General features: G+C 59.4%; 34 protein-coding genes (1 of these 34 cut by a window edge). 20 read left to right on the top strand and 14 right to left on the bottom strand.

The window, feature by feature from the left end:
* Positions 1-474 precede the first annotated feature (474 nt).
* Positions 475-2,847, bottom strand: a complete 2,373-nt coding sequence (locus Mal65_RS12360) for an arylsulfatase (protein ID WP_145297897.1) — start codon at positions 2,845-2,847, stop codon at positions 475-477.
* A gap of 318 nt (positions 2,848-3,165) precedes the next feature.
* On the opposite strand from Mal65_RS12360, the gene Mal65_RS12355 reads away from it, so the two are divergent.
* Positions 3,166-4,725: a mechanosensitive ion channel domain-containing protein gene (locus Mal65_RS12355; RefSeq protein ID WP_231131354.1), complete on the top strand. Its 1,560-nt coding sequence runs from the start codon at positions 3,166-3,168 to the stop codon at positions 4,723-4,725.
* Between the two features lie 88 nt (positions 4,726-4,813).
* On the opposite strand, the gene Mal65_RS12350 is transcribed toward Mal65_RS12355, so the two are convergent.
* On the bottom strand, positions 4,814-6,202 hold the full coding sequence (locus Mal65_RS12350) for a BBP7 family outer membrane beta-barrel protein (RefSeq protein WP_165701227.1): 1,389 nt from the start codon (positions 6,200-6,202) through the stop codon (positions 4,814-4,816).
* Between the two features lie 339 nt (positions 6,203-6,541).
* Between Mal65_RS12350 and Mal65_RS12345 the strand changes: the two genes are divergently transcribed.
* Both Mal65_RS12345 and Mal65_RS12340 read left to right on the top strand, forming a co-directional pair.
* Entirely contained in the window at positions 6,542-8,800 is a 2,259-nt protein-coding gene (locus tag Mal65_RS12345; RefSeq protein WP_145297888.1) for a preprotein translocase subunit SecA, read from the top strand.
* Positions 8,801-9,219: 419 nt separating this feature from the next.
* Positions 9,220-12,651 (top strand): type II secretion system protein GspD, encoded by a 3,432-nt coding sequence (locus tag Mal65_RS12340; RefSeq protein WP_196784790.1) that lies wholly within the window; start codon positions 9,220-9,222, stop codon positions 12,649-12,651.
* A gap of 154 nt (positions 12,652-12,805) precedes the next feature.
* Here Mal65_RS12340 and Mal65_RS12335 read toward each other — a convergent pair whose 3' ends face one another.
* The 3 genes from Mal65_RS12335 to Mal65_RS12325 form a co-directional block, all read right to left on the bottom strand.
* Positions 12,806-14,275: an SLC13 family permease gene (locus Mal65_RS12335; protein ID WP_196784789.1), complete on the bottom strand. Its 1,470-nt coding sequence runs from the start codon at positions 14,273-14,275 to the stop codon at positions 12,806-12,808.
* A 181-nt stretch (positions 14,276-14,456) separates the two neighbouring features.
* On the bottom strand, positions 14,457-16,511 hold the full coding sequence (locus tag Mal65_RS12330; protein WP_145297881.1) for a hypothetical protein: 2,055 nt from the start codon (positions 16,509-16,511) through the stop codon (positions 14,457-14,459).
* On the bottom strand, positions 16,508-19,261 hold the full coding sequence (locus tag Mal65_RS12325; protein WP_145297878.1) for an efflux RND transporter permease subunit: 2,754 nt from the start codon (positions 19,259-19,261) through the stop codon (positions 16,508-16,510). The genes Mal65_RS12330 and Mal65_RS12325 overlap by 4 nt, the downstream gene beginning before the upstream one ends.
* Positions 19,262-19,373: 112 nt before the next feature.
* Here Mal65_RS12325 and Mal65_RS12320 point away from each other — a divergent pair, with 112 nt between their 5' ends.
* The gene (locus Mal65_RS12320; protein ID WP_145297875.1) at positions 19,374-20,630 is read left to right on the top strand and encodes an NAD(P)/FAD-dependent oxidoreductase; all 1,257 of its coding nucleotides are present in this window, start codon (positions 19,374-19,376) and stop codon (positions 20,628-20,630) included.
* 52 nt (positions 20,631-20,682) lie between these two features.
* Here the strand turns inward: Mal65_RS12320 and Mal65_RS12315 are convergent, their stop codons facing one another.
* The 3 genes from Mal65_RS12315 to Mal65_RS12305 form a co-directional block, all read right to left on the bottom strand.
* The gene (locus tag Mal65_RS12315) at positions 20,683-21,288 is read right to left on the bottom strand and encodes a hypothetical protein (protein ID WP_174820163.1); all 606 of its coding nucleotides are present in this window, start codon (positions 21,286-21,288) and stop codon (positions 20,683-20,685) included.
* 42 nt (positions 21,289-21,330) lie between these two features.
* Positions 21,331-22,644, bottom strand: coding sequence for an NAD(P)/FAD-dependent oxidoreductase (locus Mal65_RS12310; RefSeq protein ID WP_145297872.1), 1,314 nt, complete (start codon positions 22,642-22,644; stop codon positions 21,331-21,333).
* Positions 22,645-22,727: 83 nt separating this feature from the next.
* A complete protein-coding gene (locus tag Mal65_RS12305) occupies positions 22,728-23,669 on the bottom strand; it encodes a proline racemase family protein (RefSeq protein ID WP_196784788.1) in 942 nt (313 codons plus the stop codon).
* 524 nt (positions 23,670-24,193) lie between these two features.
* On the opposite strand from Mal65_RS12305, the gene Mal65_RS12300 reads away from it, so the two are divergent.
* A complete protein-coding gene (locus tag Mal65_RS12300; RefSeq protein ID WP_145297869.1) occupies positions 24,194-25,825 on the top strand; it encodes a hypothetical protein in 1,632 nt (543 codons plus the stop codon).
* Between the two features lie 365 nt (positions 25,826-26,190).
* Here Mal65_RS12300 and Mal65_RS12295 read toward each other — a convergent pair whose 3' ends face one another.
* Positions 26,191-26,907, bottom strand: coding sequence for a DNRLRE domain-containing protein (locus Mal65_RS12295; RefSeq protein WP_165701225.1), 717 nt, complete (start codon positions 26,905-26,907; stop codon positions 26,191-26,193).
* Positions 26,908-27,313: 406 nt separating this feature from the next.
* Positions 27,314-29,455: a vWA domain-containing protein gene (locus Mal65_RS12290; protein WP_145297864.1), complete on the bottom strand. Its 2,142-nt coding sequence runs from the start codon at positions 29,453-29,455 to the stop codon at positions 27,314-27,316.
* 286 nt (positions 29,456-29,741) lie between these two features.
* On the opposite strand from Mal65_RS12290, the gene Mal65_RS12285 reads away from it, so the two are divergent.
* The 5 genes from Mal65_RS12285 (at position 29,742) to Mal65_RS12265 (ending at position 36,273) form a co-directional block, all read left to right on the top strand.
* On the top strand, positions 29,742-30,407 hold the full coding sequence (locus Mal65_RS12285; RefSeq protein WP_145297861.1) for a metallophosphoesterase family protein: 666 nt from the start codon (positions 29,742-29,744) through the stop codon (positions 30,405-30,407).
* Positions 30,408-30,871: 464 nt separating this feature from the next.
* Positions 30,872-32,530, top strand: a complete 1,659-nt coding sequence (locus Mal65_RS12280) for a BBP7 family outer membrane beta-barrel protein (RefSeq protein ID WP_145297859.1) — start codon at positions 30,872-30,874, stop codon at positions 32,528-32,530.
* 416 nt (positions 32,531-32,946) lie between these two features.
* The gene (locus Mal65_RS12275) at positions 32,947-33,366 is read left to right on the top strand and encodes a PaaI family thioesterase (RefSeq protein ID WP_145297856.1); all 420 of its coding nucleotides are present in this window, start codon (positions 32,947-32,949) and stop codon (positions 33,364-33,366) included.
* Positions 33,367-33,612: 246 nt separating this feature from the next.
* Positions 33,613-34,530: a TIGR03009 domain-containing protein gene (locus Mal65_RS12270; RefSeq protein WP_145297853.1), complete on the top strand. Its 918-nt coding sequence runs from the start codon at positions 33,613-33,615 to the stop codon at positions 34,528-34,530.
* A 207-nt stretch (positions 34,531-34,737) separates the two neighbouring features.
* Positions 34,738-36,273, top strand: coding sequence for a sulfatase (locus Mal65_RS12265; protein ID WP_231131353.1), 1,536 nt, complete (start codon positions 34,738-34,740; stop codon positions 36,271-36,273).
* Between the two features lie 21 nt (positions 36,274-36,294).
* Here Mal65_RS12265 and Mal65_RS12260 read toward each other — a convergent pair whose 3' ends face one another.
* From Mal65_RS12260 to Mal65_RS12250, 3 genes are read right to left on the bottom strand one after another with little or no spacing between them, the layout of a single operon-like run.
* Complete coding sequence (locus Mal65_RS12260; protein ID WP_145297850.1) at positions 36,295-36,612, bottom strand: P-II family nitrogen regulator; 318 nt, start codon at positions 36,610-36,612, stop codon at positions 36,295-36,297.
* Entirely contained in the window at positions 36,603-37,601 is a 999-nt protein-coding gene (locus tag Mal65_RS12255) for a Gfo/Idh/MocA family protein (protein ID WP_145297847.1), read from the bottom strand. Before Mal65_RS12255 ends, Mal65_RS12260 begins: the two co-directional genes overlap by 10 nt.
* The gene (locus tag Mal65_RS12250) at positions 37,598-38,113 is read right to left on the bottom strand and encodes a gamma carbonic anhydrase family protein (RefSeq protein ID WP_145297844.1); all 516 of its coding nucleotides are present in this window, start codon (positions 38,111-38,113) and stop codon (positions 37,598-37,600) included. Before Mal65_RS12250 ends, Mal65_RS12255 begins: the two co-directional genes overlap by 4 nt.
* A gap of 255 nt (positions 38,114-38,368) precedes the next feature.
* Between Mal65_RS12250 and uvrA the strand changes: the two genes are divergently transcribed.
* From uvrA to Mal65_RS12215, 7 genes are all read left to right on the top strand, one after another.
* Positions 38,369-44,953, top strand: a complete 6,585-nt coding sequence (uvrA, locus tag Mal65_RS12245) for an excinuclease ABC subunit UvrA (RefSeq protein WP_145297841.1) — start codon at positions 38,369-38,371, stop codon at positions 44,951-44,953.
* A complete protein-coding gene (locus tag Mal65_RS12240; RefSeq protein WP_145297836.1) occupies positions 44,950-47,142 on the top strand; it encodes a protein kinase domain-containing protein in 2,193 nt (730 codons plus the stop codon). The genes uvrA and Mal65_RS12240 overlap by 4 nt, the downstream gene beginning before the upstream one ends.
* A gap of 609 nt (positions 47,143-47,751) precedes the next feature.
* On the top strand, positions 47,752-48,378 hold the full coding sequence (locus Mal65_RS12235; protein ID WP_145304866.1) for a sigma-70 family RNA polymerase sigma factor: 627 nt from the start codon (positions 47,752-47,754) through the stop codon (positions 48,376-48,378).
* Positions 48,378-49,862, top strand: coding sequence for an anti-sigma factor family protein (locus tag Mal65_RS12230; protein ID WP_145297833.1), 1,485 nt, complete (start codon positions 48,378-48,380; stop codon positions 49,860-49,862). The genes Mal65_RS12235 and Mal65_RS12230 overlap by 1 nt, the downstream gene beginning before the upstream one ends.
* 210 nt (positions 49,863-50,072) lie before the next feature.
* Positions 50,073-51,065 carry an NADPH:quinone reductase gene (locus tag Mal65_RS12225; protein ID WP_145297830.1) on the top strand — a complete coding sequence of 331 codons (993 nt, stop codon included), beginning with the start codon at positions 50,073-50,075 and terminating at the stop codon, positions 51,063-51,065.
* A gap of 5 nt (positions 51,066-51,070) precedes the next feature.
* Entirely contained in the window at positions 51,071-51,847 is a 777-nt protein-coding gene (locus tag Mal65_RS12220; protein WP_145297827.1) for a VIT1/CCC1 transporter family protein, read from the top strand.
* 37 nt (positions 51,848-51,884) lie between these two features.
* Positions 51,885-52,766, top strand: a complete 882-nt coding sequence (locus Mal65_RS12215) for a LamG domain-containing protein (RefSeq protein WP_145297824.1) — start codon at positions 51,885-51,887, stop codon at positions 52,764-52,766.
* 67 nt (positions 52,767-52,833) lie between these two features.
* On the opposite strand, the gene Mal65_RS12210 is transcribed toward Mal65_RS12215, so the two are convergent.
* Positions 52,834-53,331 (bottom strand): low molecular weight protein-tyrosine-phosphatase, encoded by a 498-nt coding sequence (locus Mal65_RS12210; protein ID WP_145297821.1) that lies wholly within the window; start codon positions 53,329-53,331, stop codon positions 52,834-52,836.
* 508 nt (positions 53,332-53,839) lie between these two features.
* Between Mal65_RS12210 and Mal65_RS12205 the strand changes: the two genes are divergently transcribed.
* From Mal65_RS12205 to Mal65_RS12195, 3 genes are all read left to right on the top strand, one after another.
* The gene (locus tag Mal65_RS12205; protein ID WP_196784787.1) at positions 53,840-54,052 is read left to right on the top strand and encodes a hypothetical protein; all 213 of its coding nucleotides are present in this window, start codon (positions 53,840-53,842) and stop codon (positions 54,050-54,052) included.
* 476 nt (positions 54,053-54,528) lie between these two features.
* Positions 54,529-57,258 carry a pyruvate dehydrogenase (acetyl-transferring), homodimeric type gene (gene aceE / locus Mal65_RS12200; RefSeq protein WP_145297818.1) on the top strand — a complete coding sequence of 910 codons (2,730 nt, stop codon included), beginning with the start codon at positions 54,529-54,531 and terminating at the stop codon, positions 57,256-57,258.
* A gap of 100 nt (positions 57,259-57,358) precedes the next feature.
* Positions 57,359-57,671 carry the beginning of a 2-oxo acid dehydrogenase subunit E2 gene (locus tag Mal65_RS12195; RefSeq protein ID WP_145297815.1) on the top strand. The gene runs 1,154 nt beyond the window's last position, so only the first 313 of its 1,467 coding nucleotides appear in the window; its start codon is at positions 57,359-57,361; the stop codon falls past the right edge of the window.

Here is a 57,671-nt window from a genome sequence, read left to right as displayed (position 1 = left end):
CAATCAATCGTTCGCAGCGTCCAGTGACCGTCGCTTGTTGATTCGCTACATTCGTCGTCCAAAAAGAGCAAGCGAAAAGAACACCAGGCAATGTTTTACAAACTGATCTGGCGAAAATGGAACGCGTTGAACAGCGTCCCGGAGTACCTACCAAAGTGCTCCAAGGAGGAAGTCCAATGCCCCGACACCGTCTCACGGATCGAGAGTTCACGAAATCCATCGAGCGTTGAACATGCTCGCTGGCCGAAGCTCTCGCGAGCCCGTCATCGCCGCACGCAAATCAGCCTGGGCATCCGCCAACGACCCCTACCATTTTCATAACCTGAGTACGTCCCTTGTAGCTGACTCGAGAAGTCTCACTTCCCGATGACACAAATCAGAACGTGTTTGCCGACGAAGCCTCCGTCATGGGCTATGGATTTCTGATCAACCATTCCTTCATCGCAGCAGCGGAAGCCAACGATGGTCGTTGGATCAATCCAAGGTGACGACAACGCTGTCGATGGTGCCTTCGATTTCGTAAGGACGCTGCTGCAGATAGTCCAGCGAGACGGTGGATCCCAGATCGAGCCCCACGTCAAGCGTTTCGCTGGCGGTGAACGCCGCCGGTACGGTTCGCTTCAATGCTGTCGACGCGACGTGCTGATCATCGACCACCAAATTGACTGTGCCTGACTGTCCTGGACCCTCAATCTGAGTCACGACCTGAATCGTGTGGGGGCCCGCCGCCAGCGGCTCGGTCGTTTCCGCCGTGTACTGTTCAATGATGAACAGGTTGTATAGGTACTTCAAACGACCATCTTGCAAGTACAACGTCAAACCGCCGCCGGCACCGCCCAGTGCGTACAACACGCCGTCGGCGTTTTCCTGCAAATCGACTTTGATGGTGACCGTATTGCTTTCACGTCCGAGCCCCGGCGCCGCGAACTCCGGCATACGGCGTGTATTTCCGGTGAACTCCCAGCGTCGATACGACGTGGCGATACGATCTTGCGGGTACAAGCGAAGCCACAAGCCCGCGCCGATGGGAAAGTCCTGGTTTTTCTCCGCCATCGTGGCGAACTGATCTTTCAGCTCTTCAAGCTTCTCCGGCTCGGCCGCCGCCAAATCTTTGGCCTGAGAAAAATCATCTTCCAGGCGATAAAGTTCCCAGGCGTCCGTCGCGGAATCCCAGGCTTTGATCCTTGGCGCCGACGCCGGTGTGTTCCATGGGATCAGCGGTCCGAACGTGCAGGCGAACCAGCCATCACGATAGATGCCACGGCTGCCGTTGTTGTCAAAGAATTGGGCATCCTTTTGACCGGCGGCGTCCGGAGATTCAAAAGTGTATGCCAAACTGGTTCCGTCGATAGGAATTTGCTTCTGGCCGTTGACCTGATCGGGTGGCGCGATTCCCAGAATCTCATATATGGTCGGCGCGATATCAATGACGTGATGGAATTGGTTCCGGATGTTGCCATCGGGACGAATCTTCTTTGGCCATGACACGACCATCGGATTTCGGGTGCCGCCGAAGTGCGACGCCACCAGCTTGGTGGCTTTGAACGGCGTGCTGCCGGCCCACGCCCAACCGGCGTGATACATATTGTCCGTCTTTGGCGTTCCCAAGGCATCCAGACCGCCGATCTTTTCGAGCGCGTCCAACTGTTGCTGCACCGTGTTGGCGATATTGTTTTGGGCCAGCAATTCGCTGATCGATCCGTTTTGCCCTTCGGCGCTGGATCCGTTGTCGCCCCAGATGTAGATGACCAACGTGTTTTCCCGCAGCCCACGCGATTCCAGACCTTCCACCAGACGGCCGACTTGCGTGTCGGTGTGCTCCACGAACCCGGCGTAGATTTCCATACCGCGTCGTTGAAACGCCAACTGTTCCGGCGGGATGTCGTCCCAAGCCGCCATCGTTTCATCGCGGGGCGTCAGTTGCGTCCCCGGCGGAATGATGCCCATTTCTAACTGGCGTTGATGGACGCGTTTGCGATAGGCGTCCCAGCCGTCATCAAACTTGCCCTTGTACTTGTCGGCCCACTCGGGGAACACGTGGTGGGGACCATGAACTGCACCGGGTGCCCAGTACATCAGAAACGGCTTATCCGGTGCAAACGACTGTCGTTCGTCCAGCCAGTTCAACGCCTTGTCGACCAGATCTTCGGTCAAGTGATAGCTTTCGTCGATCGGTGGTTCGACGAAGTTGTAGTTTTCAACCAACCGAGGCTCCCATTGCGAAGTTTCGCCGGCCAGGAAGCCATAGAAATATTCAAATCCGTAACCGTTTGGCCATCGATCTTTGGGCCCCATCGCGGTGGTTTCGGTCGCCGGCGTGTTGTGCCATTTACCGAACGCCGATGTGTGATACCCATAATGCTTCAGCACTTCGGCGAAAGTGGCAGCCGTCTTGGGGATGACGCCGGTGTATCCGTCGAACGCTACCGCGCGTTCGGCGATCGTCCCTGAACTGACGCGAGTGTGATTTCGTCCGGTCAGCAATGATGCTCGCGTCGGCGAACAAATGGCGGTCGTGTGAAAACAGTTGTACCGCAACCCTTCGTCGGCCAGCTTGGAAAGCGTCGGCGTGTGGACTTCGCCGCCGAACGTTTCCGCCACACCGAAGCCGACATCGTCGATCAGGATGACCAGAATGTTGGGCGCGTCATCGGGCAATCGCTCCTTCGGATTGGGCCACTGCATGGTCGAATCTTGCAGTCGCGGTTGGGTCACGCTTGCCATCGGTTGCGGCGGAAACGGCAACACCGATCCGTCATCCGGAATCGATTGCCCGCAGGCGGGATCCAGAGTCAAAGCACACAGCACAATGGTGTTGACCAGGAACAGAGGGCCGAAGTGTCTCATAAAAGGTTGCCCGATGAATCAGAAGTTGAGCCGCTGGAAAAGAGGCCGCCAGAGTGACGACCGGTGTGGGTGTCAGTGTACACCCAGAACGAGTGGATGACAGCGAACGGCATCGCGTGACGCGGGTTTAGCAGTTGTGGGTCGTGCTTTACTTTCGCGCAGCGACACGCGACGACGGTGCGATAGACGGCACTGGAGATTGGTTTGGATGCGACCGGTTGTCGTCGTTTCGATCATTCGTACTGTCTTGCAGGTAACGATTGATCGCCATTCCGTCCCCATCCGATTCGCACGCGTGTACGAATGATCCGTTCATTATTGTCTGATTCACGATTCATCCTGACCTTTCTGCTGTGCTTCGCCGTCGGAACGGCCGTCGCTCAAGATGCATCGGTGTCGAAAGAGGCATCCACTGCCGAATCGCCAGCGCCCCAACCCACGACGACGATCAACCCGGAGGTGCCTCTGGACGTCCTGCGGGTCTTGGTCCGCCCGCTGGATCAAGACGAGCTGAAGGTGGAAGCCGACGCTTGGTTCAAATTGCTGAAGAACAAAGCGCGTCAGATCGCAGCGGCCAAGCTGTCGGTGAAGAAGACCAACAGCGCGATCGAGTCGAAGGATCCGACGCAGGCGGCGGACATCCTGCAGAAGGCCGAAGCATCCAAGCAGGCGGCCGACGCCAGCGCGAAAGAAGTCGAACAGGAGATGGCCGAAACCGCCAAGAGCACGCTGGGTCCGACCGCTGACGCGGCTGACATCACGGATCCGGATGCAACGGAAGACGAGGCGGACGAAGAAGATCCGCCCGGTGACGACGCCGATCCGCAAGCGGAAGCAGACGAGGCAACGTCCGACGATGACGCGACGGCCGCCGCAGAAACGTTGAAAACCGAATTGCTGGAATCTGTCGCGACCCTCCAAGACGAACGAACGGCGATCAGCGACCGCTTGGAAATCGTCCTGGATTCGCTGCAGGCCAAAGGCGGCGAGGTGGAAACGTATCGGCAATACGTGTTGGCCGTATCCGGCGTCGATTTGGATGCATCGGATGCCACCGCGACTTGGTCGGCCATCACCGGTTGGTTTGTCGCGCGTGAGGGCGGCCAGCGTTGGGCTTGGAACTTGGTCAAGTTCGTTGCCATTTTGATCGTGTCATGGGTGCTTTCCAAAATCCTGGCATCGATCGTCAATTGGTTGCTGGATCGAAAGATTCGTTTGTCCCAGTTGGCCGAACGACTGATTTCGGGCACGATTCGCAACGTGTTTTTGCTGGTCGGATTCGCGGTGGCTCTGACGGCTTTGGAAATCGACATCGCCCCGATCATCGCAGCGATCGGGGCAACCGGTTTGGTCGTCGGTCTGGCACTGCAGCAAACGCTAAGCAATTTCGCCAGTGGTTTGATGATTCTGATCAACCGACCGTTTGACGTTGAAGACGTGGTCAATGCGGGCGGAGTCACCGGCAAGGTGCACAAGATGAATTTGGTGTCGACGACCTTTCGTACATTCGACAACCAAACGATCTATGTTCCCAATAATGAGATTTGGAACAACGTGATCACCAATATCACCGCAAACCACACCCGCCGCGTGGACTTGGAATTCGGGATCGGATACGGCGACGATTTCGAACAGGCCGAGCAGATCATCATGGATGTTTTGAAGAACCACGAACTGGTGCTGTCCAGTCCGGAGCCGGTGGTGATCACGCACGCGTTGGCCGATTCGTCGGTGAACATCGTTTGCCGGCCCTGGGCACGTACCGCGGATTGGTGGCAAGTGAAAACGGAAGTCACGCGCGAGGTCAAACGCCGTTTCGACGAAGCCGGCATTTCGATTCCGTTCCCCCAACAAGACGTGCACGTGTATCAGTCGTAGGTGCCGCGGGCGCATAAAAAAAGCATGCCTGAACTTTTCAGCTCAGGCACACTTTGGTCGTTCCAGTATTCCCGATTGGTGGTGGCAATCAGAAGTCGATGACGACGCCCAGGTCGATGCCTTGGACGATCAGGCTGCTGTCTTTCCAGACCAGCGGCGGCTGACCAAACGGTCCTCCGGTCGCACGTGTCGTGGCATCGAACACGGGGTTCACGTACTCACCAGCGGTGGCCACGTTGCTCCAGTACAGGAAGCTGTAGCCGGCGGTGAACAGCACGTGATCACGGAAGCGATAGCCCAGTTTGACGTTGGCTTCGGGAACGAACGCGAACACGTCACGTTCGTATTCGCCTTGTGAATCCAAGGCCAGCAAACCACCGTCGGTGACGGTGACGGTCGGCGGGGTTCCGGCAACCGTTTCGGTGGCCGTGCCTTGCAGGCTGAGCTGTTGGTTCATGTTCCCCAAGTGGACCTTGGTCAACGTGCTGAACATCCAGCGGCCGCGTGACAGCGTGGTTTCGAAACCGATTTGTCCGCCGTGGAAATCGTTGTTGGCGGTGAACGTGTCGCTGAAGGTGAACGAGTCACCGGTCGGCGGGGTCACTTCGACGCTGGTGCTTTCGATGAACAGCGAATCGTCGATGCCGAAGTAGGTGTAACCGCCAATCAGGTCGGTGCGGTATTCATCGCCACAGGCGAACATCAATCGTCCGTAAGCTTCACCGGCGATCATTTCCAGCTTGCTTTCGGCGGTGATCGAACCGGCGAACAGCGTGTTGCCGCCGACGTCGGTCGCGCCAACCAAGATGGCGTCGTTCTGGCTGGCGTTGGTGTCGTAGATCGGGCGTCCCAAGTTGAACGCGGTCCCATCGCTTTGGGCCGAATAGGATGCTTCGTCTTCGCCCAAGAACCAGAAGCGTCCGCCGATGCCAAAGTTCTTGCTGAGGTATTTACCAGCGTCGATACGGAAGCCGGGGGTCAGATCGCCGCCCAGTCCGTCTTCGCCGCCAAAGACGACTTGGGTGTCCGGGTAGGCCGGCCCGATGATGGGCGCCAATCCGGGAGGCGCCGTGGTGATCAACGGTGCGCTGGTGCGGGCTTGCGGGAACCACATCAAAAATTCGGCGGTGGTCCACATGTCGCTGGCTTGGCAGGTCGCCAGCGATCCGATCTTGCGCCGCTTGGGCTTGCAAGCGGGCGCTGAACAGCTGACCGTGCTGGTCGGCGAACAACCACCGTCGTAGGCCGAACCGATGGGCATCGGTGTGGGCACGGTGGCCATGTCGCTGTAGCTGATCGGTGCGTAATCGACCTCGGTCGGGGACGATTTGGTGTTCAGGTCGCCGGCCGAATACTGTTCGGATTCGTACGCGGCTTCGGCGGCATAGAAATCTTCGTCGGTGTATCCGCTCAGATCGCCAATGCTATCTTGTGCCTGGGCCGTCATCGCAGACGAAGCCACGACGGACAGCAACATTGCTGTTGCCAGCCGTTTGCCTCGGCTCGATGCCTTGAGGAGACTGCGGGAGCCTCGCAAAATGGTTTTCATAGGACGTCTCGTGCAGTCCGGGAATACTGGTATGACTAGTCCCAGTAGATCGACCGCACCAAGCCGGACGTTCAGAACGGTGGGAACGCTTGGCAGACTTGACATAACCCTCCCATCTTGACACCCATCTCGGGCGGGACAGGCCAATCGCCCCTTCGAATCGGTTCGTTTGCGGACCTTGTTCGTTAAACTGGGCGTTTCACATGTCGTCAAAGCCGAAAATTTTTTTCCTTCGTCTTTCCACGCCTTTCGGAGCCAGCACGTCCCGTGTCATCAAGCCCCACCAGCCGCGACGCGACCGACGAAACGGTTCCCGATCCCACGGCCGACAACGCATCCGCGTCCACACCCGGCGATGCGAAGCCGCCGGCCGATGCCGCGGGTGATGGCAATCAACCAGCCGGAACCGATCCATTCGGCGACGAAGGCCCAGCGTCCGATCCGGTCGCCGACGCCTTGGCCCTGCCCGATGAAGATGTGACCGAGCCCTCGGCCGACCTTCCCGCGGAACTGCCGGCGGAGCTTCCCGCCGTTGCGACCGACGAATCGGCCGACAACCAGGCGAACAAGCGACGTGGGGCGGCGAAGCAGACCAATCGGCTGACCGCCAAGGGTGCGCGGCTGAAAATGAGCCGCTGGCGTGCCCAGCTGGCTCGGATCAACGAATTCGAAAGCGTTCTGCAACCCGAAGACGACGCGTCGCTGCGGAAACGTTCGTTGGCGCTTCGTTATCGTGCGATGGCCGGCGAAAAGCTGGGCATGTTGTTGCCCGAGGCCTATGCGCTGGCTCGCGAAGCCGGTCGACGCGCCCTGTCGATGCGGCACTACGACGTGCAAATGATCGGCGGCATTTCGCTGTTCGAAGGCCACATCGCCGAAATGCAAACGGGGGAAGGCAAAACGCTGACCGCGACCCTGCCGCTGTATTTGCATTCGCTGGTCGGCAAAGGCGCCCACCTGGCGACGGTCAACGACTACTTGGCCAAACGTGACGCCGAATGGATGCAGCCGCTGTATGCCATGCTGGGCGTCAACGTCGGGATCATTCAAACGCCTGACGACCAAGGATCACGACGAAAATCTTATGCCGCGGCCGTGACGTACGGGACGGCCAAAGAATTTGGATTCGACTTTTTGCGTGACCGGCTTCTGTTGCGTGCCCAGAACCGCATGCAGACCGAATCGCTGGGCGATGGTGCCGGTGGTTTTTCCGGCAGCGGTGACCAACCGGTGATGCGAGGCATGCATTTCTGTCTGGTCGACGAAGCGGACAGCATTCTGATCGACGAAGCTCGAACGCCGCTGATCATCGGCAGCATCGAAGACAACGTGCGTGACCAGATCGTCGAAACGTACCGCTGGGCGGCTCAACACGCCGAAGAATACGAAGAAGACGAACACTACGACATCGACAACGAGACCAAACAGTACGAATTGACCGCTCGCGGACGTCAAAAGGTCCGATCGCTGCCCAAACCTGACTTGGTCCGCACGATGGGCTTGGTGGATTTGTACGAATACACCGAACGGGCCATCAAGGTCGCCCAGGAATTCCTGCTGAACCGCCAGTACGTCGTCCGTCCGGGCGATCAGGGCACTGACGAAATCGTGATCGTCGACGAATTCACGGGACGTTTGGCCGAAGGACGCAAGTGGCGTGACGGCATTCACCAAGCGATCGAAGCCAAAGAAAACATTGAAATCAGTGTTCCCACCGGCCAAGCGGCTCGGATCACCGTCCAAGACCTCTTTTTGCGTTATCCCCACCTGGCCGGCATGACGGGAACCGCGGCAACCAGTGCCGCGGAGATGAAGAAGATCTATCGCACGCCGGTCATCCGTGTCCCGACCAACCGTCCGCCCCAGCGGAAACAGTTGCCCGACCAGGTGTTCGGCGACATGTTGGCCAAGTTCGAAGCCATCGTCGACGAAGTGAAACGCATCCATGAAACCGGGCGACCGGTGCTGATCGGGACGCGATCGATCGACAAGAGCGAAATCGTTTCACGCTTGTTGAACGAGATCAACATTCCGCACGAAGTCTTGAACGCGAACAACGTCGAACGCGAAGCGGAAATCGTTTCGGCCGCCGGCGCACGCGGCAAGGTCACCGTGGCGACGAACATGGCCGGACGCGGTACGGACATCAAACTGTCGGACGAAATCGAAGCCCTGGGCGGGATGCACGTCATCTGCACGGAACTTCACGACGCCGCGCGGATCGACCGCCAGTTGATCGGCCGTTGTGGACGCCAAGGTGACCAAGGATCGTATCGACAATACCTGTCGCTGGACGACGACATCTTGAAAGTCGGATTGGGCGTGGAAAAAGCCAAGCGGATGAAAACCAAAGGCGAAAACCTGCGTGGTGCGGCCAACCAGTACGCCAAGATGTTCCGCAAAGCCCAACGAAAGGTCGAACGCAAGCACTTTCGCGACCGGATGGTGTTGATGCACCACGAAAAGGAACGCAAGAAAATGCAGCGTGAAATCGGCCAGGACCCTTATCTGGACACGCCGGATTGATCCGCCGCAGTGCTGGGAACGGGTGATCTGAAAATTTTCAAGATCATTTTCCACCAACTGCCCTTGACGCATGTTTTCGTCGCTTCGTATTCCCCTGCGTAACCAGGGAACTTCTCTGCGACCGATGTGGCGGAGGATCGTGTTTCTGGAGGCGATGGATGATCGCCGGGTGGTAATTCCCAAACGCTGGGAAAAACCACGCGGCCGTCTTCCGATAGTCCGGCGGCCAAGCCAAAACCGGACCGAGCCCCCAGAGTCGGCATGATTCGCCGCGGCGGGATGACGATTGGCCATGGAAGACGCCATCGCCCCGAACGAATCGCGAGATCGGACTATTGAATGTTCGAGACGCCTGAATCGGCAACCCGAAGATCGAACCGAATCGTATCGAAGTCTCACCGCGAAGAAGGAGAGTCGCGTTGAATCGCCCAATCCCCGAGAATACCGCAACAGGGCAACCGACCGGGTGTAAGCGTTGCACCGGTTTCTCGTTGCCACGGAACCGCAAACCACGGATTCGACGTCGACTGGCCGTCTTGCAGGTCGCGGCCGCGTTCGCCGTCGCGCCCCACATGCTGGCCGGCAACGCCGTCGCACAGTTCGCCTTACCCGGCGAATTGTCGACCGCTCCCGCCACCGAAGCTTCGGCACCCGCCGCGGCATCGATCAGCGCCGGTAAAGCGTTGATCCAGAAAGCCAAAGCAGCGGTCGCCGCCAAAGACTACGCCACCGCGGTGAAGCATTACCGCGAAGCCGGCAAGATGACCGCGACCGTCCCCGCACTGGGTCCGGACGTCTTGCGACTGTCCAAACAACTGGCCGACGCCGGTGTCGACAAGGAATTGTTGTCGCCGCCGAAGAACTTCAGCGTCGGCGGCGCCACGCCGATCGCCGCTGCGGCACCGGCCGACGTGAACACTCGCAAGGCCGAAGCCCTGCGATTGATCGCCGTCGGACGCGCCGCACTTGATCGTGGCGACATCGCCACCGCCGTCACGATGGCCCACCGCGCCGAATCGCTGAACGTTCCCGAATCGGCTTATGCCGCCGGCGAACCTCGCGTCTGGCAATTCATGTTGGACGCCAAGTCGGCCGCCAGCAAATCGGGCGTTGCCATGACCGCCGGCACATCGGACGCCGGCAATGTCATGCAAACGCCGTTCAACGGTGCCGCCCCAGGTCAAGCCGACGCCCAGATCGCTCAGGTGCAAAACGCTGTTCCGGTCACGGTCGGCACCGGCACCTATGGCGAACAGCTTTACGGCGAAGGCATGGAGCTGTTGTCAAAGGGCGACGCCAAAGCCGCCCGTGAGAAGTTCGTCGAGGCTTGGAAATACGAATCGCAATTGCCGCTTGAAACGCGTCGATCGCTGCAAGACAAGCTTACGCTGGTGCAACCATCACGTTTGCCCACCGCCGGCGTGACCGAGCCGAATCGCCCGCTGACGGCGATGGAAAAGGCCGACATGGAAGCACAACGTGCGACCCGTCGACTGTACCGCGAAGTCACCGCCGAATTGGCCAAGACCAACGACATCAAGACCGATCAACCGCTCGAAGCAATCGACAACTTGAAATCGTTGTTGCGTCGCGTCGAAGGTGCCAACGTCGACCAAGCATCCAAGCGTTCGCTGGCCAGCATGGTCGAACGAGCCCTGCGGGATCAACAAACCTATGTCGAAGCTCACCGAGCCGAAATCGATCTGGAACTGCAAAATGATGCGGTTCGTCGATCGATCGACGAAGAGAACGCTCGCGAAGCGATGATCGATTCCAAAGTCAGTGCTTTGGTCGACGACTACAACGTTCTGATGCGTGAAGGACGCTTCGAAGAAGCCGAAGTCATCGCCAAGGAAGTTGCCGAGCTGAAGCCCGACGACACCATCGCGATCAACATGTTCCAGAAAAGTCGCACCGGTGTGCGGATGAAGATGTACAACGAGATCGCCGCCGACAAGGAAGACGGGTTCGCCCGCCAAATGTTGGGCGTCGACGCAAGTGCCGTCCCGATGGACCCGGCGCGTCCGTTCCAATACGGCGACGCGTTGGACTGGAGCGAAATGTCACGTCGTCGTCTGCAAGACGGTGCACGCGGACGTGGTCGCACCGCAGCGGAAGAAGTCATCTATCAGAAGCTGGACACGCCGATTGACGCCAACTACGTCAATCAGCCCATCAAGAACGTGATGGATCAGATCAGCGCTCTGACGGACATTCCGATCGTGATCGACAACCGTGCGTTGCAAGCCGAACGCATGGACAGCAGCCAGCCCGTCACGCTGGACTTGCCGGGTTCGATCCCGCTGAAGAATGCGTTGAACCTGATGCTTCGTGATTACGACCTGACCTACATGGTCGACAACGACGTGTTGATGATCACGACCCAAGACGTTAAACGCAGCAACGTTTACCCGGTGACCTACCGTGTTACCGACTTGGTCACGCCGATCCCGAACTTTTCAACGTCGAACGACAACGGCCTGCAAAGTGCCATGCAAGCGGCCTATCAAATGGCCAACCCGGTTGCCAACGTTCAAGTCATGCCGGTCAGTGCGACCGACCTGGGTGCCGGCATCGCCGGACCGATGGCCCGAAACCAAAACGGCATGAACAACCCGATGGCCCTGGGACAGTATTCGCCCAGCGGTTTGACCGGTGCGGGCATCCCGCAATCCGAGCCGCTTGGTGGTGGATCGATGGCTGACTTCAGCCAGCTGATGATGCTGATCCAAACCACGATCGAACCGGAAACGTGGGAAGCCATGGGCGGTACCAGCACCATGTTCCCGTACAGTGCCAACCTGTCCTTGGTCGTCAGCACCACCAGTGACGTTCACGACCAGATTTCGGACCTGCTGGAATCGCTGCGTCGTCTGCAAAACCTGCAGATCACCATCGAAGTCCGCTTCATCACGCTTAGCGACACGTTCTTCGAACGAATCGGCGTCGACTTTGATGTCAGCTTCGACGACAACGCATCGCAACTGCCCGATGACGACAGCGGCCCCGAAGTCACGATCGGTCTGAGTTCGCCGGGCATCCCGACGCCGGACCTGGACATCACGCTTAGCAATAACTTGTTTGAGTCGACGACGCCAACCTTCGGCGGCTTCGACGTCAACAGTGCCTCGTCGATCGGCTTTGCAATCCTGTCGGACATCGAAGCGTTCTTCTTCTTGCAAGCCGTGCAAGGAAACGGACGAAGCAACGTCATGCAGGCTCCCAAGGTCACCCTGTTCGACGGCCAATTGGCGACGATCAACGATACCAGTGCACGTCCTTTCGTGACCAGTATCACCCCGGTCGTCGGTGACTTTGCCGTCGCACAACAGCCGATCATCACCGTTCTGAACGAAGGTACCCAGTTGCAAGTTCAGGGCGTTGTCAGCGATGACAAACGCTATGTGCGACTGACCCTGGTGCCGTTCTTCAGCCAGATCGGTGACGTCAACACCTTCACCTTCGAAGGCCGTCGCAGCACGTCACGCAACGTTGCCGCCGAACGCGACACCAACGGCGACGGAACGATCGATGAAACCGATGAAGAAACCGAAGAGGACATCATCGAGGGTACCACGGTTCAGCTGCCGACGTTCGCGTCGACCTCGGTCAGCACGACCGTGAACGTTCCCGACGGTGGTACGATCATGCTGGGTGGAATCAAGCGTTTGTCGGAAGGCCGCACCGAACGTGGTGTGCCATTCTTCAGCAAGATTCCGTACGTCAGCCGCCTGTTCCGCAATGTCGGTATCGGTCGCGAATCGTCCAGCCTGATGATGATGGTGACCCCACGGATCATCATCGAAGAGGAACAGGAACTGGCCCAAACCGGTTTCACATCACAACGCTAAGACCATCGCCGGCTTTGGCAATCAACTGACAGCAAGAAGACTTTCACGGTCCTTCGCGTGCGACGCCAGCGAACTGCAATTCGCTGGCGTCTTTTTTTGTGTTCTGTGTCAATCACTGACAGCTGGTTCGTGTCGATCGACCGATTGCCAGACATTAAAATCCAAACGCAGACATCTGATAGCTGACCACGGTGATCACGACCGCGGCAGCCAAGTTCAAAAACAGCCCCGTGCGTGCCATTTCGTCCGTGCGGATCTTTCCGCTGCTGAAGATGATCGTGTTGGGCGCCGTTGCCACCGGCAGCATGAAAGCGCACGAAGCGCTGATCGTCCCCGGCACCATGATCGATTCGGGTCGGATCCCGGTTTGGATCGCCATCGCAGCCAGGATCGGCAACAACAACGTTGCCGTCGCGGTGCTGCTGGTCATCTCCGTCATAAAACTGACCAGCAAACAAACCGTCAAAACGACCACCCACAGCGGCGCGTCAGCAATGAACGTCAACTGTTGGCCGATCGTTTCGCTCAGCCCCGATTGCTCGAATCCTTTGGCCAGCGCCAGTCCACCGCCGAACATCACCAGGATGCCCCAGGGGATTTGTACTGCGGTGTCCCAGTCCAACAATCGCGACGTTTGCGTCTTGTCGTCTCGATGCGATGCGGGAACGTTGCCGGTGGCCGGAGCATCGTTTTTGTCAAACGATTTCAAGGTTTCGCCCGCTGGGCAGATGAACATCGCCAATGAAGCGGCAAGCGCCACCGTCGCATCGCCAATCAAGTCGCCGCCGGGCATCCACGCCGACCATCCGCCATAGGGTCCTTTGCGAAAAATCCACAGCGCCGCGGCAATCGCAAAGATGATCATCACCCGGATCTCGCTGGGCCGCCAAGATCCGACTTTCGGCATCGTGATCCGTCCGGTTTGCGACACCTTTCGCGTCACCCACCACCAGATCAGCGGGATCAGCACCGCGACGATCGGGATGCCGTACATCATCCATCCCAAAAACGTCATTTGGCGATCGAACGTTGATGCCAACACGCCCATGAAGATCACGTTGGGTGGCGTGCCGATCGGCGTCGCCATGCCGCCAACGCTTGCCGCGTAAGCCATCCCCAACAACAACGGCTTTTCCAACGTCGGATCGTTGGCACGATCCAAGATCGCAAGTGCGATCGGCAACATCATCAACGACGTCGCCGAATTGCTAATCCACATCGACAACGATGCGGTGGCCAGCATGAATCCCAACACCAAACGTCGGCCACCGGTCCCGCCAACCAAGCGGACCATTTCCAACGCGATTCGACGGTGCGCGCCGCTGCGTTCCATCGCAGCGGACAGAAAGAAACCGCCCATCAACAACAGAATCATCGTGTCGCCGTAGGCCGCGGCCACGCTTTTGTGCGACACCACGCCGGCGAGTGGAAAGACGACGAAGGGGACCAGGCCGACGACCGCGATGTGAAGGCATTCGAAAATCCACCACAGCGCACAAATGATCGCGACCGCCGCGCAAACACTTGCCTGCAACGACAGTCCGTTCCAATAACATGCGGAACCGACCAGGAAAGCAAGAACCGGCGCCGCCGGCAAAAACCACGATGAAAGCTTGGATTGCAAGTGCCCGGACCGAATCATTCGCGCGACAACACGACCGGCAACGTCAGCCGGACTGGAAAACGCACGAATCTAACAGCGCCGACTCGGCCCGTGTTTGACGTGCCGCCGGGTTGGGGATTCAAAGGCGGCGCGGGCCCGAATGCTGGCGCATCCAGCTACGGGAAGGGTTCGTCACATCGGACTAGTCTTCGTCGCCAATCACCAATGGCACGCTTTGGACTTCCTTGTCGCCGTACTTGCCCACCAAACGGACACGCAGCGGACCGTCGCCCCACTGTGATCGCGAAATCGGAAAGCTTGCCGATGCACCGTCGGCCTTGTCGGCGTCTTGGCCCCAGATTTTCAACGTCACCGAATCGGCCCCGGGTGCGGTTGCCGAAACCGTGACCACTTGAGCGTCCGAGGCGTCAACGGACAACGTCGGCGTTTCGATCGGTCCCTTCAAATCCAGCGTCTGGCGGTACGATCGCCGGATCCCCAGTGGGCCTCCGCTGATCAACGCCAATCGAATGTCCACCGCGCCGCTGGCGTCATCGGGGATTCGCAATTTGATTTCGCGGCTGGGGTTGGTCGCTCGGCTGAACCGACCGTTGGCAAAGATCTCCATCCGCTGGGTCGCCACCGGGTCGGCCAACAACTGCGGCGTTTCGGTTTCGATCAAGATCCGGACGTCGTCGTCCCGCTGAACCCGCATCGCCACCGTGTCGGTCGACGCTTTGGCGAACGGCTGGCAAACGGGATCGCCCACGATCAACAGCTGATACGGCGACGATAAGGTTAGATAGAACGCTTCGATGGCCGTGACCCCTTCGGCGTAATAGGCGTGGATCGACGGCAAAGGGAACTTGAACTGCAATGAAAACGGTTCGGTCACCGCACCACTGCTGATCGCCGCACCGGCGTGCAGCAACTCGGTCAACTTGGTTTGCGAAGCCGTTCCGAACGCGGCCCCCAGACTGGTCAAGCTTTCGGCGATAGCCCCCGGCGCTATGCGAAAGTTTCGATCACGCAAATTCATCGTCGCCGTGCCCAACATCAAACCCGCATAGGTTTGCGCGTCATCGGGCAACGGCTTTTTGAAGATTGACGGCTTTTGTCCCTGTGACAACAACCGGCCCAGCGCCGCGGGCAGCCCGGGCATCCGAGTCTTGGATCGCACATCACCGGTCTTGGAATAACCAAACACCGCGTCGGGAAACGTTCGATCGGCCGACGCGGCTGATTCCAAGTATTCGATGATCTGATCCACCGTGCTGCCTCGCTCATGCACCACGCCCAGCACACAGGACTGCATGTACGGCAATCCTCCTTTGGTGACCGGGATCGGATAACCGGACGACGTCCAACCCAACTGGCTGTCAAAGCCGATGGGACTCTGCAGCACCGCCGGGGCATCGCTGATTTGATCTAACGCCTTCGACACCGCCGACATGCTGACCACATCCGACAGGTCGTCCGACCCTCGCAGATACGTCGCGTTGGTCCATCCGGCACGCAGTGCATTGACGACCCACTGGGCCGCGTTGGCGGTATCACCGGCGCGACCGTAGGCTTCGGCGGCACGCACCGACAACGGGCTGAGCGTCGGAAATTCCCGGGCCAGATCCGCGAACGCTTCCGCAGCCGCCTTGGGGTCATCGCTGTTGAAATCGACCACCGCCTGGTCAAAACGTTCGCCGTTTTCACCGCCAAACGGATTCACAAAACTGCGTTCGATCGCACCCCGGCAATACAGGTTCGGTCCCCAGCCCAAATACAACGGATCGTCGGCGAACAGGAAGCGATACAAGTAAGTCAGCCCGTTGATCGATCCCAACGGACGCTGGTACTTCTTCTGGTCTTCGTCGGTCAGTTTGGCGGTGTGTTCGTTGATCTTGACGGAAGTCGGAAACCCGGCGGAATAACAAATCACCCGAGCCTGGGCGGCGATCTTTCGCTCGTTCAGTGTTTCCAGAACGGGCTTCAGGATGCGGTCACGAAAGTCGTTCAACGAGACCGACAAACCCGTCGGCACATCGTCCAAAACGACAACATTGATCGACGGAATATCACGCAAGTGTGCGTAGTGATTGGCAACCGTCCGTGACGCTTTGCTGTTGCCGTTGACGACCAGAATGACGTTTTCACCCGCCAGCCCACCCCGACACTGCGTGGCCGGACCGAACAGTGCGGCCCCCACCATGATTGCCACGACGCAGACGATTCGGGCCAAGCCCATCCAGGTCGGGCCAGTCAAGATTTCGTTATTGTTTCGCGATCTTGCCATGGGACTTCGTGAACGCTGTGGATCAAGTTATCGGTGGATTCGGCGGACTCATGCGTCAACGACGCTTCGGGGTCCGACCCGACCGTCCTTGAAAGATAATTGCCCAGCGGGCTGGCCATCATCGCGGGCAACAAAAAGACGTCGCCGAACAGTGCCGCCGAAAGCAAACTGAACATCAGCACCGCAAAATGGCTGGTCGGAACAAAATCGCTGAACCAGTACACCATCAACGACAGCCCGCAAATCATTGTCGTTTCCAACATCGCGATGCCGCATTGGTCCAGCGCACCAAGCGCCGATCGCGGCAGGCTGAGCCCTCGAGCACGCCGTGAACCGAAACGGCTTAACAAGTGAACGGTATCGTCGACTGCGATGCCCAGCGCCACGCTGGCCGTCATCACCGACCCGATGTCCAGCGGCGAACGAATCAGACCCATCAGCCCGAAAATCGTGACGGTCGGGAACAAGTTCGGGATCATCGCGATCAAGCCGCCTTGAACGCTTTTCAACAACAACACCATGACCACCGCGACGACACCGAAGGCGGCCAGGAAGCTGCGGAACAAATCCCGCAGCATGACTTCTTGGGCCTTTTGAATGATCGCGACTTGTCCGGTCAAATCCACGTCAATCTTTGCCGCCACCGCCGGATCGACCTCGAGAGCGGCCAAGGCATCGGCCAGCGCCGCATTGGCCGTCGCGTCGATGCGAGACAGATCGCTGCCGTAATCCGCTTCGACCTTCTGCGGCAACCGAAAACTCAATCGCCACAGATAGTCATCATCGCTGTGCGAAATGAACCCGAGCGATCCGAGTGATGAATCGGGATCCCGGATCAACGAACGCGCCACGGTCCGACTGGCCGATCCGGCAAGCCCACGACTGCGGCTGACCGGCGGGATGAACGACGCCGCCGACAACACCGAACTGATCCGCGGTTCATCGATGGCCGCCTTGTGGACCGCCTGAACGATTCGCAACTGGTCCAGCGGATCGACCAAATCCACGGCTTCCGTCGACTCCGGTGCATCCACTTGTTCGCCATCGTCTGGCGCGACAACCGCGGGGGGCTTGGGAAACGTCACCAACAGATCACCACTGACGGTCGCGCCGATGTTTTCTTCGAACCAGTCGTACTGGGTCCGAATGAAACTGTCGGGCAAAAACATCCGCGGAACGCTGACGGATGATTCCAGTTGTGTCAGCCCTTGGCCGGCACCGAGCGTGATCAATGCAAACCCAAAAATCATCGGCCACGGTCGAGCCAAACGCGCCCGGACAAAGTCTTTGTACTTTTCAGCCAACCAGTGCGTCAGCCATTTCGCGGCGACAAAACGAGGCGGACGTTTGGGGCGTTTCGGATCGTCGTTGCGAAAGCCCGCCATCACCATTGCCCCAGGCAGACACCACAGCAACAACAGCAGCGACATCGACACGCCAATCGATGCGACAAATCCAAAGACACGGATCGGATGCAAGCGGACCAACGTCAGCGATCCCAGCCCGACCACCGTGGTCCCGACCGCCAACAGACAGGGCACCATGCCGGCACGCAACGCACGCTTGGCCGCCAACGCCGGTGTCAGGTCGGCAAATTCTTCGGCAGCGTCAAAGTAGTAGTTCGAAAGGTGGATCCCAGACGAGATCGTCAGCACAAACACTAAAGGCGGCAACACGATCAACACCGCATTCATCGGTGTGCCGGTGTAGTAAACGATCGCCAAGACCAGGCCTTCGCACACCACCGCGATCGAAACGATCGTCGCCGTCAGCGGCAAAGAACGCAGACACAGAAAACACATCAGCGCGGCCACGATCGCCGACGGTGGCGCGAAGAATTCGACACTCCGCACGCTGGCATCGTCCACGGTCGCCCCGTCGATGGGACCGCCCACCATCACGATCGCCGTCGGATCGTCCGGGTCTTTGCCGACCGTTTCGGCGACCAAGGATCGCAGTTGTGGCAACAGGGACCGCCGATGCGTCGCGCCGATGTCGGTCAACGCGATCAACAAACACGTTTGTTCTCCATCGGGTCCGACAATCGATCCTTCCAGCCGCCGCTGAGCCGCACCGCGGGGAAAGTTCGCCGGCGACGCCATCATCCGCCGCACGGTGTCTTCGCCACTGCGGACCCAGATGATCGGGTAATTCGGATCGTGGTAGGGGCCGGTCAGGTCCGTCGGCGGTGGCGACAATTCCGAAACAGTACGGGTTTCGACCAAAATTTCGTTGATCCGCCCGGCAATCGCGGTCAGCTTGGCTTCGTCCACCGGATAGCCATCAGGCAGCGCGACAGCCACGTCGTCGTTGGTGACCAAGCGTATCGGTACCTTGCCATCGGCGGTCGCCACGCCTTCGACACTAAGCAAATCCACCATCGCGGCGGCCGCGTCCAGCTGTGGGGACTGTAAATCCGCCCCCTCCCAACTGACCATCAGCAAATCGGCCAAGTCGAACCGGGTCATGAACCGGTTGAAGACAACCTTTTCGGGCAGGTCGTCGGGTAACCAATTGGGCGGACGGTTGACCAATCCGTCCATTGCAGATTTCGTGTGGATGACCGCGGGAACGGCCAAGATCACCAGCAAAACGGCGCCGATCGTCAGCCGTCGACGGTAACGCTGGGCGATTTGCCGTGATTCAGCGTCGTCAAAACGGGCCGACCCCAATCCGGACGGGGCGTCCTGCGAACTTTCGGTGGGATTGTCGCTAGCCAATCGTTCGCGGGGGGTTCAATGGAGGTGGGGATCCGACCGGTTAACCTGTCGCTATGCTAACGGTACAAGCAGCGTTCAACCAAGCGTGTCAGCGTGGGAGTTTTTTCGAAAGATGCAAGCCAGTTACGATTGTGTGGTAGTGGGTGCGGGTCCGGCAGGCGGTGCGGCCGCGGCAGTGGTCGCCGAAGCCGGCCACTCGACGCTGTTGATCGAACGTGAACCGGTCCCACGTTTTCACGTCGGTGAATCCTTGATGCCGGAAACCTATTGGCCGCTGCAGCGACTGGGGCTGAACGAGCGGGTCCGCGACGCGGGATGGCAAATCAAAAAATCCGTCCAATTCGTGTCCGGTCGCGGCAATGAATCGGAGCCGTTTTTCTTTCGCACCCACGACGATCGCGATTGCAGCGACACCTGGCAAGTTGAACGCAGCGAATTTGACAAAATGTTGTTCGACCGCGCCGGTGAACTCGGCGCCGATTGCCAAGACCGCACTCGATTGATGGACGTCCATACCGATGATGCGGGTCAGGTCACCGGGGTGACGGTGAAAGATGCTGACGGTCAGTCAAAACGAATCGATTGTCGTGTCGTGATCGACGCGACCGGCCAGCAAGCGTTCATCGCCAACAAGCTTGGCCTGAAGCAGATGAACGAAGAACTTCGTAAGGCGGCTATCTGGACTTACTATCAAAACGCACGTCGTGGCGAAGGTGATAACGAAGGTGCCACGATCATCATGCACACCGAATCCAAAGACGCTTGGTTTTGGTTCATCCCTCAGTCGCGCGGGATCACCAGCGTCGGTGTGGTTTCGGACAACGATTACCTGTTGAAAGGTCGCGGGACCCCAGCGGAGGTCTTCGCCGAAGAACTGGAACGTTGTCCCGGTATGAAATCGCGTTTGGCCGATGCGACGCGTGTCGGGCAAATCCGCACGGCGAAAGAGTTCTCCTACATGACGACCCAGCATTCCGGCAACGGCTGGGTCTTGGTGGGCGATGCTTTCGGGTTCCTAGATCCGGTGTACAGCAGCGGCGTCTACTTTGCCTTGGAAATGGGCGTCCGTGCCGGTGATGCCGTGGCGGAAGGCTTGGCGAAGAAGGACGTTTCGGCAGAGCAGCTTGGCAGCTGGTGCGGCGAATTCAAGGAAGGCATGACGTGGCTTCGCAAGCTGGTGTTTGCTTTCTACAGCAAAGACTTCAGCATCGGCCAATTTATGAAAAAACACCCGGAACACCGTGGTGGCGTTACGGACCTGTTGATCGGTCGCATCTTTCACGAGAAGGCCGGCAAGCTGTTCCCCGACATGGATTCAATGATCCAAAGCGTCCAGCGGCCCGAATCCGACATGATGTCGACCTCTTAGCCCGGTCCGGGGCCAAAACGTGCCGGTCCGCCCGGCGCAAGGGAATCGTCGATCAAATTCCCGAACCGACCGATTCGGTCCCATCCCAGACGTCGGTCTCGGGTGCCCCGGTCGGATGCACATCCGTGTGAAGTGTCGACTCCGGTGCAAAGGCTAGTTCGACCGTACGTTCCCATCGGCTGCGCAGCACGTGCATCTGGTCGGTGCTGAATCCTTGGCCAATTAGGCTGGCGATGTGCAGCCCCACGATGACCAACAGGCAGACGGGGATGACGACCAACGCCCAAGGGGAATCGCCCATGAACCATTGGACATAACCCCAGATCGCGGCGGCAAAGATGAAACAGCCGGCCGAGAAATAGACCGCCATGAACATCGTCCAAATTTCCGGACGAGGCGAGAACCGGCAATACGCTTCGCTTTGCGTGGCCTGGTCGACGCCGGCCGAATCGTCGGCACAAACGTGAACGGACAAGTGGGGTGACCAAAACCGGCGTTTGGCTCGCTCGATTTTAAAATCGACCACGTGTCCGGCCGCGACCGCTTGGCCGGCCAACTCTTCGGTCGCAATGGCTCGTCGGATCCGTCGCATCGCTTCGTCCGGTTCGGCCGGCAACGCTTGGACAAACATCGGCTGCATGCGTAGCGGTGAATTCATCGGCGTTCCGGTGAAGGATTCGTGGGGACAATCGGGTTCGGCTTACACCGCAAATCGCTGGGGACGATACGGCGTCGGATCCAGTGCCGGCGTGGTCCCGCTGATCAACGATGCGATCAACTGGCCCGAAGCCGGCGCCATGCTGATCCCTAGCATATTGTGTCCGGCCGACACGTACACGTTTTCGTACGCTCCGCAGCGACCGATCACCGGTGTGCTGTCATAGGTCATCGGACGCCAGCCTTGCCAAGCATCGTCCTGCGGCGCCGCGTCGATGGCGTCGGCCAAATCGCCGCGCAAATAGGTCCGCGTTGCCTCGGTCAACAGCCGCAAGCGTTTGGGCTGGATCGATTCGTCATAGCCCACAAACTCCATGATCGATCCCAGCCGCAGGCGGTCGTTCATCGGCGTCACCGCCACACGGTGCTGGGGAAAGATCATCGGCGACTGGGGCCCACCGGCCGGCGCGGGCAAAGTGATCGAATAGCCTTTGCCCGGCTGGATCGGCACGGTGATTTTTAACCATCGCGACAACAGCGGCGTCCAAGCCCCCGTGGCGAACAAGAAGACGTCGCCGTCAACCGATTCTTCACCGGCGGACGTTTTCAGCTTGGCATCACGGGCGACACCATCCTGGATCACCAATTCCGTCAGTTCGGCATCGGGAATGAAGCGAACACCACGGCCACGCAGCGATTCGACCCAAGAGTTCAACAACTTGTCCGGACGCAAGTGCGCGTCGTGTTCGAACCACCAGCCACCGGCCAAATCGTCACGCAGCGCCGGTTCACGTTCCACCAATTCGCCCGGCCCAAATCGCACCGCCGATTCATTGAAACGTTCGCCCAACAGCCGATCCGTCGGGGCGTAGGCGTCCAAGGGCTTGGCGTCGCGATAGACGAACAACAATCCACGCTTGGTCCAGTCACAGCGGATGTCCGTCGGCGCATCTTCGGTGACCAGTTCCTCGTACAGCCGCATCGAACGCAGCAACAGCGGCTGGATTGCCGCGGCGGATTCCAGCATATCCCGCTGGTTACAGCGACGGTTGAAGTTCCAAAACCACGACCACAACGACGGATCCAATCGCGGCTTGACCCGAAACGCGCTGGCCGGATTCAACATCGACCGCATCGCCGACCAGGGTGCACCGGGTTCGGCCAGCGGCAAGACGTGGCTGGGACAAACCAGTCCACAATTGCCATGCGAACAAGCTCCGCCGATCGGCCCCTTGTCCACGACCACCACGTCATGACCGTCGTTCTTCAAGAAATGAGCCGCAGCGACACCGATGATTCCTCCGCCGATGATCACAACACGGCGAGATTGAATGTCATGGGCAGGCGTATCATCCATCGGATCGGATCCCGGCCTTCGTTTGGCGTGCGGGGCTCATGATGTTGAAAAAAGTAAAGGGCCGGTCGACGATGACGATCGCTTCACCAACGCGCACCGGCGGCCAGCGGGTCGTCGGTGTCAAACAGCAGCGTCCCGTCGGCGGTGATCCAAGCGTCGCCTTGGATGGTCGGGATCACCTGGCCATGATCGGCCGCTTCGTAACTGGCTTCGAACCAAGTCCCCGTCACACTTTGCTGACGCCACTTTTGGCCGGGCTTCAAATGACCATCGGCGGCCAGGCAGGCAACTTTGGCACTGGTCCCGGTTCCACACGGTGAACGATCGAACTGGCCGCCCGGGCACAGCACGAAATTTCGTCCCGCCAGCGGCCCGACCGACTGATAAAGTTCGATGTGATCGATTTCGCGCCCCTGGTCCCCGGAAATGCCCTGACGCTGAAGCGCGGCTTTGATTTGTTGACAATGGATCGTCAACGCATCGACGTTGGACAACGTCAGAGGATCATCGTTGTGTTCGGTCAAGAAAAACCAATTGCCGCCCCAGGCCACGTCACCGTGAATCGTTCTTCCGTCGTCCAGGGTCACCGCAACGTCATGAGCAAGACGATAGCTGGGCACGTTTTGTAAACGAACGGTGTGTAAGTCATCAGACAATTCGAACTGCACCGGTCCGACCGACGTTTGGATCGTATGGCGTCCCGAATCGATACGCCCCAGATAGGCCAAGGTCACCGCGACACCGATCGTTCCGTGACCACACATGTGCAGCGCCCCGACGTTGTTGAAAAAGACCACGCCGGTGTCTTGAGTGTCGGGCAAATCATCGATCAACAACGCACCGACCAAGATTTCGCTGCCGCGTGGTTCGGCCAAGACCAAGTGTCGAAACGCATCCTGTTGCTGTACCAAGCGACGTCGGCGATCCGCCACGCATTGCGTCCCCAAATCGGGCAACCCGGCAACAATCGTGCGGGTCGGTTCGCCGGCGGTGTGCGAATCGATGAAGTGAACTCTACGCAGCATCCAAACGAATCCTCGTGCTGGGATTACCATCGAATCGATGTCCGATCGTTGGTCGCCGACATGTTGCCCGCTGTCGGCAACGTCCGCAAGCGAGCCAGAAAATTTCGTAACCGGTACGACCGGATCCTTTTCAGTTGATCGCCAATTCTTTCTTGATCCGAACAGAACCCCTGATCGTTGATTGGACGAAGAAGCTTGTGAATTGATTCCCCCGCCGTCGAGAGTCAGCCATTTTTGGACGCTCGGCGGCAGGCATCGATTTCGAAGAAGATTGATCCGCTGTCGGTGGGCGACCATTCAAGTCCCGCCTGAAGTCGCCTGATCCGGCCGACAGTGATGGGCAGGTCGTTTCGTGGTTTCCTGTACTGGTGCGTCGTGCACGGAAGCGAAATGGACCAGGCCGCATGGAGGCGGCATCGTCGGCGTTTGGTGCCGACGGTGCCTGTCTTTTTGAATCAGGGTCAGCATCGCCAAAGCAATACCGTTCATTCCCGGTGATGCGGGCCTGTGATCTTCGTCGATCGATGTCGCAACGTCATGAGGACGATCTGATGATGACCAAAGTCATGCCCCGTTTATCGCGGAAGTGTCACGCCCGCCGCCGACCGTTGGCCCGCCGCCGTCTGGCTTGGCTGATGACCGCCGCATTCACTTTGGCACCATCGCTGGGCACCCCCGTCGCCGCCCACGATGGCCCCGCCGATCGTTCCTCTGACGTTGCGAAGAATCCTGCCGCCCTTGCCGCAAAGTCGGACCTACGGCCCCTTCCCTTCAGCGGTAAGGGCGGCGTCATGATGTTCGTTCTGGACGAATCGTTTGAACAAACGTCGTGCAAACCGGAACAGTCGCGTTTGGAAGCCAACCCGACGGCACTGTCGATCCAAGATTCGCTGGCCTTTGCCGCATCGACACTGTCGGCTCGCTTCGGTGCCGGTTTGCAACAGATCATCGAACCGCTCAGCCTGACCGCCGCTGATTCACGCGACATTGTCCAAGACGTCCGTGCTTTCATCGCCAAGCATGCACCTCCGGTGACCGATTCCTCCATCGTCGCACAGGACGTTGCACCGGAGCCCGCCGATCCGTTCACTCCCAGCGACGCGGAAACGAAACTACGCAGCCAGCTGGACGCGCTGGCAAAGTATGAACCGCTGGACGTTGGCCAACCCGACGACTCCCCCGAATCGGCGCCTGAACAATCGGTCGCCGCCGCCCCAATCGATGATGCCCCCTTTGCCGGTACCGGCCCGTTCATCGTCACACTGGAACAGGCCCCCGAAACGGAGTCGGTCGCGGCCGCACCAATCGACTCCCCGAAAGACGCTTCACCCGCCGACGATTCGCCGTCTAAATTCAATGGTCCCGTTCCCTTTGTCGACGGGATCGACGGCTTGGCAATCTTTGAACCGGCCATCGCGGGCCCGGAACGCACGATCGCCGACTTGATCGCCCAGCAGTGGCATCGGCCCGCCCCCGTCAAGGAAGCGATCGCCGAAGAAGTCACCGCCGCTCAGCCTGCCGCGGCGCCGGCGACCGAGTCGTACATGCCGTACGACGTGGCGGCCAAGGACCTACCGATCTGGGGCTATCAGCCTCTGGTGACGCGTCCCTTCTGTATTCGCCACCGTGCGGTCTTTGACGATTTCGTCACCGCCCCGGAACCGGAAGCCGCTGACGCTTTTGTTGCTGCGATGCCGTCGCCGGATACCGACGTGATCGGCTCGGGGTTGGCGGAACCTGCCCCGGTGTCCCCCGCGCAGCCGACAGTCACAGTTCAGCAATGGATCACGCCGATCCAAGGTTTGGCCGACGGCCTGGCCACGGTGACAGGCGATGCTTGGAACGACTACCAAGACCAACAGCGTTCCGTCGCGAGTGACGTGGTCTTGCTGTCACAATATGCACGTCAAAACTGGAACCTTCGGGAAATCAGTCGCGGCTTGGTCTCCGCGTCACAGATGCGTGCCGACGCCAACGTTCAACTGGCCGACGCCCTTTCGGATCTTCCGCTCCAGCGTCCAGCCGTTGCACCGGAGTTCGATCCCCAACAGTGGAAAGCCGTCGCGGAATTGGCCATCGATTGGTTGAACCAACTGGACCAATGGGGCCAGCGTATCGCAACGGTCCCCGACACCGACGGCACCCTCAACCGCTAAGCAGGCGGACAGGAGTATTGCGACAAATGGCAACCCGATGCGTCAGCGAGGGACCGCGTTCTTCGCCGGTTTGTTCCTCGCTCATTCGCTTTGAAGTTGCGTTTTTCTGGTAACCCGACGCGTCAGCGAGGGACGAGTCAATTTCGATTTTCCCTCGCTGACGCGTCGGGTTACCAATATCCGGTGCCGCAGGCATAAGCGCAACTTCAAAACTCACGCGTCGGATTACTAAACTTGGATAGACCTGTTCGCGTACTTAGTGTCGCCGGCTTGGTGCCAGCATTCAGCGATCAATCGCCACCGCCGGGCACGCACCCCACATGGCCTCTCGCGCGGCGGTCTTCGAACGCCCATCCTCCGCGTCGTTATGCGGAGCCAAACCTTCGGCGCATTTTGTGCGCACGAACGCCGCCTGCGATCGTCAGTGCCAGAAGAAATGCGGATCCCGTAGGTTCGGGAACGGCCGATGCATCGATGACCAAGGATGGACGTCGAGACGTGTTATTCGACTCGCTTGAGAAAAACTCATTGCGAGCACCCGTCGCAGTCAACCCCCAACCGAAATTCGAACCTCCGGATTGCCAATCTTGCAAACTGATTGTCACATCGAACACATACTCGGTGTCGGTCGAATAGGGATTGGTCGTGGGGCCCGCAAGTGTGTCTATCGGCCCACCGGTGGCATTATGGGTAACGCGGCCATAGCTATTGCTGGTCACCGTCGATTCGGACCAATCGGAATTCAGCTGATAAAGAGAAAAGGTGTTGGTTGGATTTCCCCAAGAAAGATCGAGCCAGACATGCAACTGAGCGCGATGAATCACATCGTTGATCCCAACCTGCGATGGGCCGCTGCCAAAAACGTCAACGGGCCGGATCAGCGTATCACTCCACAGGTGAGCATTCCGGGAAGCGGAGAATGCGGTACTGCTGCCATGATTGTCGTTGTTTCCACCCAGAATTGTGCTGCCGTCGATGTAGGTGTCTTCGATCAACGCCAGCGTCACGATTTCGCCACACACATTCACACCGGTCATTGCGATCCAAACACAGCTGGCAGTGATCAGTTTTGTCCCGTTCATCGTTGCAAATCCCTCAACAAGCTCACATCGTGTGCGATGGGGCACGTGTTTGCGCCCAGACACCGCAAACTCGGTTCGCATCGAAGGATGGCAAAAGAAGTGCCGACGTGATTCAGCGCACCGTCACGCGATGATCAACCGCAACCCGATCGGCCCGGACGGCACGCCTACCTGTGAAGTAGCTTGATTCCCGAACGTTGACGAGAAATTTGATTCGGTGCGGCGCTTGATTGGCCGGCACACGGTCAGGCCCAGTGCCAGGTGGCTCGGAAACGCCGTTGCCTGTTATGAGGTTGTGCGATGATAGAACCGGATGCCGGATTTCAGTGTCCCGAGGCCTGACGGCCGACGGCTCAGGCGGAACGACAGCAACGTCGCAGACCGATAACCGAAAGCGGTGTGATTGTTACAGCTTCGGGATCGGCCGAGTGGGGGCCTTCTGTAGCATCCGAGCTTGATCGTCACGGGGCGGGCGCGGGTTGGGGTTATTGTTGCCCGGACGATTCGGTCGCGGTGGATCGGGGGCGGTGAACTGTTCGGTCCATTGCCAACCGATCGGCGTGGACAGTTCTTGGCTGGCCAACAGCGCCCAGGGCGTCTTGGGATGGTTGTCGACGACACTCTGCAGCAACGCCTTGGCGGTTTCGGCTTCGCGTTGCCAGCGGCTGCCCACGGTGATTTCATCGGCGGGCTTCAGGACCCATGTGTTGTTCTTTGCATCGCTGAACGCCATCCCGCGTTTCGCCTTGGCCAACATCGCGTTGTAGGTTTCGGTGCGAACCTTTTGTGCCAGCACACGTCCCATCGCCAAGTCGAAACCGGCTTGCCAACGCGGACTGGTTTCATCACTCCGATGCTCCATCCCCGGCATCAAGGTTTGGGCCATCATCAACAACGTCGGTTCCAACTTGGCCGCGTCCTGTTGCGCCCGCGTCAGGTCGGCGACCAGCCCGGCGTCGTTGCGTTTGACGAAACGCGTGCGTGGTGCGTCGATCCCCTGGGCCGGTTTCATCCGAGCCGCCTGCACCAAAGCTTGACGCAAAGGACTCTGACGGACGAATTCCAGATAGTCTTTGGGGCTGAGATAATCCGGCCGGTAACGTGACATCACGTCGGGATCAAAGAAGTACCGCAGGTCGGACGCATACGGATCGACTTCGCCGCGATACACCGCGCGATTCATGTTGCGGTTCGGGTGAACGGTGAAATAGATCCCACCGGTTTCATAGCAAAGCCGGGTCAACGCATAGGGACCAAAACCACTGTCCACGGTCGGTTCTTGTTGAAAATCGCCGGTGAAGCCGACTTGCACTCGCTCGGGCAACAGCGTCTCCGGCCCCTGATCGACTTCGGCCCAACGAGCGGATTGATCGAACCGCGGATCGGGGTCGACGTATTTCACGTACGTGTGTTCGCGGCCAAAGGGTGCCGGGACTCCGATCACGTGAACGGGGATGGCGTAGCGACGACAGGTGCCGATCGCCCGCTCCAAACGCTCCGCATCGTCGCCACGTTCGTCGGTGACCACGATGAAGATGACGTTGCGGGCCGGACCATCGCCGGTGTTTCGTCGAAAGCGTTTGAACTCGTTGGCGGCTTCTTCCACCGCCGTGAAGACGCGTTCGACGCCGGAGGAATCGACATTGATGGAGTTAATGATTTGTTTGATCTCCCCCAGATCGTCGCTGGGTTTCTCGTTGTACAGCTGGACGGTTTGTCCGAAGCCGACGATGGACGTCAACAGCGGGACGTCGGCCCCCTTGCGTTCTTTGAATCGCTCGTCGTTTTCTTGGACGATCCCCAGTTCTTCATAGATGCGATCAAAGCGTCCGATGATTTGCTGTCGTTGTCGGTGCAGCGAACCGCTTTGGTCGAACAGCCAAGCGACCAGAGTCGGGCGTTCTTCCATCGACTTTAAGATTTCGAACGTGATGCGATCGATCGCCCCGGCGGCTCCTTGCGTGCCTTCGCCGACTTTGCCCTTTTGGTTGGTCAGCCGTTGCATGGGCGCGACGGGCTGCGAGAACACTTCGCTGGCGATCACTTGGCCAAAGTCCACCGGCGGCGTGTCGACCGGCGAAGGGATCTCCGCGATTTCGGCGAACTCGATGGCGGTTGCCGTTGCGGCTTCGGACACGCTTAGCGAATCAGCGCCGATGCTTTCTTCCGGGTCGTCGCTGTACTGCAGCGTGTCGATCAAATTGACCGGATCCGGAACATTCTCACTCTTGGCCGCCATCAACGCGACCTGTTCTTCGATCGGTTGGTGCAATCGGACGAGCGCCAGGGTCAAAACGACGATCAGGTGCGCGACGATGCTGGTGACCAAGATGGCCGCCCAATCGCTGGCCCACCACGGCGGGTCATCCCAGTCGTCGAATTCGTCCCAGTCGGAATCGGTGTCGTCCGATGCGTCGCCCGCCGCATCGTCGGGCGCGTGGTCGGCGGCCGCGTGGGCACCATCGTCCAGACGATCCGCCGGGATCGCCGTGACGGCGGCCGGCGTGCCTGTCGGCGTCGGTATTTCGGGGGGCAGCGTCGTCGACATTCAATCAGTCTGACCCGATCCGCGGGCGGATGCAATCAGAATGGAGGAGCAGGAAGAGGGCAATGTTGGAACGTGCGGACCCTTGTATTGTACTCATTGTCGCAGCCCGCACGGTCATCAGCGGCATGATGAATGCACAACAACCGGCACGCTTCGGTATGGCGTCAACGTTGACCCCCGTGCGATTTTTCGTTGCAACCGATACATTCGTCCGTTCCGTTTCCAGCCACGCGACAACGGATGGCGTGGCATGCCCGATGACAAGAACCCGTAGCGAGCCCCGTTAGTGAGCGGACGTCTGATTGCGATTGGTGATATCCACGGTTGCACCGTTGCCTTGGAAAATCTGCTGCGGCACGTCCAACCCGATCCGGACGATCTGGTGGTGGCCTTGGGCGATTATGTCGATCGAGGCCCCGATTCGCGTGGCGTGATCGATCGATTGATCCAGTTGGGCGGCCAGACTCAATTGGTCTGTCTGATGGGCAACCACGAGGAGATGATGCTGGAGGTGGTTCGCGGGGAAGCCCCGCACCACGAATGGCTGAAGCACGGCGGGATCGAAACGCTGGACAGCTATGGCTTTGACGGCGATCTGAATTTTCTGCCGCCCGAACACCAGAACTTTCTGGACAACCTGGGCGACTTCTTTGAAACCGACGCGTTTTTCTTCACGCACGCGGCGTACGATGCGGGGCTGCCGCTGGAACAACAGCCGGTGGATCTGCTGCGTTGGCACAGCTTGATGCGTGGCGTCCCGCCGCAGCATTACAGCGGCAAAACGGCGATCGTCGGCCACACGGCCAACCGCGACGGTGAAGTCGTCGATCTGGGGCACCTGATCTGTTTGGACACCTATGCCTATGGCGGCCAGTGGCTGACCGCGATGGACCTGAACGAGCGATCATTCTGGCAGGCCAACCAGCAAGGCCAAGTTCGCGTGTCACAGTAGGAGCAGCGTATAACAGTAGGGCGAAGTGTCCGCCTGGTTCCGAAGCGGTTCAGAGTTTTCCTCCCCGCGAGATGTTCGAGTCATAGCGAGGGGAAGTCGCGCGGCCAAAGCACCCTCCCCGGAATCTCGTTCCTCGATCCCGACCCTCACGCAGGGCGGGAGGGTGAAGTGCTGAAACCATCAGCATTTCGCGGCCAAAGTCTTCTTCCGCTCTCGGCAAGTCGCGTCCGACCCGGAATCACGTCCTGCCACGCAATCCGCGTGTTTTGCCTGTCTTCACATCGGGTCGTCGGCAAAACCGTCACAACCGGCAAACCTTGCCAGATTTGTTTCATCGTCACGACCGTCATGGTCGAAGTTGAAGGTACGACGACAGCTCGCAGCGGCGCCACCGGTTTTGCGCCGCCCGGGTGAGTCTGTTGTCGTGTTCGTCCATCAACTTCTCGCCTGCCGAGATCAACGCGATGACCACCTGGCCGATTGCACACGCCGCCGATTCCAACGACGCCCGCACCGTTCCGCCCGCCACCCGATCCGCCGTCGCGACCCGTTGGGTCCGCCGCGGCGTGATGGCTTTGGCGACGGTTGCCGTATTCCATGCGACCGCCGCGAACGCGCAGGGCATTCGAATGAAAAAGCCCGATCGTGGGACTTATCAGCCGCCGGTGTCCGACGCCGCTGTGGCCGATGACGACCGTTACCGCGAAGTCGACGACGCGCGATACCACCGATCCAAAGCCGGATTGGTGGATGCCGGCGTCGATTCCGGAATGACAGTGGCACCGGAACCGCAATTGCGTCCGGTATCTCACGCTCAATCAGTCGCGCCCGATCCGCCGTCGCCGATTCCAATGGTCAGCGAATCGGTTCCGTCGTCAATCGCGTCGCCGACGGTATCGGCCGAAGCAATCGCGGGTGAAGTCGTCTATGACGGGCAGTACTACGGCGAACCCGCATGCGGGATCGAATCCACCGCCTGTGACGCGTTGACGTGTGACAGCGGAATTTCCGGATGTGATTCGCTGACCTGTGACGGGTGTTCGGCGTGCCGTCCGACCGGATACATCGTACGCGCCCCGCATCGTTGGTTCGGGTCCATTGATTTGCTTTCCATGTGGCGAAAAGGCGATCGGTTGCCGCCGTTGGTGACGACCGGATCGACGGGCAACTTGGACGATGCCGATACGACCGTACTTGCCGGCGACCGAACCGTGTTCGAAGGCGCCACGATGGGCGGCCGTTTGATGATCGGGACTTGGTTGGACGAAGCTCAGTGTCGCAGCCTGCGATTCCGTGCTTGGGCGGTCGGGGAAGACACGTACAACTTCAGCGCCGATGAATCCAACTTCAACGTGCTGACGAGACCCTTCTTTAACGTCAGCGATGGTGACACGCCGGGCAACGAAACGCTGCAGATCGCCTTTCCCGATGTCGCGTTTGGATCGGTCAGCGTGAACGGTTCCAGCAACGTGGCCGGCGCGGACATCGCCGTCTATCAACCTTGGATGCGGGGCTTTGCCGGTCGAGTCGACGTGTTGTACGGATACCAGTACATGCGTTTCGACGAATCACTGCGGATCCATTCGTCCAGCACATCGATCGATCCTAACGTCACATTGCCGCCGATCGGATCGATCATCGATGTCACCGACACGTTCGACGCAGAAAACGAGTTCCATGGCGGCCAAATCGGCTTGGCCACCAGCCACACGTCCGGATGCTGGTCGTTCCGCAGTCTGTTCAAATTCGGTTTTGGATCGCTGCAACGTGGCGCCCGCCGCAGCGGAACCACGGTCACCAGTGTCGACGGCAACCAGTCGATCATCAACGAAGGCTTGCTGGTCCGCAGCACCAATTCGTCACCGCTGGACGACAACACGTTCGGATGGATTCCGGAAATGGATCTGTCGCTGGGCTGGCACCGCTTTCCCCGATTCGACGTCAAATTCGGCTATCACTTGATCGCCATGACCGATGCCCTGCAGGTGTCGGGAATGATCGACCCGGACTTGGCCGTCAACAGTGCGATCCCGCCAACGGGCCAACAGAGTCCAGCCTTGGCGATTCGCACCGATACGATCTATGTGCACGGCATCCACCTGGGACTGCACTATTCCTATTAGGCACTGTTTATCAATTGGTAACCCGAAGCGTCAGCGAGGGGCCGAAGTTATTCATTCATCAAGAGTCCCTCGCTGACGCGTCGGGTTACCGTTTTCATTGGCCTTCGTGTTGAATTGATAAACAGTGCCTAGCACGTAGCCAAGTCTCTCCGAGGCTTGTATCCAAAGCCCACGGCCTCGGAGAGGCCGGGCGACGTGGTGCACACGCGAAAGTCGCGCAGTCCTATCGGGATCGCGAAACGCTCATGCGGACGTACCGGCCCCCCATAAAAACGCGGCCAATTCTCAGCATCAGATTCAGGTTGATTTGATCGCCGGTTGAGGGATCGCGGGAAGTATCGACCAAGCGCTACAATGACGTCGTCAATCACCTGGATTTCCCAGGTCGCCCGTCATTCCCAAAGGTTCACAGCGTCTTGCCCGTCCAATCCGAACGCTTCTCCACCGCGCCGATCAGCCGTCTGGTCGGGTTTGATGTCCAGCCGCCGGCTGATCCGGAATCCGGCACTCCGCTGGGTCATGCGGTCGTGCGAATCAAGTGTGGTCCCCAGCACCATAACCCGATGGGCCGGGTGCACGGTGGCCTGGTGTCGGCGTTGGCCGATGCGGCGATGGGGATCGCTTTCGGCCGCACGCTGTTGGAAAGCGAAGACTTTTCGACGATCGAGATGAAGATCAACTTCATCCGGCCGGTCAAAGACGGCTTGCTGACCGCGACCGCAACGGTGGTCGAACGAGGCCTGCGGATCGGTTTTGTTCAGTGCGACATCACCGGTCCCAAGGGCAAGCTGGTGGCCACCGCGACCAGCACCTGCACGGTGTTGTCCCAGTCCTGATCACGTTTTTCGCCACGACGAATCTCATCGCACACCGGCGACGGCGGTCAAGCCCGGCAACCTGGAGTGTCTGGGAAGTGGGGGTCCGAGGATTTTCCAGCGCGAATTGATCCAAATTCGCCTTTCGGATCGGGGAAACATCCTGCTAGTTTCCCGCTGTGGCGGCGGATCGGATCTCCGTGGCCAATCCGCAGGCACGTGCCGCGGATCCACCGGACTTTGCAGTCAACACAACGGGCGTCAAGGATGATGCGACACGCAACGGTCATGGCGATGGCCTTTCTGACCTGGCACGGCATGACAGCCGGCTTTACCGCACCGGCCCAGACGGCGAATCAGCCACAGGAGCGGATCGCTTCGGCATCGCGATCGGGCGGTCAACAGTCCCCCGACCAAAACAACGCACTTGCACCCTTCCAGTTGTCCGCGGCCGAACAAGCACGCTTGGACCAAATCCTGGTGGCTTGGGAAAAGCAAAGCGGCAACACCAAGACCTTGGAATGCACGTTCCATCGTTACCACTATGACACCGCATCGGCACCGGCCGGCATCTATGCGTCGGCATCGCTGGGTCAAATCAAGTACGCCGAACCGGACAAGGGTCTGTTCCGCGTCGACCAAAAGGTGTTCTACAAAGGCATGGAAGGCGGCAAGCCACAACACGCCGCCATCGATGGCCAGTTCGGCGAACACTGGGTTTGCAACGGCAAAGAGCTGTTGGAGTTTGACCGCAGCAACAAAGAATGCCGCATCCAAGCGTTGCCGCCGCAACTGCAGGGTGCAGGAATTATCGACAGCCCGCTGCCGTTCGTTTTCAACTTGAAAGCCAACGACATCAAACAGCGTTATTGGGTCCGCCAAGTGATGGCCCCCAAGCCCGATTTGATCATGATCGAAGCTTGGCCGAAACGTCAGCAAGACGCGGCCCAGTACAAGCTGGTTCAAATCGTGTTGCAACAAGACACGTTCTTGCCGGCCGGTTTGGTGATGTACGCCCCGAACTATGACGCTCGCACCGCGCCGCACCGCGACATCTACGAATTCAGCAAAGCGACCCGAAACGGCAGCATGAACCGGTTGAGCAACTTCATGAACAACTTCATCCCCGAAAAGCCGCCGTCGGATTGGAAGATCCACCGCGACACATTCACGCCGGGCAACTGATTCGCGTCGGGAATTTTCTAGGTCGGAACCCTAGGTCTCAGACGGACCAGGCTACGTCCTCAAGCGACCGGCCGGTTGGCTATACTGAACGCCGCATGAAGCCGCATCGTTCCACTGGATCGATGCGGTTGTTTCGTGTCCCACCTGCTGTGCCGACCACGGCACGCCAAGCGTTCCGCCCGCCAACTTTCCATCGACGGTTTCATCGTGCCCAAGATCTCTTTGCTCTCGGTCTTCGCGGGGCTCGCCCTTTGCGTCCTGCTGCTTCAAAGCATCACGACCGCCGACGACCAATCGCCCAAGAAACCCAACGTGTTGATGATCGCCATCGACGATCTGAACGATTGGGTCCAGCCGCTGGGCGGACACCCGCAAGTCAAAACGCCGGCGATGCAACGCCTGGCCAGCCGCGGGGTCACGTTCACCAACGCCCACTGCCAGGCACCGCTGTGTAACCCCAGCCGCACGTCGATCATGACCGGTCGCCGACCGACGTCCACCGGCGTTTACGGACTGGCGCCGTGGATCCGCAACGTCGACGAACTGGCGGACTTGGTAACAATGCCCCAATACTTTTCCGCAAACGGATACAAGACGTTGCTGGGCGGAAAGATTCATCACGGCGGACACGGGCGCGGCAAAGGATCCGATGCCGAAGCCGACGTGTGGGGACCGCCAGCCCGTGTCGGCGCCAAACCCGAAAAGAAGCTGATCCCGCCGACACCGGGCGGTGATCACCCGCTGATGGACTGGGGAACGTTCCCGCACCGTGACGAAGACAAAGGCGACTGGGTGGTCGCGTCTTGGGCCGTGGATCAACTGGACCAGCTGTCCAAGTCGTCCGACGAACCGTTCTTTTTGGCCGCCGGATTCTTTCTGCCGCACGTGCCCTGTTATGTCAGCCAAAAGTGGTACGACATGTACCCATTCGAATCGCTGACCATGCCGCCGATGCCCGCGGGCGATCGCGACGACACACCGATGTCATCGTGGTACATCCACTGGGACCTTCCCGAGCCGCGGACCAGTTGGCTGCGCGAAAACAATCAACTGAAAAACCTGACACGGTCCTACCTGGCATCGGTCAGTTTCGTTGACAGCCAAGTCGGCCGCATCTTGGACCAGCTGGACGCCAGCGGACTTTCCGATTCGACCATCGTGGTGTTGTGGAGCGACCACGGATACCACATGGGTGAAAAGGCCGTTTCGGGAAAGAACACCTTATGGCAACGCAGCACGCGAGTGCCGTTGATCATCTCCGTTCCCGACGGATTGACCAAACATAAGGTTGCCGCCAACGTCAAATGCGAATCGCCGGCGGAGTTATTAGATTTGTATCCAACGCTATGTGAATTGACCGGCTTGTCGGTCCCCGAGGGTCAAGAAGGTTTAAGCCTGGTTCCGCAACTGAAAGACCCCGCCGAAGTTCGCGATCGTCCGGCGATTTGCACGCACAATGCCGGCAACCATTCGGTGTGTGATACGCGTTGGCGTTACATTGTTTACGCCGACGGCGGAGAAGAATTGTACGACCGGGCTGCCGACCCTCTGGAACACCGAAACCTGTTGGCCGGCGATAACGATCGATCGCAATTCGATTCCGTGGTGCAGCGTTTGTCGGCGTACCTGCCGGAAACGGAAAAACCGTTGGCCCCGGGCAGCGCGCACCGCATTTTGGAAAAGCGCGACGACGGTTTTTATTGGCAAGACAAAAAGATCGTCATGGAAGACTGGGTGCAATAGCCCCAACCGGAAATCGCGTTCTTAGAAATCGATCGAATCGGCGATCGGCATCAGAAAGATTTTGCCATCGCCGATCTGTCCTTCCGTCCCCGTCTTGGCGACCTTGCCCAGAGTTTCCAAGACGGATTCGATGTCTTGATCACTGACGACCATTTCCAGAATAATTTTCCTCAGCAGGTCGACCTTGTATTCGTTGCCACGAAAGCTGGGACGTTGACCACGCTGGCGGCCATAGCCGGTCGCATCGCTGATCGTCAAATTCTGGACGCCCAATTCGGCCAGCGCATCACGCACGGTCGACAGCTTGGTCGGTTGGATCACGGCGCGGATCAAATGCATGACGTCGGCTCCTGTGCGGACGAAGTTTCCAGCGACCGATTGATCGCATCGACCATCGCTTGCGTGTCGATCGCTTGGGCGTGCAAGGATGCCAAGTCGTCTTCGCCGATCAGCGTTTCGGTCATGCGAATCTCTTGATGCCCCTCAAAATCCAACTGGTCGACCTTGCCCGACGCGTCGTGGATCCAACACCGTGCGGGCTTGTCCGGCCAAGGTCGTGAAAAGTCGTCACAGATCAGGGACGCGTCGCTGCCGGCGATTTCAAACCACTTGCGCGTCGCGGTATCGTAGCCGCAGGAAATGGTGGCCGACAGATCGTCATCGAATCGCAGGACCGCGGTACAGCGGATCGGCACGTCGCCACGATAAACGGCCGTCGCCATGACATCGCGACAAGGTTTGCCAAATGCAAAACGTGCGACGCCACAAGCGTACCAGCCCAAATCCAAGACGCATCCGCCGCCCAGTTCACGCTGCAAGCGATGTTCGCCGGATTGGAAGGGTTCAAAGAATGAAATCGCCACGCTGATATGACGTACCGTTCCCAAACGGCCGCCACGGATCAGATCTGCAAACGCGGCGGTGCGAGGATGATGCAGCCAACCGGTCGCGTCCAGCCAGCGGACACCGTGTTGCCGGCATGCGTCATTGATCTGGGCGACTTCGGCGGAGTTCATCGCCAGCGGTTTTTCGCACAGGATCGATTTACCGGCTTCGGCGGCCGCCACGCACCACTGGCGATGCAGCGACGGCGGCAAGGACAGATACACCGCGTCGACGTCATCACGGGACAACAGGTTTTCGTAACCCTGCACCGCTTCGGCGATCGCGTACTGTGACGCGCACCACTGGGCGCGCTCCATCGTGCGGCTGGCCACCGCGGTGACTTCGCAACCCGAGGTCGACTGAATGTCGGCGACCAAGCGGCGGGTGATTCGGCCGGTGCCGATCAACCCGAATCGGGTCGTTGAAGCAGATTCCTTGGTCATGATTCCTGTGCCGCTTTGAAACGCTGTCCGTTTTCCACGTAATGCTGCATGTTGCTGGTGATACGATCGCGATCGTCTTCGGTGACGTCACGGATCACTTTCGCCGGCACACCGACGGCCAAACGACCGGCGGGGATTTCCGCACCCTCGGTCACCAACGCTCCGGCGGCCACGATCGCGCCGGCGCCGACTTTGGCACCACTTAAAACAATCGCGCCGATGCCGATCAACGCGTCGTCTTCCACCGTCGCGCCGTGGACGACCGCACTGTGGCCGATCGTGACGCGACGCCCGATTTGACAAGGCAATCCGCGGTCGGTGTGCAGGACCGACAGATCTTGGACGTTGGAATCTTCGCCGACAATGATCGGTTCCAAGTCGCCACGCAGCACCGCGCCGAACCAGACGCTGACGTTTTTGCCCAAGCGAACGTCACCAACGACTGTGGCGGTGTCGGCGATGAAGGCGGACGGATCGACCAAGTCAGCGTTGTATCGGGTGGGATCAGACATGGATATTTAGGTGGTCGGGTTGGCGGGCCACGGGTGCACGGACGGCCTCGGGTCGGGGTTTTCAGCCGCCAAGTATCCTCGGACGGGCTGCCCAGAGACCAGGGGGGCCTGCGCGGGGTTGATCCGCCGCCACAATCCGATCGCACAATTGACGAATGGGCCCCGGCGCGTTGTACTCGACCAACTTTCCCAGTGCTTGACCGCCCTTGGGGCGATTCACCGACAGTTCACCACACGGAAGCCGAACGCGAACGAATGGCGAAGACCGATCCCACGCAGACCATTCGCGTCAAAGGGGCCCGAGAGCACAATCTGCGTGACGTCGATCTGTCGATCCGCCGCGGCGAATTGGTGTGTTTCAGCGGCGTTTCGGGCAGCGGCAAATCATCGCTGGCGTTCGACACGTTGTACGCCGAAGGCCAGCGTCGATATGTCGAAAGTCTCAGCAATTACGCCCGGCAATTCATGGGCCAGATGCCCAAGCCGGACGTGGATCTGGTATCCGGGCTGAGCCCGTCGATTTCGATCAGCCAAAAGTCGACCGGCAACAATCCGCGATCCACCGTCGGCACGATCACGGAGATCTATGATTTCCTGAGGGTTCTGTACGCACGGGTCGGCAAGAGCTATTGCCCGCGGTGCGACGTCCCGATCGCGTCCCAAACGCACGACGCGATCGTCGGCCGGATCGCCGAAGCCCCGATCGACGACACGCTGTGGATTTTGGCTCCGCTGGTTCGCGGCAAGAAGGGCGAATTCAAGGACCTGTTCGAAGACCTTCGCAAACAAGGCTTCACCCGCGCCCGGGTCGACGGCGAAACAATCTTGCTGTCCGAACCGCCACCGCTGGACCGTCATTCACGACACCACGTGGAAGTCGTCGTGGACCGCATCCCGCCGGACGATCGCGACCGTGGCCGGTTGGTCGAAGCGGCACAGATGGCGACGCGTCTGGGCGAAGGCACGATGATGGTGTCGTTGACCGACGAGAACGCTGCACAAGCCGGCACGGTCAAAGACGACCGGTTGTTCAGCATTCAAAGTTCGTGCCCGTCGTGCGGCACCAGTTATCGCCCGCCGTCACCGCAACTGTTCAGCTTCAACAGCCCCCAAGGGATGTGCGAATCTTGTGACGGGCTGGGCCGACTGTACACGTTCGTTCCCGAATTGTTGGTCCCCGACGAAAAGCTGTCGGTCCGCAAAGGCGCCATCGTGCTGCTGGGCAAATGGGGCGACATGGGACGGTACCGACGCCACATCTATCGCGACGCGGGGCTGGCCCTGGACCATCGCTTCGGTTTGGAAAAGGGCACAATGCTGGAAGGCAAGTGGCGCGACTTGCCCACCGAAGCCCAACACGCGTGGTTGTGGGGCATCGACGAAGACCTGGAGTTCACGTGGCGGGGCGGTCGCAAGTCACGTAAGTACGTCGGTCGTTTCCGCGGCTTCATTCCCGAACTGCTGGAACGGTACAAGACGACGCGCAACAAGATGCAGTTGCGTCAGTTCGAAAAATACATGAGCCGGATGGATTGTCCGGACTGTGAAGGCCGACGTCTGAACCGCCAAGCGTGCGGCGTCCGACTGGCCACACAATCGATGCGTTTGACCAAGCCCGATCGGACAGCGGAGTACTCGCTGCCCGAATTGTGCGAACTGTCGATCGACGAACTGGCCGAGTTTTTCATTGACGTCGATCTGTCGCCCACCGATGCCCGGATCGCCGCCGAAGCCTTGAAAGAAATCCGTTCTCGGTTGGGCTTCTTGTTGGGCGTCGGACTGGATTACCTGACCCTGGCACGCACCGCGCCGACGCTGTCCGGTGGCGAATCGCAACGCATCCGCTTGGCCGGCCAGATCGGTTCGGCCTTGGTCGGCGTGCTTTACATCTTGGACGAACCGTCGATCGGTTTGCACGCCCGCGACAACGACCGGCTGATTGAAACGTTGCTGCGTCTGCGCGACGCGGGCAACACGTTGATCGTGGTCGAACACGACGAAGACACCATGCGGGCATCGGACACAATCGTCGACTTTGGTCCCGGCCCGGGCGTCAAAGGCGGTCGCGTGGTGGCCGCCGGCAACATCGACGATGTGACGTCATCGCGTCGCAGTGTGACGGGGCAATTCCTTTCGGGCAAGCGTCAGATCACGCCGCCGGAAACGCTGCGCGAAATTTCCGACGACGCACAGCTGACGATCCGTGGTGCTCGCTTTCACAACTTGAAAAACGTCGATGTTTCGATCCCGCTGGGCACGGTGACTTGCGTGACCGGCGTGTCGGGCAGCGGCAAGAGTTCGTTGATCGGCGGCATCCTGGAACCCGCGCTTCGCCGCGATCTGAACCGTGCCGAAAGCGAACCGGGTGAACACGATGCGATCGAAGGCATCGATTTGCTGGACAAGACCATCGCGATCGACCAATCGCCGATCGGCCGCACGCCACGCAGCAATCCGGCAACGTACGTCAAAGTCTTTGACGAAATCCGCAACCTGTTCGCTCAACTGCCCGAAGCGAAAACACGCGGCTACAACGCCGGTCGGTTCAGCTTCAATGTCGACGGCGGTCGCTGTGCGGCCTGTGACGGCAACGGCGCGAACAAGTTGGAAATGGATTTCTTGGCCGACATCTGGGTCACTTGCCCGGTTTGCGGCGGGCGTCGCTACAACCGCGAAACGCTGTCGGTCACCTTCAAAGGAAAATCGATCGCCGATGTTCTGGAAATGGACATCAGCGAAGCGTTGGATCTGTTCATCAACGTCCCCAAGATCGCGGAAAAGCTGAAGACGCTGGTCGACGTCGGCCTGGAATACCTGAAGCTGGGGCAACCGTCGCCCACACTTTCCGGCGGCGAAGCTCAACGGATCAAGCTGTCGCGTGAACTGTCCAAACGCGAAACAGGTCACACGCTGTACGTGCTGGATGAACCCACGACGGGTTTGCACTTTGCCGACATCGAACTGTTGCTGAAAGTCATCCATGGCTTGGCCGATCGCGGCAACACGATCGTGATCGTTGAACACAACATGGACGTCATCAAGACCGCCGACTGGGTCATCGACTTGGGCCCCGACGGCGGAAGTGGTGGCGGCACCGTCGTCGCCGAGGGCCGTCCGGCCGACGTGGCCAAGGTCGCCGAAAGCCACACCGGTGCGGCACTGGCCAAAGCGATGGGGATCAAGCGGCGTGGCAAAAAGACGAAATCCAAATCGACGTCCGGCGGCACCGCTCTGGCCGCACCGTCGGCCAAGGCTCGCACGCACGTCGTGGTTCGTCATGCCGAAGAACACAACTTGAAATCGGTCAGTGTCGACGTCCCCCGCGATGCGATGACCGTGTTCTGTGGCCCCAGCGGCAGCGGCAAGACGTCGCTGGCGATGGACACGATCTATGCCGAAGGTCAACGACGCTATGTCGAATCGTTGTCGTCCTATGCCCGGCAATTCATCGGCCAAGTGGAAAAGCCACACGTCGAATCGATCGAAGGCTTGTCGCCCGCCGTTGCACTGGAACAACGCAACCTGGGCCATTCACCGCGCAGCACCGTCGGCACGGTGACGGAAATCTATGACTACTTGCGGATCCTGATGGCACGGCTGGGCACGATGCACTGCCCCGACTGTCAGCAACCGGTCGGCACTCAAACGCCCGACCAGATCGTCGACAAGGTCATGGCGTTGCCCGCGGAAACCAAAGCGTTGATCTTGGCCCCGATCGAAGTCCAGGCGGGTGAAGCCAGCTTGGACACCTGGGCGTCGCTGCGCAGCACCGGATACCACCGCATCCGCGTCGACGGCAAAACCATTCCGCTGGAAGACGCCCCCGCACTGGACCCACGCAAACGCCAAGTCGTCGAAGTCGTTGTGGACCGGGTCGTCATCCGCGACGACGAAGTTTCGCGGATCAGTGACAGTGTCGAACAAGCGTTGTCGCTGGGCGTCGGCGTGATGCGAGTCGCCATCGTGCACGCCGACCGCGATGAACCCAACTGGGACGTCCAAACCCACAGCCAACATTTGGTGTGCGGCTGTTGCGGACGTTCACTGACGCCGGTGTCGCCGCACCACTTTTCGTTCAACTCGTCGATCGGTTGGTGCCCACAATGCGAAGGCTTGGGATCACAAACGGGGACGAATCCCGCAGCCTTGTTGCGTTCGCCGGGGATCAGTTTGCGTCAGGGCGTCTCGTTGCTTTGGCCCGACGTGGCCAAGCCGTTGTCGGTCGCCATGATGCGGGCTTTGTCACGCACGACCGGCATCGATATCGACGTGCCGTTTGACGAACTGAAAGTCGTCCAGCGACGCCAATTGTTCCACGGAACCGGCGGCATTTGGGTGGAGGTCCGCGCCGATGACTTTGACGAACCCGAAGACGCCACGGCGATCCGCCCAGCCGGTGGTTCATCGGTGCTGTTCCGCTATCAATTCAAAGGTTTCTATCCGGCGCTGGCCGAAGCGGCGCGATTGACGCCGGGACTGCGTGGCAAGCTGGAAAGCTTTACCGACGAAATTGCGTGTTCGGCGTGCGACGGTTCACGGCTGCGTGACGAATCGGCGGCCGTTCGGTTCCGCGATTTCACAATCGCCGACCTGGTTCACCAACCGCTGGACAGGCTGAGCGAAACCGTGACCGCATGGAAGCTGGACACACGCGAAAAGAAGGTCGCCGGCGAACTGGTTCGCGAGATCAAATCGCGTTTGAGCTTCTTGCTGGACGTCGGACTGGATTATTTGACGCTGCATCGTGGTGCGGCCACGTTGTCCGGCGGCGAAGCCCAGCGGATTCGGCTGGCATCGCAATTGGGCAGCGGTCTGTGCGGCGTGCTGTACGTCTTGGACGAACCCACGATCGGATTGCACCCGCGCGACAACGACCGGCTGATCGGCGCACTGCATCGCTTGCGCGACCTTGGCAACACGTTGCTGGTGGTCGAACACGATCACGACGTCATCGCGGGCAGTGATTACTTGTGCGACTTCGGCCCCGCTGCCGGACGTCACGGCGGCCGCGTGGTTGCTCAAGGACCGCCGACCGATATCCAACCGGCCGACCAAAGTGTTACCGCGGGATTCATCGACGGCAGCCGACAGATCCCCGTCCCGCCATCGCGACGTCCGGTCATCGTGGGCGATCAACAAGCGGTCAAGTTCTTGAACGTTCGCGGTGCCCGAGAAAACAATCTCCGGGGCATCGACTTGGAACTGCCGTTGGGCGTGCTGACGGCGATCACGGGCCCCAGCGGCAGCGGCAAGAGTTCGCTGATCGATGACATCCTGTACCCCGCCCTTGCACGACGGCTTCACCGTGCCCGCGTGCGTGTGGGCAAGCATGATACGATCGAAGGCGTTCGCTACATCGACAAAGTCATTCGCGTCGACCAATCACCGCTGGGCAATTCACCGTCCAGCAATCCGGCCACTTACACCGGCGTCTTTGACGAAATCCGCACGCTGTTCGCCAACCTGCCCGATGCACAAGAACGTCGGCTGACCGCACGATCATTCAGCTTCAACGTGTCCGGTGGCCGCTGTGAAGGCTGTGAAGGCACCGGCCAGCGTCGGATCGAAATGCATTTCTTGCCCGACGTCTGGGTGGAATGCGAAGACTGTCAGGGCCGGCGATACAACGACACCGTGCTGGAGGTCAAATACCACGGCCATTCGATCAACGACATTTTGAATCTGTCGTGCCGCGATGCGTTGGACGTGTTTGCCGGCCAAGCCAAAATCATTCGCATCGTGCAAACGTTGTGCGACGTCGGGCTGGACTACGTCACCCTGGGCCAATCCGCACCAACGCTGTCCGGTGGCGAAGCCCAGCGGGTCAAGCTGGCCGCCGAACTTTCGCGTCCGATGGTGGGCAACACGCTGTACCTGTTGGACGAACCGACCACCGGGCTGCACTTTGGTGACATTGCCAAACTGGTGCATGTCGTCCAGCGGTTGGTGGAAGTCGGCAATACCGTGGTGATCATCGAACATAACATGGACGTCATCAAATGCGCCGACTGGATCATCGATCTGGGGCCCGGTGCGGGGGTGGACGGCGGACAAATCGTCTTTGCGGGCACCCCCGAACAGATGGCCGATACGGTGGATGCGAAAACGATCCGCAAGGCACGTGGCGGCGGCAAAGCCAAGAAGACTTCGCGGCGTCGCCCCGGCAATCGATCCGCGTCGAAAACCGCGACCAGCGTCACGGCGCCCTATGTCGCCAGGGCACTTCTGCCAGCCAAAGAATCCGAGCACCAGCTGCTCAGCGATTCGGCGATCCGGGACACGCACCTGTCCAATGGCTTGGTCGACGATTCGACATACGACGTCGTCGCCGAAGCATCACCGGGCAACGATTCGGATTCGGACGCGGTCACCGATGGCGATTCCAAACTGCGTGTGGATCCCCCCGCCGGTGCGGAAGCCATTTTGGAACCGTGGCGGGCGCTGGGCCGTCGCTGGCATTCTTTGAAGAAAGGGTTTCCCGATCACCAAGGTCCACAGTGGCCGATCGAATTGGCCGAACAGACGCTGACGATGCTCGAACGCATCGCGGGAGCCGAACGTTTGCGGTTCGAGGCGGCGGATCGGGTGAAAGTCACCGATCCCAAAGGACGCATCTGGGGGTTATTGAAGACCAAGTCGCCGGAGTCGCTGCAGTTAGAAATCCGCGGACCGTCCGATTCTTTTACGGCAGACATTGTCTCTGCGATCGACACCAGTGACCCAATCCGCCCCCGTGGCAAGGACAAAGCCAGCGTGACTTTGAACCTGACCGACCCGAAGCATGTCCGTAGTCGTAAACTACGATCGTTCTTGAAACATCATTTCGAGTCACGCTTATGACCACCGTGAGCGGCAATCTGCTGCAGACGATCATCGCCGACCAAGACCTTTCGGATCGTCTGGCCGCAATGCCCGCCGATTCCAAAACGGTTTCGCTGTCCTTCGTCGCCACCCACCCGACTTTTTCTCACCCGGCATGGCAACGCACCGGTGATTCGGCCGATCACACCGAAACGCACATCATTCCCGAGGGTGCGGCCGACGCCCCACCCACCGATCCGTTCGACATCGAACAATTCATCCGGTCGCAAGCGGAAAACAACGTCCCCATCCGCCGGGTCGCCACGCTGGAACAGGGCAAACGCCACGACGCGGAATACCGACTGGTCGGAAAACTGGGCAGCGGCGGAACGGGCATCGTCTACCAAGCACACCAACGCGCGATCGATCGCGAAGTCGCGGTCAAGCAATTGCGGGATGACCTGAGCCGCGACACGCAATCGCGCGAACGGTTCATCACCGAAGCTCGCGTGATCGGCGGGCTGGATCACCCCAACGTGATCGCCCTGCACGAACTGTGCATGGACGATCAAGGCCGCCTGTTTTATTCGATGAAACGCGTCGACGGTTCCAGTTGGGACCAGCAGATTGCGGACATGTCGATCGAAGAAAACCTGCGTGTCCTGCTGCGCGTGGCCGACGCGATCCGATACGCCCATTCACGCGGGCTGGTACACCGCGACATCAAACCCGAAAACGTGATGCTGGGTCGATTCGGCGAAGTCTTATTGGCCGACTGGGGGCTGGCGATCAGCCACGGTCCGACCGATGCGATTGATCGCGAAATCGATTCCACGATCGGCGGCACGCCCGCGTACATGGCACCCGAATTGGCGATGGGCGACACGTCCAAAGTCAGTTTCCAGACCGACGTCTACTTGTTGGGCGCAGTGCTGTTCCAAATCTTGACCGGCCAAGCACCGCACCACGGCGAAACGCTGTTGTCGTGCATCCACGCGGCGGCCAACAACGTCATTCGCCCGACGGACGTCGAAGGCGAATTGATGGACGTCGCCATGCAAGCGATGGCAACTCGCCCCGCCGACCGCCACCAGGGCGTCGAAGCCTTCATCAGTGCGATCGAAGACTATCAAGTTCATCGCCAAAGTGTTTCACTGGTCCGGCGTGCCGAACAGATCCTGCACGATGCACAAGACAATGCACCGGAGCAGGGAAAGCGTTCGTACGAGCCGTACCGTTTGGCCGATGCCATTTTGAACGAAGCGGTCCAGGCGTGGCCGGGCAACAAGCGTGCGCATCGCGCCCAGACCGAACTGCATCGACAATTCGCGTCGATCGCGGCGTCCAACGGCGATTTGGACTTGGCCATTTCGCTGTACGAATCCTGTGGCGACGGTGAATCGGAAGTCGCGATGCGTTTGCGTCGCCAGCGAGATTTGCGCAACGACCAGGCCGACCGTGAAGCCCGTTATTCGGCTTTGTTCACGCGGTCACCCGAAGCCGGTTTGTTGGTCCGCATCACCGACGGCGAGGTTTTGGAGGCGAACGAAGCGTTTTCGAGCCTGTTGGGCTATGACGTCAGCCAGATCGTCGGAGCTCGGATGCCCGAGTTGCAGATCTACAAGTGCCCGGAAAAACGGCGCGAGTTTTTTCGGCGGCTGCAAAAATCCGGCAAGGTCGACAACTTCGAAGCGGTGTTCTTGCGGCGTGACGGTTCGGAAATCCATGTGTTGATCAGCGCAAGGTCGATCGAACTGGGCGACGAAAAGGTCGTGATGTCGACGATCCGTGACATCTCGCTGCGCAAAGACGCTGAAAATGCGCTGCGTCAAAGTCGTTGTCGTCTGCGTGACCTCCAGCGTTTGGCCGGCTTGGGCACCTGGGGCTTCAACGTGATGACCGAAGAAATCAGTTGGAGCGAGGAGACGTTTCGCTTGGTCGGCCGTGACGTTCGCAGCGGACCGCTGTCTTTCGAAGCGTACCTGTCGACCATCCACCCAGATGATTCACCGCACCTGCGTGAAGCCGTCAAGCAATCGGTCGAAAGTGGGACGGCGTTTGAAATCAATTTGCGTCAGGGAACGATTGGCGATGTCGAAAAAATGCTGCCCGTCAATCAGCGTGCCTATCGACCCGCGATCGCACGCGGTCAACCGTTGTTCGACGACGAACAAAAAGTGATCGAGATTTACGGCGTACTGATCCCGATCGGCGCGGCGACCACGTAACGCCATCGTCGCCTTTCGATCCGCGAAAGTAGCGTCCGCACCGGATTCGCGCCACCTATCCCTCAGCCGATCACGATAGCGTCGGGCTGTGGTGGCGAAACATCCCCACCCGCGGCTAGCGCAAAGTCGCCTTTCGCTCCGCGAAAGTAGCGTCCGCACCTGAAATCGCGCCTCTCATTCCTCAGCCAATCGAGATAGCGTCGGGCTGTGGTGGCGAAACATCCCCACCCGCGGCTAGCGCCATGCGGCTCACCCATCGTCGCCTTTCGAAGTTGCGCTTTTCCGGTAACCCGACGCTTTCTGGTAACCCGACGCGTAAGCGAGGAAAAACAGGATATTGCCAACGCCTCGCTCACGCCTCGGGTCACCAAAAAAATCAATGCCTCAGGTAAAAGCGCAACTTCAAAACAGCCGCCCCGCCCTCAACGTCTCTCCAAAACCGCCAGCCCCCCCGATTTCCCCATCGCCGTGAATCGCCGAATCATCCCCCCGGCGACCGGAACCTCCTCTCTTGGCCGTGGTTGAATCAGGATAGAATACACGTCGTCCTTTTCACCCATTGCCGCCGACCAAAGCGGGGATCGTTTGATCGTCAGCCCGTCCACCGCGATGCGTTATCAGCAGTCCGATCCGGACGTTCGCCTGATGATGCGCGTGAAGGAAGACGATGCGGCGGCGTTTGAAACGTTGGTGCGACGTTACCAAACACGTTTGGTGCGAATGATGCAGCACATGGGCCCCAAGGGAATGGCCGAAGACCTGGCGCAGGAGACTTTCCTGCGGGTCTATCGTGCCCGCCATCGCTATCAACCGGGCGCGAAGTTTGCCACGTGGCTGTACACGATCGCCGGGAACGTCGCGAGGAACGCGAATCGGTCCGCCGGACGACGCCAAGAGGTCAGCGAGATCGACGCACCGCTGCCGGACCAGCCCGATCAACCGGCGACGCTGTTGGCCGGGACCGCGGCCGACGCCAGCGGATTGATGCCCGCACGCATGGTGGAAAAAGGCGAAAGAGCCGAGATCGTTCGCGCGGCCATCGAAAGCTTGGGAGAACGCCAACGCATGGCTCTGATGCTGTCGCGTTTTGAAAACCTTAGCTATGCCGAGATCGCCGAAGCCATGGGCATGTCGGCCAAGGCGGTCAAGTCGTTGCTCAGCCGCGCGCGAGTCAATCTGAAAGAACTGCTTCAGCCCTACATCGACGCAGGCGTCCTGCCACAGGAGCCGAAGTGATGAGCACTCAAATTTTGACCGACGACACGCCGGTCGATCCCGACGACGAACAACTGGTCGCCTATTTGGACGGCGAACTGGGGCCACAAGATCGCGACGCGCTGGAGCATCGTTTGATCAACGATGCCGATCTGCGCACGCGGTTGCATGACCTACAGCGTGGTTGGGACATGCTGGACGATCTGCCCGACGTGACGCCCAACGAAAAGCTGGTCGAAACGACCATGGAGATGGTCGTCACCGATGTGATGCGGGCCGGCGGCAAAAAACCGGCGTGGTATCAACGCGTTCCCATCGCCGTCTTCGTCGCACTGGGTTGTTTGTTGACCGCGACGATGGGTTACGCCGCGGTCCAGTGGCGACGCACCGCCATGCTGAATCGGCAACTGGATGATTTAACGATCGTTGAGGACTTGGATGCGTACCTGGACGGCGATGATCTGAACCTGATGCGTCAGTTGGCCGGCATGGACGCATGGCAGGATGTGATCATCACGTTGAAGGAGATCCAGGCGATCGAACCGATCGACACGGGCCTGTCAGAATTGTCGATCGAGCAGCGAAAGACCGCGCTGGCGGAATTACCGGGACCGATCGCCGGTCACTTGGCAGCCAACTGGGACAGCTTCCGCAACTTCGACCCATCGCGTCAAGAATCCTTACGCGAGTTCGCCGATACCGTGGCCCTGCAAACCGACGCCCAGCGCTTGCTGCAAACAATGCGTGACTATTCGCTGTGGAAAGCCACTTTGCCGCCGTCACAGATCGATGCGATTGAATCGCCCGATGTTTCGGATCCCGGCGACGCCGTTGAAATCGAATCCAAACGCCGCGATGCAATTGACCAAGCCATCGCGTACAGCAACCAACGCATTCAACGACAAAGTGCTTGGATGTTGAACGAAGAAACCGTGGACATCTTGAACACGGGTCTTTCGATCATCTTGGAAGAACGACTGAGCGATCCCGAAAGTGCCACATCGCTGTACCGCGACCGTCGACTGCAAGACGATGATTTACCGCCCTTCGTGCGAGAACACATCGATCGAATCCTGTTGTGGGAAATCGTCAGTGATGCCCCGCCCGGATTTGAACGCAACGACGGCGCGCCGAAGCTGACCGACCAAGAATTCGAGATGCTGGAGTTTTGGATCCCGACCAAGGATGCCGAAAACCTGGATATCTTGGCCGGCGACGATCCAATGTTGCGTGCGTCGGTGCTGTCGCTGTGGGCCGAATCGGCGATGCGTCGGTCAATGGACGATGGGCGATCCACGCCGCTGCAGCGTTACCAGATGATGAGCGACTATCAACGGATGCGTTTGGATCTATCCGAACCCGAAAAGATCCAAGAAGAAATCTCGCGAACCCAACGTCGTCGCAGCTTCGGTGGTGGACGCCGTGGCGGCGGCGGTGGTCCGGGGCGTGGCGGTCCCATGCCGCCTCCGCCACCGAACGACGGACAACGCGATTCGATCCAATGATGCGGTGATCGACGGGGACAAGTTTTTTTCCCGCCGCCGCGATCGCTTTTGATCACCTGCGCCGGCCGTCTGGCGGTCGACTTGTCGCGGGGTTTTCTTTCCGATGCGATTCGCCGAACATGAAACAATCCTGTTCGGCGATACTGTTGACCCAACCCAGGTTGCCGATCGCATTCCCGCTGAAAACCCCACGACACGAAAGTCTGCTCCATGAAAGCCGCTTGCGTCCGACGGACCGGTGCCCCCGATGTCATTCAAATCGAAGACGTCCCGTCGCCCCAGGCCGGCCCCGGCCAAATCGTGATCGATGTCGAAGCGGCCAGTGTGAATCCGATCGACACCTACGTGCGGTCGGGCGTGATCGCCGCCGAACTGCCCGCCCCCTACTTTCCCGGATGCGATGCCGCCGGGACGGTCGCCGCACTGGGCGACGGGGTCAAGGATTTCAAGGTCGGCGACCGCGTATGGTGCACCAACCAAGGTCTGGTCGGACGTCAGGGCACGTTCGCCCAGCAGATCGCCGTGGATGCCCAGTGGTGCTACCCCACGCCCGATTCGGTCACCAGTGACGAAATCGCATCGGTCGCCTTGGTCGGCATCACCGCCCACTTGGGATTGTTTCGCGAAGCCCACCTGGAACCCGGAGAAACCGTGTTGGTCATCGGCGGCAGCGGTGGTGTCGGTTCGATGGTCGTGCAAATGGCCAAGATCGCCGGCGCGACGGTGATCACCACCGCGGGTTCAGACGAAAAAGCACAGCGTGCGGCCGACTACGGTGCCGACGTGGTGATCAACTATCAGAAACAATCGATCACCGAAGCAGTGATGCAGGCTGCCCCCGCCGGTGTCAACGTGATGTGGGAAACCCGCCGCGAACCCGACTTTGATGCCGCCGTCGGCATGCTGGCTGAACGAGGCCGGATGATCTTGATGGCCGGCCGTGACGCGCGACCGGAATTCCCTGTCGGTCCGTTTTACGTCAAAGAATGCAGTCTGCACGGTTTTGTGATGTTCAAAGGCACGCCGCTGGAGCTGCGCAAAGCCGCTGACCAGATCAATCAATGGATGGACGACGGTCGTCTGAAAGCCAACATCGGTGCCACGTTTCCGCTGCAGCAGGCCGCCGAGGCCCATCGATTGCAAGAAGAAGCCACGCTCCACGGAAAAGGCAATTTGACCGGAAAAATCGTCGTGAAGGTCTAGCAATCATGAACCAGCCGCCGGCCAAACCATCTTTGTCGCCCGAACACTTGGCCGCCACCCACACGTCCGAATTGATCGGCAAACGTTTGCGTGCCGGCCACAAGCCGGACTATTTGCCCGATTTTATCTATGGCGCGATCGACGGCACGGTGACCACGTTCGCCGTCGTGTCGGGCGTCGCCGGCGCGGAACTGTCGTCGACGATCGTGATCATCCTGGGCTTGGCCAACCTGATCGGCGACGGATTCAGCATGGCGGCCAGCAATTACATGGGCACGCGTGTCGAAGGCCAATTGCGTGACCGCGCCCGCATCCGCGAAGGCTTGGAGATCGACGCTTATCCGGACGGTGAACGCGAAGAGATCCGTCAAATCTATGCACAAAAGGGATTCACCGGTAACGATTTGGACCGGGCGGTCGATGTCATCACATCGGACCGACAACGTTGGATCGACACGATGGTCGCCGAAGAAATGGGCATCAGTCTGACGTACCGGTCCCCGTGGATTGCGGGGCTGTCCACGATGATCGCGTTCCTGATCGTCGGTCTGATCCCGCTGCTTCCATTTGTCGCCGTTTGGTTGACGTCGCTGGAGTTGTCGGCACCCTACGTCGTCAGTAGCGTGATGACAGGCTGTGCGTTTTTCCTAGTCGGCGCGATCAAATCCCGCTTTGTCGAACAGTGGTGGGTCTGGTCCGGTTTGGAAACGTTGGTCCTGGGTGGTTCCGCAGCCGTCTTGGCTTACATCGTCGGATGGGCACTTCGCGGCATCGCCGTTTAATCATCCGTCCTGCCAATTCATCCTCCGGTTCAACATCATGTTTCGTTTCCACGGCACCGTCCTTGCGTTGGCACTTTGGTCGTCGATCGCGTTTGCACAACAGCCATTTTTTCAAGATGGCCACGACCCCGCACCGGCGGGCCAAGCTTGGCAACCGGTCGTCGAATTGACCGACGACTTCGAAGACACGCACTTGGACGCCACGAAATGGCAATCCAATCCGATCGGCAATGGTTGGCGTTGGGACGGGCGTGCGCCGGGGCTGTTTCGCGCTGAAAACGTCTCGGTCGCCGATGGCATGATGCAAGTCACCGTCGGAAAGCTGGAAATGCCGGTCAAGCGTCACGGCCAAACGTACACACATCAAGGTGCGATCGTCCGTTCGCTGCATCCCGGAAAACCCGGCCAGTACTTTGAATGCCGCATGAAAGCCAACCGGACGGAAATGTCGTCGACGTTTTGGTTGATGACCAAAGGCAAGCACGCCAAGAAACTGGAACTGGACATCCAGGAATGCGTCGGACGCACCAGCGAATTGACCGATTCTTGGGCCAAGAACTGGGACCAGATCTTTCACAGCAACGCCATCCACCGGGCCAACCGGAACAACCCCGAAAAGGTCCAGGTTCAAGCCAGCGTTCCGACCGACGTCAAAAACAGCGAACGTTTTTTCGTTTACGGCGCTTGGTGGAAATCGCCGCAAGAAATCATGTTCTTCTTGGACGGCAAACACACCTACACCATCACGACGCCGGTGGACTATGACATCCCGGCGTTCATCCAGATGGCCATCGAAACGTACGACTGGAACCCGTTGCCCGCCGATGGTGGCCTGGTCGAAAGCGGATCGCAGGCCGACCGCACCACGATGTACGACTGGGTTCGGACCTGGCGATTGGACCCATCGGGCGACCGATAAAACGCGGCCTTGGCCAGCGATGTGGACACCCGCGCGGTGAGGTCAGATTTCGTCCAGATTCGGCGGTTCAGACTTCGTCGCTGAAACCCGCGTCAAAGATGCTTTCGCCCATCATCGTTTGCAGGATGACCGGACAGCCTTCTTCCAGCATGTCCAGGACTTCGTCGAAGCCTTCTTCGCCGCCGTAGTACGGGTCCGGGACGTCCTTGGGCCAGTTGTCGTCCAGATAGTCACCGAACATGCGGATGTGTGATTTTTCTTCGTCCGCCATCGCCAGCAGGATCGAGTGGTTATCGCTGTCCATCGCCAGCACCAGATCGAATCGTCCCGGTTGTAGATCCGCGGTGGTCACCTGACGTGCCCGGCTGGTCAACATATAGCCACGAGCCTCCGCGGCGGCCATCATCCGCGGGTCGGCCGGTTTTCCGACGTGGTAGTCGTGCGTTCCGGCCGAGTCGATTTCGACATCCAGGCCGAATTCTTCGGCGAAACGTTTCATCACCGCTTCGCCCGCCGGCGAACGGCAGATGTTCCCCATACAGACGAACAGCACGCGTTTGGTCATCGGACGAAATTCTATTTTGAAAGTACGGCGAACATGGGTGCCCCGGTCCGTGTCATCAACATCGGTGTGGGGCGGTGACGTGCCCAAATCCTAGGCGATGGAAGCTTTCGGCCAAACCGCCGGACTGCGGCAAATCGTCACGATTTCACACCGTTTGTCCCGTCCATCCCAAGTTTCACCCGCAAACTTGGAAATTTGTTTTTAAATCCCCAGGGCCCCCAAAAAGCCCGAAAGTGCACATTTTGAGCCGCCAGGCAGTAGCAGACCGAAGCCTTACAGTACCATTTGAGGGGATTCCTGGGCGGATTCGCACGCATATCTTGCAGGAACCCAACGAGCCCTGAGCACCGATCGTTTGGCGACGACGAGCCTCCCGAAGGGGATTCTAAATTGCTTTAAACGATTGCTTAGGATACTTTACGGCTCACTCGGAATTGCACTGCGACGCATGAGGTACAGTAGTATGTCGATCCGGTTCAGTCAGTCTTGTCCAACTTGCGGCCGACGCGTGGAGATTCGCGCCTCGTTGCTGGGCCACATCGTGGCTTGCCAACACTGCGGCAGCGAATTCGTCGCCAGCGATTGCGACGGCGACGGCCACCAACCACGCAGCACCGAAGAATTGATGCGACGCGTCGATCAGGTGCTGGCCCAGGCGGAGGTTTCCAAAACGCCCCCGGCCCCCACCAACGCTCCGGTGGCCGCCGTTCACCACCGTTAAGGGACGCCTGGTCCACGATCAACGCCCACGACCAACTCCCGCTTGATCTGTTGCCGATTCGGCGTCTCCAACCCAAGCATTGTCATCACGGCCCGGCCTGCACGGCACCGGGCCGTTTTTCTTTGGGGGATGGGGCGATCCGCCGGTATGATTTTGGTGCGTCTTCTTTGTGGCCGTTATCCGCCTGCCGTCTTGCCGGGAATCACCGTGTCTGGCTACTCTAAACGTTCCAGGCGGAGGCTTTTTCGTCGCACCGATCGGCCGTCGGACACGACGTCGACGGCGACCAGAAAGATGCCCGACTTTCGCGGCGGTTTTCAATCGCCCGACCGATCGGACATCCCTTTCCGGTGTGGCATCCAGCCAGACGATGCAACGCCCGTTCCGCCCCATTGCTTGCGGACTATTCTAGCCTTGGAATGCCCGCGCCCTCGGCCGCGATAAAGCCGTTTCAACCATCGGGAAATATTAGCGTCATGCAGGAATCGAAAACCGTCGCGAAAGCCGAAGTCGCCCAACAGCTTGGCGAATTACAAAAGGCCGCCAAGTTTGACACCGACGCAGCGGAAACGCAGGAATGGTTGTCATCGCTGGACTATGTGCTCAAAAGCAAAGGGCCGGACCGCGTTCGATTCCTGATCGATCAACTGCGCGATCGTGCGGCGGCCGAAGGCGTTCCGTTGTCGGCCGACACGGCGACGCCGTACGTCAACACGATTCCGCTGAAAGACCAACCGGCGTATCCGGGCAACCGCGAACTGGAACGACGCATCAAATCGATCGTTCGCTGGAACGCGATGGCGATGGTCGTGCGTGCCAACAAGCGTGGCGGCGGCGTGGGCGGTCACATCAGCACGTTTGCCAGCAGCGCGACGCTTTACGAAGTTGCGTTCAACCACTTCTTCAACGGACGCGGCGAAGACGGCTATTCCGGCGATTCGGTTTATTTCCAAGGCCACGCTTCGCCGGGGATGTATTCGCGTGCTTTCTTGGAAGGCCGGCTGGATGAAGCCAAGCTGGAAAACTTCCGCCGCGAACTGGAACCCGAAGGCGGATTGTGCAGTTACCCGCACCCGTGGTTGATGCCCAGCTTCTGGGAATACCCCACCGTCAGCATGGGCCTGGGCCCGATCATGGCGATCTATCAAGCACGCTTCAACGAATACCTGCGTGACCGCGGCTTGAAAGACACCAGCGGTCAAAAGGTTTGGGCGTTCTTGGGCGACGGTGAATGCGACGAACCGGAAACGCTGGGTGCGATCGGTCTGGCGGCTCGTGAAAAGCTGGACAACTTGGTCTTCGTGATCAACTGCAACCTGCAACGCCTGGACGGTCCGGTCCGCGGTAACGGCAAGGTGATCCAAGAACTGGAATCGATCTTCAACGGTGCCGGCTGGAACGTCATCAAGGTCATCTGGGGCGGCGAGTGGGATGAACTGTTGGCCAAAGACACGACCGGCTTGTTGGCCAAGCGGATGAACGAAGTCGTCGACGGCCAGTACCAGAAGTACACCGGCATGCCGGGCAGCTACATCCGCGAACACTTCTTTGGCAAGTACCCAGAACTGCTGGAACTGGTCAAACACCTCAGCGACGAAAAACTGGAAAAGATTCGGCGTGGCGGCCACGACCCGGAAAAGGTCTACGCGGCTTACAAGCGGGCGACCGAACTGAACAACGGCAAACCGACCGTGATTCTGGCCAAAACCGTCAAGGGTTACGGCTTGGGCGAAGCCGGCGAGGGTCGCAACGTGGCCCACAACCAAAAGAAGATGAACGAAGAGGAACTGTTGGAGTTCCGCACCCGGTTCGGCATCCCGATCAGCGACGAAAAGGTCGGCGAAGCACCGTTCTACAAGCCGCCGGAAACCAGCCAAGAAATCAAGTACTTGCGGCAGCAACGCGAATCGCTGGGCGGATACTTGCCCAGCCGTCCGACCGAACATCCGACGATGGAAGTCCCGTCGCTGGACGATTTCCGCAAGACGATCGCCAAGCTGGAAAACAAAGAAATCAGCACCACGTTTGCCGTCGTGCAAACGCTGGTCGCGATGTGCCGCGACAAACGGATCGGCAAGAACGTCGTTCCGATCGTCCCCGACGAATCACGCACGTTCGGGATGGAAGGCATGTTCCGCCAGTTCGGCATCTATGCCCACGCGGGCCAGCTGTACGAACCGGTCGATTCGGACTTGGTGACCTATTACAAGGAAGCCCAAGACGGCCAAATCCTGGAAGAAGGCATCACCGAAGCCGGTTCGATGGCCAGCTTCAATGCCGCGGGAACCGCGTACAGCTGTCACGGGATCAACATGATTCCGTTCTATATCTATTACAGCATGTTCGGATTCCAACGGATCGGTGACCTGATCTGGGCCGCCGCCGACATGCGGGCCAAGGGATTCCTGATCGGTGGTACCGCCGGCCGCACCACGCTGAACGGCGAAGGCTTGCAACACCAGGACGGACACAGCCTGCTCAACGCGATCGCGTTCCCCACCGTTCGCGCCTACGATCCGGCGTTCGCTTATGAAGTCGTCGTGATCATCCAAGAAGGCCTGCAACGGATGTACGCCGACGGCGAACAGTGCATCTATTACATCACCGCCGAAAACGATCCGTACAACCACCCGGAAATGCCCGAGGGTTGTGAAGAAGGCATCATCAAGGGGATGTACAAGTTCCGATCCAAGGACGTCGACAACGCCAAGGCTCGGGTGCAACTGTTTGGCAGCGGTGCGATCCTGAATTCCGCTTTGGCCGCACAAGAACTGTTGGCCGAAAAGTACGGCATCGCCAGCGACGTTTGGAGTGTGACCAGTTACACGCAACTGCGTCGCGATGCCCAAAGCTGTGCACGCTGGAACATGCTGCATCCGACCGAAACGCCGCGCAAGAGCTATCTGGAAACGATTCTCGATGGCGTCGAAGGCCCGTTCATCTCGGCCAGCGATTACGTGTGTGCCTTGGGCGAACAATTGACACCGTGGATCCCGGGCGACTATTGCGTGCTTGGTACCGACGGCATGGGACGCAGCGAAACTCGCGAAGCGTTGCGACGTCACTTCGAAGTCGACGCGGAATCCATCACCATCGCAACGCTCAGCCGGTTGGCCAATGCCGACGTCTTGTCCGCCGACGATGTCGCCGCGGCAATCAAAGAACTGGACTACGACCCGGAAAAGGCGGATCCGTACTATGCATGATCGGCCCGGTGCCGATCCGCATGGCCACGCCTGATCCCCATGCTCCTTTGAACCTTTCGACCTTTTCCGAACACGAACACCATCCCCCCGCATTAGCAACATGACCGAAGTCAAACTTCCCGAGTTGGGTGACGGCATCGAATCCGGCGATGTCCTTGAAATCTTTGTCAGCGTCGGCGACGTCATCAACGCCGGCGACGACATCGTCGAAATGGAAACCGACAAAGCCACCGTTCCGGTCCCGGCATCGGTCGGCGGCAAGGTGACCAAGATCACGATCAGCGAAGGCGACACGGTGCCCATCGGCGGCGTGTTGCTGGAAGTCGAGGAAGCCGCCGGCGCCAGCGGCGGCAGCGAATCGGCCCCCAGCCAACCGGAAGCCGCCCAGCCGGAGGCCAAGCAACCGGAACCCG

Origin of the sequence: Crateriforma conspicua (genome assembly GCF_007752935.1) — a bacterium.
Taxonomy (GTDB): Bacteria; Planctomycetota; Planctomycetia; order Pirellulales; family Pirellulaceae; genus Crateriforma; species Crateriforma conspicua.
This window is presented reverse-complemented; position numbering and strand designations above follow the sequence as displayed.

Coding starts and splice junctions, on each gene's coding strand:
- Mal65_RS12230 (WP_145297833.1), top strand. CDS start 48,378: ATGAGCACTCAAATTTTGACCGACGACACGCCGGTCGATCCCGACGAC.
- Mal65_RS12300 (WP_145297869.1), top strand. CDS start 24,194: ATGTCGCAACGTCATGAGGACGATCTGATGATGACCAAAGTCATGCCC.
- Mal65_RS12260 (WP_145297850.1), bottom strand. CDS start 36,612: ATGCATTTGATCCGCGCCGTGATCCAACCGACCAAGCTGTCGACCGTG.
- Mal65_RS12270 (WP_145297853.1), top strand. CDS start 33,613: ATGATGCGACACGCAACGGTCATGGCGATGGCCTTTCTGACCTGGCAC.
- Mal65_RS12250 (WP_145297844.1), bottom strand. CDS start 38,113: ATGTCTGATCCCACCCGATACAACGCTGACTTGGTCGATCCGTCCGCC.
- Mal65_RS12240 (WP_145297836.1), top strand. CDS start 44,950: ATGACCACCGTGAGCGGCAATCTGCTGCAGACGATCATCGCCGACCAA.
- Mal65_RS12210 (WP_145297821.1), bottom strand. CDS start 53,331: ATGACCAAACGCGTGCTGTTCGTCTGTATGGGGAACATCTGCCGTTCG.
- Mal65_RS12215 (WP_145297824.1), top strand. CDS start 51,885: ATGTTTCGTTTCCACGGCACCGTCCTTGCGTTGGCACTTTGGTCGTCG.
- aceE (WP_145297818.1), top strand. CDS start 54,529: ATGCAGGAATCGAAAACCGTCGCGAAAGCCGAAGTCGCCCAACAGCTT.
- Mal65_RS12255 (WP_145297847.1), bottom strand. CDS start 37,601: ATGACCAAGGAATCTGCTTCAACGACCCGATTCGGGTTGATCGGCACC.
- Mal65_RS12360 (WP_145297897.1), bottom strand. CDS start 2,847: ATGAGACACTTCGGCCCTCTGTTCCTGGTCAACACCATTGTGCTGTGT.
- Mal65_RS12235 (WP_145304866.1), top strand. CDS start 47,752: ATGCGTTATCAGCAGTCCGATCCGGACGTTCGCCTGATGATGCGCGTG.
- Mal65_RS12315 (WP_174820163.1), bottom strand. CDS start 21,288: ATGAATTCACCGCTACGCATGCAGCCGATGTTTGTCCAAGCGTTGCCG.
- Mal65_RS12295 (WP_165701225.1), bottom strand. CDS start 26,907: ATGAACGGGACAAAACTGATCACTGCCAGCTGTGTTTGGATCGCAATG.
- Mal65_RS12280 (WP_145297859.1), top strand. CDS start 30,872: ATGACCACCTGGCCGATTGCACACGCCGCCGATTCCAACGACGCCCGC.
- Mal65_RS12290 (WP_145297864.1), bottom strand. CDS start 29,455: ATGTCGACGACGCTGCCCCCCGAAATACCGACGCCGACAGGCACGCCG.
- Mal65_RS12350 (WP_165701227.1), bottom strand. CDS start 6,202: ATGTTGCTGTCCGTCGTGGCTTCGTCTGCGATGACGGCCCAGGCACAA.
- Mal65_RS12220 (WP_145297827.1), top strand. CDS start 51,071: ATGAACCAGCCGCCGGCCAAACCATCTTTGTCGCCCGAACACTTGGCC.
- Mal65_RS12310 (WP_145297872.1), bottom strand. CDS start 22,644: ATGGATGATACGCCTGCCCATGACATTCAATCTCGCCGTGTTGTGATC.
- Mal65_RS12320 (WP_145297875.1), top strand. CDS start 19,374: ATGCAAGCCAGTTACGATTGTGTGGTAGTGGGTGCGGGTCCGGCAGGC.
- Mal65_RS12305 (WP_196784788.1), bottom strand. CDS start 23,669: ATGCTGCGTAGAGTTCACTTCATCGATTCGCACACCGCCGGCGAACCG.
- uvrA (WP_145297841.1), top strand. CDS start 38,369: ATGGCGAAGACCGATCCCACGCAGACCATTCGCGTCAAAGGGGCCCGA.
- Mal65_RS12225 (WP_145297830.1), top strand. CDS start 50,073: ATGAAAGCCGCTTGCGTCCGACGGACCGGTGCCCCCGATGTCATTCAA.